At 70.5% G+C, this 53,680-nt stretch carries 42 protein-coding genes; 14 read left to right on the top strand and 28 right to left on the bottom strand.

What is annotated here, in order from left to right; all coding sequences use genetic code 11:
• On the bottom strand, positions 1-1,246 hold a 1,246-nt coding region (locus GA0115254_RS29275; protein ID WP_141720935.1), incomplete at its 3' end, for an FtsX-like permease family protein.
• A gap of 171 nt (positions 1,247-1,417) precedes the next feature.
• The gene (locus GA0115254_RS29270; RefSeq protein ID WP_093898281.1) at positions 1,418-1,822 is read right to left on the bottom strand and encodes a globin; all 405 of its coding nucleotides are present in this window, start codon (positions 1,820-1,822) and stop codon (positions 1,418-1,420) included.
• Between the two features lie 154 nt (positions 1,823-1,976).
• Between GA0115254_RS29270 and GA0115254_RS29265 the strand changes: the two genes are divergently transcribed.
• On the top strand, positions 1,977-2,960 hold the full coding sequence (locus GA0115254_RS29265; protein WP_093898280.1) for a methyltransferase domain-containing protein: 984 nt from the start codon (positions 1,977-1,979) through the stop codon (positions 2,958-2,960).
• A 6-nt stretch (positions 2,961-2,966) separates the two neighbouring features.
• Here the strand turns inward: GA0115254_RS29265 and GA0115254_RS29260 are convergent, their stop codons facing one another.
• The 14 genes from GA0115254_RS29260 to GA0115254_RS29195 all read right to left on the bottom strand — a co-directional run bounded on the left by GA0115254_RS29260 (position 2,967) and on the right by GA0115254_RS29195 (position 22,177).
• Positions 2,967-4,169: an FHA domain-containing protein gene (locus tag GA0115254_RS29260; RefSeq protein ID WP_093898279.1), complete on the bottom strand. Its 1,203-nt coding sequence runs from the start codon at positions 4,167-4,169 to the stop codon at positions 2,967-2,969.
• Positions 4,170-4,279: 110 nt separating this feature from the next.
• On the bottom strand, positions 4,280-5,638 hold the full coding sequence (locus GA0115254_RS29255) for a vWA domain-containing protein (protein ID WP_093898278.1): 1,359 nt from the start codon (positions 5,636-5,638) through the stop codon (positions 4,280-4,282).
• 152 nt (positions 5,639-5,790) lie between these two features.
• Positions 5,791-7,089: a protein phosphatase 2C domain-containing protein gene (locus GA0115254_RS29250; protein WP_093898295.1), complete on the bottom strand. Its 1,299-nt coding sequence runs from the start codon at positions 7,087-7,089 to the stop codon at positions 5,791-5,793.
• Positions 7,086-9,866, bottom strand: coding sequence for a serine/threonine-protein kinase (locus tag GA0115254_RS29245; protein ID WP_093898277.1), 2,781 nt, complete (start codon positions 9,864-9,866; stop codon positions 7,086-7,088). The genes GA0115254_RS29250 and GA0115254_RS29245 overlap by 4 nt, the downstream gene beginning before the upstream one ends.
• Positions 9,867-9,927: 61 nt before the next feature.
• Positions 9,928-11,253 (bottom strand): hypothetical protein, encoded by a 1,326-nt coding sequence (locus GA0115254_RS29240; RefSeq protein ID WP_093898276.1) that lies wholly within the window; start codon positions 11,251-11,253, stop codon positions 9,928-9,930.
• Positions 11,254-11,357: 104 nt separating this feature from the next.
• A complete protein-coding gene (locus GA0115254_RS29235; RefSeq protein ID WP_093898275.1) occupies positions 11,358-12,395 on the bottom strand; it encodes a glutamate ABC transporter substrate-binding protein in 1,038 nt (345 codons plus the stop codon).
• A gap of 11 nt (positions 12,396-12,406) precedes the next feature.
• Positions 12,407-13,798: a hypothetical protein gene (locus tag GA0115254_RS29230; RefSeq protein ID WP_370740964.1), complete on the bottom strand. Its 1,392-nt coding sequence runs from the start codon at positions 13,796-13,798 to the stop codon at positions 12,407-12,409.
• A gap of 315 nt (positions 13,799-14,113) precedes the next feature.
• Entirely contained in the window at positions 14,114-15,088 is a 975-nt protein-coding gene (locus GA0115254_RS29225; RefSeq protein ID WP_093898273.1) for an N-acetylglucosamine kinase, read from the bottom strand.
• Positions 15,079-16,344, bottom strand: a complete 1,266-nt coding sequence (locus GA0115254_RS29220) for a 6-phospho-beta-glucosidase (RefSeq protein WP_093898272.1) — start codon at positions 16,342-16,344, stop codon at positions 15,079-15,081. The genes GA0115254_RS29225 and GA0115254_RS29220 overlap by 10 nt, the downstream gene beginning before the upstream one ends.
• Before the next feature lie 2 nt (positions 16,345-16,346).
• The gene (locus GA0115254_RS29215) at positions 16,347-17,249 is read right to left on the bottom strand and encodes a carbohydrate ABC transporter permease (protein ID WP_093898271.1); all 903 of its coding nucleotides are present in this window, start codon (positions 17,247-17,249) and stop codon (positions 16,347-16,349) included.
• A 1-nt stretch (position 17,250) separates the two neighbouring features.
• Positions 17,251-18,132, bottom strand: coding sequence for a carbohydrate ABC transporter permease (locus tag GA0115254_RS29210; protein ID WP_093898294.1), 882 nt, complete (start codon positions 18,130-18,132; stop codon positions 17,251-17,253).
• 79 nt (positions 18,133-18,211) lie between these two features.
• Entirely contained in the window at positions 18,212-19,549 is a 1,338-nt protein-coding gene (locus GA0115254_RS29205) for an ABC transporter substrate-binding protein (RefSeq protein WP_093898270.1), read from the bottom strand.
• A gap of 62 nt (positions 19,550-19,611) precedes the next feature.
• Positions 19,612-20,835: an ROK family transcriptional regulator gene (locus GA0115254_RS29200; RefSeq protein ID WP_093898269.1), complete on the bottom strand. Its 1,224-nt coding sequence runs from the start codon at positions 20,833-20,835 to the stop codon at positions 19,612-19,614.
• 274 nt (positions 20,836-21,109) lie between these two features.
• Positions 21,110-22,177, bottom strand: a complete 1,068-nt coding sequence (locus GA0115254_RS29195) for a mechanosensitive ion channel family protein (RefSeq protein ID WP_093898268.1) — start codon at positions 22,175-22,177, stop codon at positions 21,110-21,112.
• 329 nt (positions 22,178-22,506) lie between these two features.
• Between GA0115254_RS29195 and GA0115254_RS47260 the strand changes: the two genes are divergently transcribed.
• Positions 22,507-23,043: an HNH endonuclease gene (locus GA0115254_RS47260; RefSeq protein WP_018552807.1), complete on the top strand. Its 537-nt coding sequence runs from the start codon at positions 22,507-22,509 to the stop codon at positions 23,041-23,043.
• Positions 23,044-23,193: 150 nt separating this feature from the next.
• Here GA0115254_RS47260 and GA0115254_RS29185 read toward each other — a convergent pair whose 3' ends face one another.
• From GA0115254_RS29185 to GA0115254_RS29165, 5 genes are all read right to left on the bottom strand, one after another.
• Complete coding sequence (locus GA0115254_RS29185; RefSeq protein WP_093898267.1) at positions 23,194-23,937, bottom strand: ATP-binding cassette domain-containing protein; 744 nt, start codon at positions 23,935-23,937, stop codon at positions 23,194-23,196.
• Positions 23,934-24,512 carry a hypothetical protein gene (locus GA0115254_RS29180; RefSeq protein ID WP_141720934.1) on the bottom strand — a complete coding sequence of 193 codons (579 nt, stop codon included), beginning with the start codon at positions 24,510-24,512 and terminating at the stop codon, positions 23,934-23,936. The genes GA0115254_RS29185 and GA0115254_RS29180 overlap by 4 nt, the downstream gene beginning before the upstream one ends.
• Positions 24,509-25,396 carry a hypothetical protein gene (locus GA0115254_RS29175; RefSeq protein WP_093898265.1) on the bottom strand — a complete coding sequence of 296 codons (888 nt, stop codon included), beginning with the start codon at positions 25,394-25,396 and terminating at the stop codon, positions 24,509-24,511. Before GA0115254_RS29175 ends, GA0115254_RS29180 begins: the two co-directional genes overlap by 4 nt.
• Positions 25,397-25,856: 460 nt before the next feature.
• A complete protein-coding gene (locus GA0115254_RS29170; protein ID WP_093898264.1) occupies positions 25,857-26,171 on the bottom strand; it encodes a hypothetical protein in 315 nt (104 codons plus the stop codon).
• A 660-nt stretch (positions 26,172-26,831) separates the two neighbouring features.
• A complete protein-coding gene (locus GA0115254_RS29165; RefSeq protein WP_093898263.1) occupies positions 26,832-29,873 on the bottom strand; it encodes a beta-N-acetylglucosaminidase domain-containing protein in 3,042 nt (1,013 codons plus the stop codon).
• A gap of 310 nt (positions 29,874-30,183) precedes the next feature.
• Between GA0115254_RS29165 and GA0115254_RS29160 the strand changes: the two genes are divergently transcribed.
• The 6 genes from GA0115254_RS29160 to GA0115254_RS44775 all read left to right on the top strand — a co-directional run bounded on the left by GA0115254_RS29160 (position 30,184) and on the right by GA0115254_RS44775 (position 35,532).
• Positions 30,184-30,456 (top strand): hypothetical protein, encoded by a 273-nt coding sequence (locus GA0115254_RS29160; protein WP_093898262.1) that lies wholly within the window; start codon positions 30,184-30,186, stop codon positions 30,454-30,456.
• Positions 30,457-32,715, top strand: coding sequence for a 4-alpha-glucanotransferase (malQ, locus tag GA0115254_RS29155; RefSeq protein WP_093898261.1), 2,259 nt, complete (start codon positions 30,457-30,459; stop codon positions 32,713-32,715).
• A gap of 56 nt (positions 32,716-32,771) precedes the next feature.
• Positions 32,772-33,002 (top strand): hypothetical protein, encoded by a 231-nt coding sequence (locus tag GA0115254_RS29150; protein WP_093898293.1) that lies wholly within the window; start codon positions 32,772-32,774, stop codon positions 33,000-33,002.
• 103 nt (positions 33,003-33,105) lie between these two features.
• Positions 33,106-34,029 (top strand): LysR family transcriptional regulator, encoded by a 924-nt coding sequence (locus GA0115254_RS29145; protein ID WP_093898260.1) that lies wholly within the window; start codon positions 33,106-33,108, stop codon positions 34,027-34,029.
• 55 nt (positions 34,030-34,084) lie between these two features.
• Positions 34,085-35,224, top strand: a complete 1,140-nt coding sequence (gene alc, locus GA0115254_RS29140) for an allantoicase (protein WP_093898259.1) — start codon at positions 34,085-34,087, stop codon at positions 35,222-35,224.
• A gap of 167 nt (positions 35,225-35,391) precedes the next feature.
• Positions 35,392-35,532, top strand: coding sequence for a hypothetical protein (locus GA0115254_RS44775; RefSeq protein ID WP_176740339.1), 141 nt, complete (start codon positions 35,392-35,394; stop codon positions 35,530-35,532).
• 79 nt (positions 35,533-35,611) lie between these two features.
• Here GA0115254_RS44775 and pepN (GA0115254_RS29135) read toward each other — a convergent pair whose 3' ends face one another.
• Positions 35,612-38,188 carry an aminopeptidase N gene (gene pepN, locus GA0115254_RS29135; RefSeq protein WP_093898258.1) on the bottom strand — a complete coding sequence of 859 codons (2,577 nt, stop codon included), beginning with the start codon at positions 38,186-38,188 and terminating at the stop codon, positions 35,612-35,614.
• A 99-nt stretch (positions 38,189-38,287) separates the two neighbouring features.
• Here pepN (GA0115254_RS29135) and GA0115254_RS29130 point away from each other — a divergent pair, with 99 nt between their 5' ends.
• Complete coding sequence (locus GA0115254_RS29130) at positions 38,288-38,512, top strand: ribbon-helix-helix domain-containing protein (RefSeq protein ID WP_093898257.1); 225 nt, start codon at positions 38,288-38,290, stop codon at positions 38,510-38,512.
• Positions 38,505-38,852, top strand: a complete 348-nt coding sequence (locus GA0115254_RS29125; RefSeq protein WP_093898256.1) for a type II toxin-antitoxin system PemK/MazF family toxin — start codon at positions 38,505-38,507, stop codon at positions 38,850-38,852. The genes GA0115254_RS29130 and GA0115254_RS29125 overlap by 8 nt, the downstream gene beginning before the upstream one ends.
• Positions 38,853-38,910: 58 nt before the next feature.
• On the opposite strand, the gene GA0115254_RS29120 is transcribed toward GA0115254_RS29125, so the two are convergent.
• The 4 genes from GA0115254_RS29120 to pepN (GA0115254_RS29105) form a co-directional block, all read right to left on the bottom strand.
• On the bottom strand, positions 38,911-39,939 hold the full coding sequence (locus GA0115254_RS29120; RefSeq protein WP_093898255.1) for an aspartate-semialdehyde dehydrogenase: 1,029 nt from the start codon (positions 39,937-39,939) through the stop codon (positions 38,911-38,913).
• Between the two features lie 205 nt (positions 39,940-40,144).
• Positions 40,145-43,450, bottom strand: coding sequence for a S8 family serine peptidase (locus GA0115254_RS29115; protein WP_176740338.1), 3,306 nt, complete (start codon positions 43,448-43,450; stop codon positions 40,145-40,147).
• Between the two features lie 179 nt (positions 43,451-43,629).
• The gene (locus tag GA0115254_RS29110) at positions 43,630-44,700 is read right to left on the bottom strand and encodes a hypothetical protein (RefSeq protein WP_093898254.1); all 1,071 of its coding nucleotides are present in this window, start codon (positions 44,698-44,700) and stop codon (positions 43,630-43,632) included.
• A 199-nt stretch (positions 44,701-44,899) separates the two neighbouring features.
• Positions 44,900-47,515: an aminopeptidase N gene (gene pepN / locus GA0115254_RS29105; protein WP_093898253.1), complete on the bottom strand. Its 2,616-nt coding sequence runs from the start codon at positions 47,513-47,515 to the stop codon at positions 44,900-44,902.
• A 131-nt stretch (positions 47,516-47,646) separates the two neighbouring features.
• Between pepN (GA0115254_RS29105) and GA0115254_RS29100 the strand changes: the two genes are divergently transcribed.
• Entirely contained in the window at positions 47,647-48,297 is a 651-nt protein-coding gene (locus GA0115254_RS29100) for a mycothiol-dependent nitroreductase Rv2466c family protein (RefSeq protein WP_093898252.1), read from the top strand.
• A 55-nt stretch (positions 48,298-48,352) separates the two neighbouring features.
• Here GA0115254_RS29100 and GA0115254_RS29095 read toward each other — a convergent pair whose 3' ends face one another.
• Positions 48,353-48,886, bottom strand: coding sequence for a DUF4240 domain-containing protein (locus tag GA0115254_RS29095; protein WP_093898291.1), 534 nt, complete (start codon positions 48,884-48,886; stop codon positions 48,353-48,355).
• Between the two features lie 82 nt (positions 48,887-48,968).
• Here GA0115254_RS29095 and GA0115254_RS29090 point away from each other — a divergent pair, with 82 nt between their 5' ends.
• On the top strand, positions 48,969-49,427 hold the full coding sequence (locus GA0115254_RS29090; protein WP_093898251.1) for a GNAT family N-acetyltransferase: 459 nt from the start codon (positions 48,969-48,971) through the stop codon (positions 49,425-49,427).
• On the opposite strand, the gene GA0115254_RS29085 is transcribed toward GA0115254_RS29090, so the two are convergent.
• The gene (locus GA0115254_RS29085; protein WP_093898250.1) at positions 49,414-50,622 is read right to left on the bottom strand and encodes an MFS transporter; all 1,209 of its coding nucleotides are present in this window, start codon (positions 50,620-50,622) and stop codon (positions 49,414-49,416) included. The genes GA0115254_RS29090 and GA0115254_RS29085 overlap by 14 nt on opposite strands.
• A gap of 74 nt (positions 50,623-50,696) precedes the next feature.
• Between GA0115254_RS29085 and GA0115254_RS29080 the strand changes: the two genes are divergently transcribed.
• Positions 50,697-51,674 (top strand): ArsR/SmtB family transcription factor, encoded by a 978-nt coding sequence (locus GA0115254_RS29080; RefSeq protein ID WP_093898249.1) that lies wholly within the window; start codon positions 50,697-50,699, stop codon positions 51,672-51,674.
• A 196-nt stretch (positions 51,675-51,870) separates the two neighbouring features.
• A complete protein-coding gene (locus tag GA0115254_RS29075; RefSeq protein WP_093898248.1) occupies positions 51,871-53,214 on the top strand; it encodes an endonuclease domain-containing protein in 1,344 nt (447 codons plus the stop codon).
• Positions 53,215-53,680 lie beyond the last annotated feature (466 nt).

Genomic DNA, 53,680 nt, shown 5'->3' with positions numbered 1-53,680 from the left:
CTGCCAGCGCGGGCGCCACGACGGCCAGCGCACACGTCAGCGCGGCGGTGGCGGAGACCAGCCACACGGTCGCGGTCGCACCCGCGTCGAGCCGCAACCCGATCCGGGACAGCGCGCCGCTGTTCGCGAGCAGCCGGGTCAGCGGCCCGGCGAGCAGCGGGGCGAGGAGGGCGGCGGGCAGCGCGAGCAGCAGCGCCTCGATCGCGGCGAACCCGGTGATGCGGCCGCGCGATCCGCCGCGGGCGCGCAACAGCCGGGTCTCCCCGTCGCGTTCACTGCTCAGCAGCCGGGCCACCAGCAGCAGCGCGTAACCGGCGAGCAGCACCAGCTGGACGGCCACGATCATCAGTGTGGAGCGGGAGACCAGCAGCGCCCGGTCGATCTGCTCCAGTACCTGGGGGAGCGAGGTCCGCACGGTGGCCCCGCTGCTGAACCCGGGGGTGGCCCGCAGCTTCTTCGGAGCAGCCGTGGCGGCGTCGTGCAGGGTGTCCATCCGCCCCGTGGTGACCGAGCGGAAATCGGCGGCGGCCAGCCAGGACACCGTGCCGGAACTCACCCGTCCCGAACCGAGCACCGAAGGGTCGGCGAGCAGCGGACCGTATGTCGTGAAGGCGACCGTGCGGATGCCGCGACCGCCGAGCTCGTCCAACTGCCAGTAGGGGTCGGTCCCGTCGGAGGCTTCGTACACGCCCGTGATCAGGACGCGCACCGGCTTGTCGTCCAGCCGGTCGGTGAGGGTGATCCGTGAGCCCGGTCTCAGCTTCAGGGCCCCGGCGGCGGTGTGCGGCAGGGCGACCTGGACGGGATCGCCGGCCCTTTTGGTCCCGGCCGCCGGCATACGGCCCGCGGTCAGCCGGACACGGCTGCGGTCGAGCGAGGCGAAGTGGGTGAGGTCGGGGTCGCCGCCCCGGCCGCCCGGAGCCCGCAGACTGTCCGGCAGCGCGTACGAACCCGACGTCTCCAGCGTCCGGACGGTCACGGGAAGGCCGTCGAAGGTGTCGTGGGCGCTCTTGCGGACGGCCGCGTCGGCCGCGTCCCGCTGAGCGGACGCCACCTGCGCGGACACGACGAGCGAGGCGGCGGACGCCGACCGATGGGTGAGGGCGTGGCGCAGCGCGGCATCGCCGACGGAACCGGAGAACGCGGTGAGCGCGGCGAGTACCGAGGTGGTCAGCAGGATGGCGAGGACAGCGGCGGCGAGCAGGAGCCGATAGGCCCTCACCCGCAGAAAGACGAACCCCGTCACACGTGCCCCCCTGAACCCTCACAACACACACGCCCCCCGGCGTTCCATGGATGTTGTCAGGACATGCACGCTGTTGGAAACCGCTTGTGCGTGCACCTTGATGGGATCGTGACCGTTAATCGGCGACGGGGGAACGCATTTCGCACCCGGCGCGGGGAACAGCGGGCGTTCTCAGCCGTCGGTGTTCACCATCGAGGCGGCCGCGTAGGTGAGGTAGTCCCACAGCCGCCGCTCGTGCTCCGGCGCCAGTCCGAGCTCGTCGAGGGCGACCCGCATGTGGCTCAGCCACGCGTCGTGCGCCGCCCGGTCCACCTGGAACGGAACGTGCCGCATCCGCAGCCGCGGATGTCCGCGCCGCTCACTGTAGGTACGGGGACCGCCCCAGTACTGCATCAGGAACAGCCGGAACCGCTCCTCGGCGGGTCCCAGGTCCTCCTCCGGGTACATCGGCCGGAGCAGCGGGTCCTCGGCGACCCCCTGGTAGAAGCGGTGCACCAGGCGTCGGAAGGTCTCCTCGCCGCCGACCTGCTCGTAGAAGGTCTGCTCCTGCAGCGTGTCGCGCGGAATCTCAGTCACCCGTCCATCGTCGCAGACGCACCGGCCGAGGACCTGGGTCCTAGGTCCCGGTCCTCCCGCCGGGCCGCCGACCACCGCACGGCGTCCGCAACGGGACGGCCCGGACCCGGCCCGGTTCCTGGCCCCGGGGCCCCCGGCGCAGGAAGGTGGAGGTATGGACGACGCGTACCCGGATCGGTTCGCCGCGGCCGCTGCCGAGGAGCGATGGGCCATGGTGCGCGGGATCGTGGCCGGTGGGGCGCTGGGCGACCCGCGATGGCTGGCCGCGTTCGAGGAGGTGCCGCGGCATCTGTTCGTGCCGTACTACTTCGTGGCCGGTGGATTCGACCGCCTGTGGTGCGAGGACCCCGACCCGGTCAGGCGGGCCCAGTGGCTGCACGGGGCGTATGCGGACGGGGCGCTGGCCACCCGGATCAGGGACGGTGAGCTGATCTCGTCGAGCAGCCAGCCGTCGCTGATGGCCCGGATGCTCGAAGAGCTGGACGTACGGGAGGGGCAGCGGGTCCTGGAGATCGGCGCGGGCAGCGGCTACAACGCGGCGCTGCTCGCCCACCGGCTCGGTGACGACGCCGTGACCACCGTCGACCTCGACCCGGAGATCACCGAGTCGGCCCGCCGGCATCTGGCGGCGGCCGGATACCGCCCGGTGGTGATCACCGGGGACGGGGCGCGGGGCTGGCCCCCGCGCGGCCCGTACGACCGGATCATCGCGACCTGCACCCTGCCGTGCGTACCGAAGGCCTGGCTGGACCAGTGCACGCCCGGCGCACGGATACTGGCGCCGTTCGCCACCGGACTGATCGCGCTGCAGGTACGCGAAGGGGTGCACGGGAAGTACGCCGAGGGCCGGTTCCTGCACACGCCCGCGTACTTCGTACCGCTGCGCGGCACACCGCCGCGGCCCGTGCGGCGTCCGCACACCGGCGCGCTGCCGAGGCGCGTCAGCGAGAACGAACTCTTCCAGTTCCTGCTGACGCTGACCGAGGCCACCCTCGACCCGCGCGAGGCCCTCTCCCTCTGGCAGCGCGAACGGCGCCCCGAGCGGGAGAGGTTCGGCATCACGGTCCGGGACGGGCGGCAGTGGGCCTGGCTGGACGACCCCGAAGGGCCGTACGCCTGGCCACTGCCCAGCGGGTAGCGCGGGTCAGTCCCGGCGGATCGTGATCGTCGTCCACGCCCCGACGTGCACCTGGTCGCCGTCCTGGAGCGGGACGGGGACATAGGGCTGGATCGGGTCCTCGGCGCCGTTGAGCGTGGTGCCGTTGGTGGAGTTCTGGTCGACCACGGCCCAGCTGCCGTCGGGCTGCTGCACCAGCACCGCGTGCTGGTGCGAGACGCCCGGGTCCTCCGGCGGAACGGACAGATCGATGTCGGGGGACTCGCCGGTGCTGTGCCTGCGGCGACCGATGGTGATCTGGTTGCCGGTCAGCGAAAGCTGCTGTTCCGGGGAGTACGCGGGCAGGTTGAGCCCGGTCGCCTCGGGACCGCTGCGCTGCATCATCGCCAGGAAGTACTCACGGTCCGGGGCGATGACCGCGGTCCAGGTCGCGGGCGGCTGGTTCTGGTTCTGACCCGGGAACGGCGGCTGCTGCTGCGCCGGGGCCGGCGGCTGCGGTGCCTGCTTCAGGGACGGCGGCGACAGCATCCAGTCGTCGTCATCGCCGGACTGCGGCCCCTGCGGCGGGGCCGGTGGCTGGGGGGCCTGCGGGACGGATGGACCGGGCCGCTCGAATGCGGGCGGCGCCGACTGCTGCTGGAACGGCGGCGGGGCCTGCTGCTGGAACGGCGGGGGCGGCGGGGCCTGCTGCTGGAAGGACGGCGGAGGCGGCGGCCCCTGCTGCTGGAACGGATGCGGCGGCTGCGGTGACTGCGGGCCCGGTGCCGGGGGCGGCCCGGGCCGGCTTCCCTGGTCGGGGGAGAGCGGTTCGGCCGGGCGGTTCACCTGCGAGGGCCGCGAGCCCTGGTACTCAAACGGATCACGCTGCTGCTGAGGGCCCGGCGGCTGCTGTGCCTGGAAGCCGGGCGGCAGGTTGAGACCGGCCGGAGGGCCGGGAAGGCTGTGGGACGGCGCCAGCGGCGTGTACGACGTCGCGGTGTTCGTGAGGAAGTTCCAGCGGCACTCCTCGCAGAACGGCGCCATGGGCTCACGCGGCGTGCGGCACTGCGGGCAGAGCTCGGCCTGCTGGGTCGCATCGGGGCCCTGCGGGCGGCCGTAACCGGGAGCGGGCGGCGGGGGAGGCGGCGGAGGGACCGCACCCGCAGGCGCGCCCGCCCCGGCCATGCGATGGCCGCAGACCTCGCACCAGTCATCGGAACCCGACTGGTGTCCGTTCGGGCATGTCGGCATGTCGGCGCTTCCCCCTCTCCTCGTCCGGCCCTGGGGCCGTCATTTTTTCCTTGCTCTTCGCCACCCGGCGGATCGCTCCGGCCGGGCGGCTCGGCTGTGCGGCTGTGTGGTTATTTCTTGACGCGAACGGTCTTGGTCGAGCGTGTTTCGAGTGTCATCGAGTCGGCTTCCGCGACCTTCGCCTTCAGTCGCACAGTACCGGTCGCGGCATCGACGACGTCCACCACCTTCGAAAGCAATTTCGCAGTGTCCTCGTTCCCGGACGCCGATGCCAGCTGCACCGCGCGGCCCAGTTTCGCCGTCGCGCCGTCGAAGTCTCCCGACTTGCGGGCATCGAGCCCCTGCTGGATGACTTGTGCCAGTTCCGCCTGGCCCGTGTAGTGCGCGACCTGCGGGTTGATCGAGGTGGACGCCACCATGTCTTCCGTCCACACCGCCCGTACCAGGCCCTGCGAAAGGGTCTGCGGGGCCCCGCCCGACGGGTCGGGGAGGATCAGCGAGACCCTGGACGCCAGCATCTCCTGCCCGATGCCGGCCTGCGGCACCTGCACGCACACGTGGTAGTCGCGGGACTCGTCCCCCCAGGAACCCGTGGGATAGTCCCCGGCGCGAGGGCCCGCCCCGGTGCGGCGGTCGGTCAGATCGACGACCGTCGGTGCGACCTGTTTCACAAACTTGATCTCGACCCCGACGGGCGTCCAGAGCCGCAGCGCGACATCCGCGACCTCCTTGCCCATCGCGTTCTCCATCATCTGCGTGAAGTCCGCGGCCAGCCCCGCCGGGTCGGCGACGATGTCGGCCGTGCCGAGCAGCGCGGAGGCTATGGCTGTGACCTCTTTCACCTCCCAGTCGGTGCCGACACCACGGGCGTCACAGGTGAAGCGGCCCGCGCAGGATTCGAGCGCGGCCCGCAGATCCTCCGGTGCCTCGTGCTCGTTGCGGCCGTCGGTGAGGAGGATGCCGTGTCGGATCTCCACATCGGCGGCGCCGAGCAGCCGGTCCGTCAGCCGCAGCCAGGTGCCGATCGCCGTACCGCCACCGGCGCTGAGCGCACGCAGGGCCTCCTTCGCCCGGGCCCTGGTCCGCGCATCGGCGACGGCGAGCCCTCCGTTGCCCGGGTAGACCTCCTTGGCGACGTGTGTACCGCCGACCACGGCGAACGAGGTGCCGTCGCGAAGGGTGTCGATGGCCGCGGCCGTCGCATCGCGGGCGTTGCGCATCTTCGTCGGCGGATAGTCCATCGAACCGGAGCAGTCGACCATGATCACCACGGCGGCTTTCGACGCCTGTCCCGGTACGTGCGTGGGCGTCGCGGCCGCACCGGACAGCGGGACGCCGCCGGTGGTACCGCCTCCGGTCGAGGTGACCGTGACGATCGCGTTGACCTCGCGACCGCCCTCCGGCAGATATTCGTTCTGGTACACCTCGACGGAGAACTGCGGCACGTTCGACTTGGAGAAGTTGGCCATCTGATCGGCTCCTTGAGGCTCCAGGTGTCAGATGAAGACAGCTGTGAGGGCAGAAATGCGGGCGAACGCGGGTGAACGCGGGTGAACGCGGGCGAGGGTGTCAGGGGTGGGGTGGGTGGACAGAAACGGAATCAAGCGTTACGGAACGGGACTCATGTGGTGCCGCAGGCCGATCCTGCCCCCTGAGGCGGTACCGCGAACGGCAGCAGAGCCACTGTTACGTTGTCGTGGCCCCCACCGTCGAGCGCATGACCCACCAGCACCTGGGCACCGTGCAACGGCCGCAGTTGCGCATCGGCCGGCACCGCCGCGGCCATCTCGGCCGCCGATTCCGCGTAGTTCCACAGGCCGTCCGTGCACACCACCACGAGACCGGACCGGTCCGGTTTGAAGGAAGCGGTGTGCGGCTCCAGTTCGTACGCGTCGGCGCCGAGCCAGCCCGTGATGGCGTGGGCGCGCTCGTCCGCGTACGCCTCGGCCTCGTTCATCAGGCCCGCCGCCACCATCTGCGCGGCCCAGGAGTCGTCCTCGGTCAGCCGGGCGGGCGGGTTGGTGCGGTCGTCCGGCACCCAGTAGACGCGGCTGTCGCCGACCCAGCCGACGACCAGCAGACCGCCCGCCATCACCGCGCCGACCAGGGTGCACGCCGGGGCGTTCCGGTGGCGGTGCGGATCGTGCTCCATGGACTGGCCGGGCTCCTCGGCCAAGGAGTTGACCGACTCCGAGGCCGCGACGATCGCCTCGTGCATCGCCTGTTGCGGATGGGTGCCGCGCGGCAGCGACTCCAGAAGCGCTTCGTTGGCGGCGCTCGCGGCGGCCGCCGACGCCTCGTCGGGGCGGCTCGCCGACGAGACGCCGTCACAGACGATCGCGACGACGGCCGGTGAACCGTCGGGCAGGGCGGTGGTCGACACCGCGAACGAGTCCTCGTTGCGGTGGTGGCGCAGGCCCCGGTCGCTGACGGCGGCCACCGAACCGAGTTCCTGCTCCATGTGGTCGCGCTCGCGCGGCTGGGCGTGACCGCAGTTCTCGCAATAGCCGTCGTCGTCGACCCGACCGGCGCGACAGGCCACACACAGTTTGGTGCCGGCCGGTGGCGTGGACAGCAGCTCCGCGGCAGAGGTACGGGGGTCGGGTGCGGACGCAGACACCTCGGCGGACGGCGTGGATGCGGGCGCGACCCCGGGCGCGGCCAGCTCGAAGTCGCCCGATCCGCCCGGCTCGTCGAACCGGACCGCTGCCGGGCGGGCCGCCGGAGTGCGGGGGGCGGCCGCCGCGCCGTTCTCCGCCGGCACGGCCATGGCGATCGTCGGGTGGTCCTGCGGCGGTTCGGGCACGGCCGACAGGTCGTACCCGCACGCACCACAGAACAGGTCCCCCGGCTCCAGCGGCTCCTCGCAGCCGGGGCACTTCGACAAGGCCGTCTCCTGGGGCTTCTGCGACATTTTCACACCCACGTCCGGGGGCGGAAACGGTTGGCCCGCTCCACCAGTTCGATCCTCTCGTCGCCGGGCTCTGCAAGCCGGGCGAGTATCCGGTACGAATGCTCCAGCCCGAACCGCAGGCCGCGTTCGTCCAACTCACTGCCGAGCAGCGTTCTCGGCCCGGGCGACCCGGCAGACGCGTGCGGCTGCGGGGCCGAGGGCAGAGCCTTTGGACTACCGGAGAGTACCCAGTCGAGCGCCGTCCCCAGCACCTCTGTCGACAACTGCTCGCGGCGCACCGCGTCCAGACCGAAACCGGCCAGCCCCGAGACCTGGTCGGCGGCGGCCGTCAGATCGGCGATCAGCGGCTCGTCCGGGGACCGTTCACGCAGCCGCGCCCGCACCGCGGCGACCCTGGCCGCCGTGTAGTGGATCGACGCCTCCGGCACGGACTCCAGCGTCGTCACGGCGCCGACCCGGTCCCCGGCGGCGATCTGCACCCGGGCCAGGCCGAATGCGGCGCTGACGAAGCTCGGGTCGGTCGTCCACACCAGGCGGTAGTACTCGGCGGCGTTGTCCAGCTGGCCCAGGACCTCCGCGCAGATCCCCAGCGCCAGCTTGGGCGCCGGCTCGCCGGGGAACGCGTCGTACACCGCGTCGAAGGAGAGCGCCGCGTTCTCGTTGTCACCGGTCACCAGCGAGGTGACACCGCGGTACCAGACGACCCGCCAGTCGTCCGCGTACTGGCCCTCCAGCGCCGTCAGGGTCTGCCCCGCAGACCCGAGTTCGTGCATCTCCAGACGGGCACGCAGCTCACGCAGCCGGGTCTCCAGCGAGGCCGCGGGTACGGCGTTCAATGCGGCAATCAGTTCGGCGGGGGCGGTGGCCATCAGTCCGGCGAGGAAGCCCGCGTTGGGGTCGCTCGCGTCGACCCGGGGCACGGGCAGTGCGAGCGAGGTGGCCCGTGCGTCGAGCCCGGCCAGCCGGGGGCCGTTCGGGACGTACGGCCCCGGCTGCGTACCGGGATCGGCGGCCGGGACACGGGGGGCCGGAATCGCTGCCCGGGTCTGCGCGTACGAGACGGCCGCACCGCTCCGGCCCGCCCCGTTGCCCGCCTGTACGTGGGTGGGCGGCGCGGTCAGCGGACCGGCACCCGCCGCGGCGTACCCGGGTACGGGCGGAGCACCCGCGGGCAGTGCGCCCGCCCCCGTGGGCGGCACGGCGGCTGTGCCCGGGGCCGCACCGGCCACCGACCCGTTCCGCCGCCGCCCGAAGCGTCCTGAGGGCGCCGGAGCGGCAGCCCGTGCCCCCAGCCGCGACACATCGTCCGTCAGCTCGGCGAACAACTGCGTGTCCGTGACCCGTACTTCCGTACCGAACAGCGTCGACAGCGCAGGCCGCGGCCGCCCCGTCTGCAGCGACACCACCTCGCGCAGCACACCCGTCAGCTGCTCCGCCATCTCCGCCGCAGAGGCGAACCGCCGCGCCGGATCCGGGTCGGTGGCCCGCACCAGCAGCCGGTAGAACGACTCATAGGTCCGGAACACCTCGATGTTGTCCGGATCCGGCAGCGAGTCCACGAAGACGTTGGTGTAGCCCTGGAAGTCGAAGGTGAGCACCGCGAGCGTCCGCGCGACCGTGTACAGATCGGAGGCGACCGAAGGGCCGACCTCCGCGACCTCCGGCGCCTGATACCCCACCGTGCCGTAGATGGCCGACTCGTCGTCGTCCATTCTGCGGACCGCGCCCATGTCGATCAGCTTCAGCTGGTCCTCGGTCTGGATCGCGTTGTCGACCTTGAAGTCGCAGTACAGCAGGTTGCGGCTGTGCAGATGGCCGAGCGCCTCCAGCGCCTCGATGCCGTACGCGCACGCCTGCTCGACCGGCAGCGGATCGCGCTTCCCGGCCGGGGTACGGCGCTCGTTCGCGATCTCCTTGAGCGCCTTGCCGCCGACGTACTCCATCACGATGTAGCCGTCGAGCGAACCGGTGCGCTGGTCGAGATGCTCGACGAAGTTGTAGATCCGGACGATGTTGGAGTGCTCGATCTCGGCGAGGAAGCGGCGCTCCGAGATGGCGGCCGCCATGGCGTCCTGGTCACCCGTGTCGAGCAGGCCCTTGAGGACCACCCAGCGGTCGGACACCGCACGGTCGACCGCGAGATAGACCCAGCCGAGCCCGCCGTGCGCCAGACAGCCCACGACCTCGTACTGGCCGTGCACGATGTCGCCCTCGTGGAGCTTGGGCACGAAGGAGTACGGATGGCCGCACTTGGTGCAGAACCCCTCCGTGCGGCCCGCCCGTTCGCCTCGCGCCCGGCCCACCGGGGCCCCGCAGTCCGAACGCGAACAGAAGCGCTTGCGCTCCGGCACCTCCGGGTTCGCCATCACCGCGGAGCGCGGGTCGGGACGCGGCACGTCCGGCACCTGCACCAGGCCCGCGCCCAGCCTCCCCCGGCCGGACGACGCGCCCGTGGACGAACCGGAGGAACGGACCGACACCGAACGGGACGTGGTACCACCGGACAGCGAGCGCGAGAGCCGCCCCGAAACGGAACGCCGCGAGGTCGACGAGCGGGAGGAGGAACGCGAGGACGCCCGGGACGAGGCCCGCGAACTGCTGTTGCTGCCCCGACTGCCCCTGCTGCTCGCGCCACCGCCGCCCGCGATCCCGGTGGGCGGCGAACTCACCATGCCCGTCGGCGACACGACCGGAGCCAGACCGCAGGTGTCGCAGTACAGCTCACCGCCGCCCATGTCCTCGTAATTGCCCTCGCACGCGGGGCGCTGGCACTGCGTACTCATGGTCCGTCCCCCTGTTCGCCCCGCCGCCGCGGCGGCCCCTCCACCTTGCACATGCCTGTACTCATCGCCGGTCCTCCGGTCCCGAGGTCCGGCGCTGGGAAAGCATTTCGGCCGCCGCTTCCTGATAGCGCAGCACCGCCTGCGCGGCGACCCGCAGATCGCACGGTGCGCTCCACAGCATCCGGCGCGCCGCGTCGTACCGCTCGATCAGCAGCGGGTCCTCGGCCATCCCGTGCCGGGCGACCTTCGCCTTGTACGCGTCGAGCCTGCCGCGCAGCTCCGCCCGTACGGCCAGCGGGGCCGTGACCGCGGTCAGCGACTCCCGGGCCCGCAGCAATTCCTCCTCGGCCTCCCGCTCCAGCGTCTCCAGGAGCGGGGAGAGCCGGTGCCACTGGGCGTGCCTGCGGTACTCCGAAGCGGCGGCCAGCCGCTCCTGGAGCGCGGTCGCCGGGCCGCTGACCGCGGGCACCTCGGAGGCGGCGATCTTCGCCAGCACTTCGCCGCGGGCAGACCGGGCCTCGGTCAGGGTGCGGTCCGCGCGGGAGAGGACATCACGCAGGTGGACCAGACGCTGCTCGGCGTCCTGCCGGACCGCGAGCACCGCCTCGATCTCGCGGCGTACGTCGTCCAGAGCACGGGCCGCCCGGTCGTAGCGCGTGGTGTCGGGGCGTCCGCCGCCGGGCGCCGAACTTCCGGGGCCCGACAGCCAGAACGCGAGCGGGTCGGAGATCACCTGGACCCGCAGCGTGGTCAGTTCATGGGTGATCGCCTCCAGGTCGTCGCCCGCCGGGTGCTCTCCGGGCCGGACGCCGACGGAGTGCGCCAGCGAGCGGGTGCGGTGCAGCTCGGCGGCGAGGAGATCTATCCGGGCGGGCAGTGCGGACCACACGGAGTCGGAGGCGACGACCATGTCCAGCGAGCGGGCGTACAGGTCGTTCATCCGGGCGACCAACTCCTCCAGCGTGAAACGCTCGGAGAGCTTGGCCGGGCCCGTGATCGACGGATCGGGGCTGCCGGCCGCATGTGCCACGGTGACACCCTGGCCACGCAGCAGCTCGGTGAGGGCCACCAGGTCGTCCCGGTTGGGGTGGCGCCGACGGGCCCGCACCGCGCGGGCCTCGGCCAGCGCCCCCGTGTAGGCGTCGAAATATCCCCACAGCAGTGTGATCGACTGCTCGGTGGAGGCCCAGCGTTCCTTGGTGACACCGGTCAGATCGGCGCCCTCCAGGAGCCGGCGGCCCGCATGGTCCTGCAGGGCGAGGAGCGAGGTCTCGATCGCCTCGTGCTCCGCGCCGAGCCGGGCCAGCGCACGGTCCGCCTCGTCCCGGTCCATGACCGGGCCGGGGGGCCTCCCCGTGTAGCCGGGGAAGGGGCCCGCGACGCCCATCGATCACCTCTCCGCTCTTCCTGCCGGGACGGGCCCGGCGGGATCAGTGCCACTGTTTCGCCGGTCCGGTCCGTTGCCGTCGGGCACACCTGACCGGCCCGGCGCTAGTTGCTCCGGTACTTGGGGGCCGGCGGCGCCGATATCCCCGGCAGACCGGCCTCCAGCCACTTCCGGTACGACACCATCCAGGGGCTGTCCGCACCACCTCTGCGGTAGTCGACCAGCACCTGGTTGACCCGGGCCACCAGATCGTTCGCACCGCGCTTCGTCGCCACGCCGTAGTACTCGGTGGTGAACGGCTTGTCGCCCTTGAGCTCGACCGCCGGGTCCTGGGCGGCCTGGCCGGCTGCCAGCGCGTTGTCCGTGACCACCGCGTCGACCTCGCCCAGTTGCAGCCGCACCAGGCAGTCCAGCTGGTTGGGGACGGTGAGCCGGTCCTCGTCCGCCTCGGTGCCGTCGCGCTCGTCCTTGAAGACCGAGCCGAACGACTGCTTCTCCAGCGCCTCGTACGCGGTGGAACCTTCGGCGGTGCAGATCCGCTTGCCCGCCAGGGACTTGTCGAACCCGGTGATCGGTGAGTCCTTCGGCGCGAGGACCTGCTGCCCGGCCTGGAAGTAGGCCGTGGAGAACGAGACCTGGTCCAGCCGGCTGCAGTTGATCGTCATCGTCCGCACGACGACATCGACCTTGTCGTTCTCCAGGGCGGCGATCCGCTGGTTGGTGGGGATGGCCCGGAAGATCACCGCGTCGGGATCGCCCAGGATGTCCTTGGCGAGGGCCCGCACCAGATCGATGTCGAAGCCTTCGAGCCTGCCTGTCTCCGGATTGCGGTATCCCCAGCGGAAGCTGTTCTGGTCGACGCCCGCGATCAGCTTTCCGCGCGCTTTGATCTTCGCGATGTTCGTGCCGTCGGCGCTCGACGGCGGCAGGCTGGCCTCCGGGTCCGTGCAGTCGTCGGCCCGGGCCTGCACCACCTGCGCCGTACCCGGCCCCGAAGCGTCCCCGCCGAAGGCGTCGGCGGCGCCGTGGGAGAGCGGCAGCAGGGTGAGCGAGGCCGTCACCGCGCAGGCCACGGCCATGCCCGTCACCCCGCCCCAGCCGCGCAGCCTGCCGCGGGTGAACCCAGTGCGCTTCCTGGTCATCGCTCCCCCTCTCACCGGTACTCCGAGAGCCTGCGGTTGACCCCGACGATCGCGGCGAGGGCACCCAGCGCGGCGAGCGCGGCGGCCCCGATCGGCAGCCCGCCCAGCGCCCCGCGTCCGTTCTTCGCGGCCCGGGTGAACTCGCCCTGCTCATGGGCGAGCGCCTGCTTCAGCGCCTCGTCCACCCGGTTGAAGGACTCACCCGTCGAGTTCCTCGGCCCGATGATCTGCTTCAGCGCGCCCTCGTAGTCGCCGTTGTCGTCGGTCGTGCGGGCGGTCCGGTGGCGGCCCTGCCACTCGGAGACACCGTTGATGGCGTTCGCCACCGGCCCGCTCCCCTGGGAGTCGTCGGCGAGCTTCCTGGCTTTCCCCAGCTCTTCACCGAGGGCCTTCATGCCCGTGTTGTAGTCGGTCTCGTACTGGTCGTTCCTGCCGTCCGGGGTGAGTACCGCGCCGCGGGCGACAAGAGTGAGGTTCTCATTGGCGCGCGCCTTCAACGAGTCGATCCGCGCATGATTGAGGACATCGAGGGACTGCTGCCCGTGCACATCGGCGTCCAGCAGTTCGGACCGCGCCACCGTGTGCCCCACGGCCAGCCACAGCAGCACCACGGTGGACGCGGCGGTTGCGACGAGCAGCCCGTGGTTGAAGACCCGGTTCGTCCTGCGGTAGTTGCGCCGCTGCGCCCAGAACAGTGCGGCCAGCGCCACGACACCGAGCCCGAGGGAGAGGAACGGCCAGGCCCTGGCCGAGTCGTTGTCCCGGTCGAGGCGCCCGGTCTCCGCCGTGTACAGCCGCTCGGCGGCCGGCAGCAGTACGTCGGTCATCTTCTGGTTCGCGTACCGGAGATAGGCGCCGCCCAGCGGCAGGCCCTGCCGGTTGTTGGCACGGGCCCGCTCGATCAGACCCGCGTAGCGGGGGAGCTCCTCGTTGAGCGTGGTGATCTCGTGCCCGGAGCTCGTCGACGCGTCCGTGTTGGCCGCGGCCTTCACCAGCAGCCGGGATGCCTCCTTGATGTCCTTGTCGTACCGGTCGTGGACATCGCGCGGCTCCTGCGCCCCGGCCAGGAAGCCGCTCGCCGCCGCGGTGTCGGCATCGGCCAGCGAGCGGTAGATGTCCGCCGCGTCGGCGCTCAGCGGCTGGCTGCGGCTCACCACGTCGTCGGCCGCGGCCGCCCGGTCGGCGATCTCGAACGCCGTCACGGCCCCGAACGCCACGACGAGCAGGGCCAGTACGGCCCCGATGATCTGGAGCCTGCCCGGTTCGGTCGTCGCCGCGGCCCGCAGCCGGTCCGCGGTCGCGGACCAGGCACCGTGCTGCGGCGGAGCGGGTACGGTCGCGGGCACGGGCGGCTGAGCCCGCGCGTGTTCCGGCGCCGTGCGTACATTCGGCGGGTATGTCACTCGACCTCCCCCTCGGTCACTGGCGGTGGCCCGGCCCCCCGGCCGATCGGAGGACTGGTACCCGGCCAGAAGTATGGCCGCAGGGACCGACATCCACACCAGGAACGCCCGGATCCTGCACCGGTCCACGGATGGTAGTCACACGCATTCGATCAAGGCCTGAGCCGCCGATCAAGCCGATCGGCGGACCAATCCCCGAAGCGGACCGATCTCCCCACTCATGAACACGTCCGGGACAACTGAACGGTTCCCGTGCGCAAGGGGCGTCCTGTGACGCGAAACGCCGCAGGACGCCCCTTGCGCCGGAAGACCGTCTCAGCCGTACTGCGCACGCAGCCTCTCGTGCACCCCGGCAGCCGCCCCCGTGTGATCCAGGCCGAGCAGCGCGGCCCCCAGGACCGGCGGCTCCGTCACCACCCGCACCACTGCCTTGGGGGCACGTACCGCGAGGAGCTCGGCGATCCTGTCGTCCAGCTGTGGGTGACGGGCCGCCAGCACCCCGCCGCCCAGCACCACCGGAGCCTCCTCGTCCAGCAGGCCGAGCCGGGTCAGCGCGACCGACGCCATCGCGACGACCTCCTCCGCCAGCCGGTCCACCAGTGCACCCGCCACCGGGTCCCCGGCCGCCGCGGTCGCGAAGAGCACCGGAGTCAGCTCGTGCCTGCGCTCGAACTCGACCCGGCCCAGATGCAGCGCCTCGATCAGCGCGTACATCGAGTCGAGCCCGAAGTGTCCGGGCAGCGCACGGGCCAGCTCGGTCGGCTCACCGCGGCCGTCCTCCGCCCGCGAGGCGAACCACATCGCCTCCTCGGCCAGCCCCGAACCGCCGCCCCAGTCACCGGATATCCGGCCTATGGCGGGGAAGCGCGCGGTCCGCCCGTCCGGCACCATGCCGACACAGTTGATCCCCGCACCGCAGACGACGGCCACACCCCGCGGCTCGTCCACCCCCGCGCGCAGAATCGCGAAGGTGTCGTTGCGTACCTCGACCGTGACCCCCCAGCCACGGGCACGCAGCGCAGCCGCCAGCTGCTCCTCCTCCACCGGAAGATCGGCGTTGGCGAGACAGGCCGACACATGCGCGACGGAGTCCACCGGTTCGCCGGACAGCTCCAGCGCCCGGCCGACTGCCGCGCCGAGAACGTCCACGGCCGCCTCGATCCCCACGACCGGCGGCTGGAAGCCACCGCCGCGGGCTGCCGACAGCACCGTTCCGTCCTCACCGATCAGTGCCACATCGGTCTTGCTGTTCCCCGCATCGATCGCGAGGACCGAAGCGTTCACGTCCACGCCAGGTGCTCCCGGTTGTGCGCGATCAGCTTGTCGGTGAGCGCCTCGGCGTACTCGAACTGGCCGATCAACGGGTGGGCGAGCAGTGCCTTGAACACCCGGTCCCTTCCTCCACGAAGCGCCGCCTCCAGGGCGAGGTCCTCGTACGCCGTCACGTTGGCGATCAGGCCGGCGTACAGCGGGTCCAGCTCCGGAACGGCGAGCGGCGTGGCACCCGTGCCGTCGACCCGGGCCTGCACCTCGATCACCGCGTCGTCCGGCAGGAACGGCAGCGTCCCCCTGTTGTACGTGTTGACCACCTGCACCGGGGTGCCGCCCGAGCCGAGCAGTGAGGACGCCAGGTCCACGGCCGCCTCCGAGTAGAAGGCGCCGCCGCGCTTGGCGAGCAGCGCGGGCTTCTCGTCCAGCGCCGGGTCGCCGTACATGGCGAGGAGTTCCCTCTCCATCGCGGCGACCTCGGCCGCCCGGGACGGCTTGGTGCCGAGCTCCCGTACGACCTCGTCGTGCGCGTAGAAGTACCGCAGGTAGTAGGAGGGGACGACGCCGAGCCGGTCGACGATCGCCCGGGGCATGCGCAGATCGTCCGCGATCGTGTCGCCGTGTTCGGCGAGCAGTTTCGGCAGGACGTTCTCGCCGTCCGGGCCGCCGAGGCGGACCCCGAGCTCCCACGTCAGGTGGTTGAGCCCGACATGGTCGAGGTGCACCTCGCCGGGCGTGACGTCGAGGAGCCTGGCGAACTTGCGCTGGAAGCCGATCGCCACGTTGCACAGGCCGACGGCCTTGTGCCCGGCCTGGAGCAGCGCCCGGGTCACGATGCCGACCGGGTTGGTGAAGTCGATGATCCAGGCGTTCGGGTTGGTACGGCGGACCCGCTCGGCGATGTCCAGGACGACGGGGACGGTGCGCAGCGCCTTGGCGAGGCCGCCGGCCCCGGTGGTCTCCTGGCCGATGCAGCCGCACTCCAGCGGCCAGGTCTCGTCCTGGTTGCGGGCGGCCTGGCCGCCCACGCGCAGCTGGAGCAGGACCGCGTCGGCGTCGGCGACGCCCGCGTCGAGGTCCGAGGTGGTGACGATCCTCCCCGGGTGGCCCTGCTTGGCGAAGATCCGCCGGGCGAGGCCGCCGACGAGTTCGAGACGGTCGGCCGCCGGGTCGACGAGCACGAGCTCCTCGATGGGCAGCGTGTCCCGCAGCCGGGAGAAGCCGTCGATCAGTTCAGGTGTGTAGGTGGACCCGCCACCAACTACTGCGAGCTTCATGGTCAGCCCTTTACTCCGGTCAGTGTGACGCCCTCGACAAAAGCCTTCTGGGCGAAGAAGAAGACGAGGATCACGGGGGCCATGACCAGTACGGTCGCGGCCATGGTCAGGTTCCAGTCGGTGTGGTGTGCCCCCTTGAAGGATTCCAGGCCGTAACTGAGCGTCCAGGCGGCCGGGTTCTCGGAGGCGTAGATCTGCGGGCCGAAATAGTCGTTCCAGGCGTAGAAGAACTGGAAGAGGGCGACGGCGGCGATGCCCGGCCTGGCCATCGGTACGACGACCTTCAGCAGGGTGCGCAGCTCACCGCAGCCGTCGACCTTCGCCGCGTCGAGGTACTCGTTCGGGATGGTCAGCAGGAACTGCCGCAGCAGGAAGATGGAGAACGCGTCACCGAACGCCATCGGGATGATCAGCGGCCAGAGCGTGCCGGACATGTCCAGCTGCTTGGCCCAGAACAGATACATCGGGATGACGACGACCTGCGGCGGCAGCATCATCATCGAGATGACGAGCATCAGTGAGAGATGCCGCCCGCGGAAGCGGAACTTGGCGAGCGCGTACGCCACGGGCAGCGACGACACGACCGTGAGGACGGTGCCGAGCCCCGCGTACAGCAGGGTGTTCTTCCACCAGGTCAGAAAGCCCGGAGTGTCGAACACCTTCTTGTAGTTGCTCCACTCGAAGGGGTGCGGCCACAGATCGCGGGTCAGCGCCTGCTGGTCGCTCATCAGCGAGGTGAGCAGGAGGAAGACGAACGGCAGCACGAAGAAGAGCGCGGCAGCGACCCCGAGCGAGTGCACGGCGATCCAGTTCAGCAGCGCCTTGCGGCGTGCCGTACGTTCGGCCGGAGTGATCGGGTCGGCCGCCCGGTCGGCTGCCTTGAGGGTGTCGAGAGCCTGCGCCACGTCACTCACCTGCCTGGATCAGCCCGCTGCGGCGCCGCATCAGCAGTGCGGTGAACGCCATCGCGAGTACGAAGAGAACGAGCGCGACCACGCAGGCGGAGCCGTAGTCGAAGCGCTGGAAGCCGAGGTTGTAGACGAGCTGCGGAAGCGTCAGTGTCGACTTGTCGGGATAGCCCGGTTCGAACTGCTGCCCGGAGCCGCCCATCACGCCCGAGGCGACCTTCCCCGCCACGAGTGGCTGGGTGTAGTACTGCATCGTCTGGATGATCCCGGTGACCACGGCGAACATCACGATCGGCGAGATGTTCGGCAGGGTGACGAAGCGGAACCGCTGGAAGGCGGTAGCCCCGTCCAGCTCCGCCGCCTCGTACTGCTCCTTCGGTACGTCGAGCAGCGCGGCCATGAAGATCACCATCAGGTCACCCACCCCCCACACCGCGAGCGCGGTCAGCGCCGGCTTGGACCAGGTGGCGTCGGTGAACCAGCCCGGCGTGGGCATTCCCAGGTCGCCGAGGATCGAATTGACCGGCCCCGTACCCGGGTTGAGCAGGAAGACGAAGCCGAGGGTCGCCGCGACCGGCGGGGCCAGATACGGCAGGTAGAACAGGGTGCGGAAGACCCCGGTACCCGTCTTGATCCTGGTGATCAGCAGCCCGACACCGAGGCCGAACACCACCCGGCAGGTCACCATGACCACGACCAGCCAGAGCGTGTTGCGCAGCGCGGGCCAGAACAGTGGGTAGTCGTTGAAGACGAACGACCAGTTCTTCAGCCCGCTGAATTCCGGGGCCGCGAATCCGTCGTAGCTGGTGAAGGAGAAATAGAGCGTGGAGATCAGCGGGTAGGCGAAGAAGACGCAGAACCCGATCAGCCACGGCGACATGAAGGCCGCCGTCCGCAGCGCCGACCGGCGGTGCTTCGAACGCAGTGTGTACGTGCCCGTACGTGTGCTCATCGCGTCTCTACTTAGCCTGTGCGATCGCCGCGTCGATTTCCTTGGCGGTCTTCTCCAGACCGGCCTTGATGTCCGTCTGCTTGCCCTTCTCGATGTCGAATCCGAGGTTCTGCAGGGACACCAGGTACGCGCCGCCGTTCACCGAGGGCGGGGTGGTGGTGCTTTCGGGGTTCGCGGCGATGTCCAGGAACGTCTTGAACCGCGGGTCGTACTTCAGCTTCGGCGACTTCAGCGCGTCCAGCGTGGACGGCACATTGTGAATGGCATTGGCGAATTCGACCACCGCGTCGGTGTCGGTCGTCATGAACTTCACCAGCTCCCACGCCGCGTTCTGCTTCTGCGAGGTGGCGGCGATACCGGCGATGGTGCCGGTCAGATAGCCCTTGCCGTAGGTGTCGGCCTCGTCGTCGGCGACGGGCATCGGGGCCACCCCGATCTCGAACTCCGGTTTGGTCTCCTCGGCCATCCCGAGCCGCCACTCACCGTCCAGCTGCATGGCGACCTGGCCGGTGTGGAACGGGTGTTTGGCGCCCCACTCGTCACCGAACGCCGTACGGTACTTCTCCAGTTTCTCGTAACCGCCCAGGTCGTCGACCAGCTTCTTCTGGGTGGTGAGCATGGAGGCGAACGCCGGGTCCTCGGCGATGTTCGACTTGCCGTCCTTGTCGAAGTACTTCGGGTTCCAGCCACCGAGGTAGTGCTCGGTCGTCGTCTCGTAGCCGTGGTAGTTCGGCATGAAGCCGAGCTGCTCGTACGAGTCGCCCTTGGTCTTCGTCAGCTTCTTGGCGTCCTCGGCCAGTTCCGACCAGGTCTCCGGCGGACCGGTGATACCGGCGGCCTTGAACGCGTCCTTGTTGTAGTAGAGGCCGTACGCGTCACCGAGCAGCGGCACGGTGCAGCGCACACCGTCGAACTGCGTGTACTCGTTCATCGCCCTGGGAAAGGTCTTGTCCGCGTCGATCCCGTCCTTCTTCAGGAAGGGGTTCAGATCGACGAACGCCTTCGACGAACAGAACTTTCCGACATTGTTCGTGGTGAACGACGAGACGACGTCGGGGGCCTTCGAACCGCCCGCCCGCAGCGCCTGGTTGATCTTGTCGTCGGTCATGTTGCCGACGACCTTCACATGGATGTTGGAGTGTGCCTTCTCGAAGGCGTCGACCGTGGCCTGAATCGCCTTGACCTCGTTCGGGGCGCTCCAGCCGTGCCAGAAGTTGATGGTCGTCTCCTTGGACGCGTCATCATGGGCACCCGAGTTGCTCTGGCCCGTACAGGCAGAGGCGAACAGCGATATCGCGGCGGTCGCGGCGAGCGCGACGGCCGTCTTCCGGCGGTGTCCGGACATGGCGGTGACTCCCGATGAAGGATGGGGGCGGGGGGCGTGTGAAGGAAGAGGCGGGAAACGGGTCAGCGCGACGTGTCGAAGACTTCGTCACGGGTGGTGGCGAGTGCGCTCTCCAGTGCGCCACGCAGTACGGGGCGCTGGGTCACGTCACCGGCGATCAGCCGGGGCCGGGAGGCCGCCAGCTCGACGAGCTCGGACTCCACCCGGCCGCGCAGCGGTTCCCCGCCGGCCGCGATCAACTCGCCGGACAGCACGACGAGTTCCGGGTCCAGTACGGCGACCATGGAGGCCAGACCGGTCGCGAGTCCGGTGGCGAACAGATCGAGGAGCCGTGAGTACGGGCCGTCCTCGCCCGCCTCCGCGGCTTCGGCGGCCCGGGCGATCAGCCGGGCCGCGACCTCGTGGTGGGTGCCGGAGCCGCGGCTGAGCTCGTCGTCGATGCCGAGCTCCCGGGCCAGCCGGGACAGCACCTGGGCGCCCGCCAGTTCCTGGAACCCGCCCGCGTTCACCTTGGTGACCTGGCGGACCAGCGGGGCTCCCGGCACCGGGAGGAAGCCGACCTCGCCGGCGCCACCGGTGAAGCCGCGGTGCAGCCGGCCGTTGATGACGAGGGCGGCACCGAGCCCCTCCTCGTTCCACAGCAGGACGAAGTCGTCGTGCCCGCGCGCCGCGCCGAGTCGTTGTTCGGCCACCGCGACCAGGTTCACGTCGTTCTCGTACTCGACCGGCATCGGCAGAAACGCGGCCAGCTCGTCCAGCAGGGTGGGGGAGTGCCAGCCGGGCAGATGCGAGGCGTACCGGAGCCGCCCGGTGCCGGGGTCGAAGGCGCCCGGGGTGCCGATGACGACCCGGTGTACATCGGCGCGGGTGAGCCCGGCGTCCTTGACCGCCCCGTCCAGCGCGTCCGCCACCTGCCGCACCACGGAGTCGGCGCGCCGCCCCGGGGTGCGCAGCTCGAACTCGCCGACCGTCTCACCGGTCACATCGGCGACGGCGGCGACGATCCGGCGGGCGTTCACATCCAGCCCCGCGACATGGGCGGCCCGCGCGTTCACCGCGTACAGCTGGGCATTGGGCCCCGGCCGCCCCGCCACGGTCCCGGTGGCGACGACCAGCCCGGCCGCCTCCAGCCGCGCGAGCAGCTGCGACGCGGTGGGCTTGGAGAGCCCGGTCAGCTTCCCGATCCTGGTCCGGGAGAGGGGCCCGTGCTCCAGCAGCAGATCGAGGGCGGCCCGGTCGTTCATGGCCCGCAGAACGCGGGGGGTACCCGGTGTGGTTCCGGCCATGAGCACTGCACCTGCCCTCTGTTAGGAAAGTTTCCTATTCGGTGAGAGGACGTTATGCGCGCGTCACCGGGCCGTCAATGGGCAGCGCCCCGGTGGCTACCAAAGCGTTACCTGGGGTGCTTCCGGAATGTATGGGTCCTTCGTTTTGCATTCCCAACCGGGCTGATGGCGAACCGAGTTGAGGTCACGTCGACCCACTCACGAGTGAGGGGCGCCCCGCAGACCTCGCGGGGCGCCCCTCACTCGTACGGCCGAGTCCTGCTCCGGCCGGGTCCTACTTCGACATGTTCGGCGGCGGGGTGATCGGTGTCGTGGCCAGGGACTGCGGCGAGGTGGCCGACGCGTACGCCGAGGGGGCGGCCATGGCGGCCGTCGGGTCGGCCGGCGAGGGCTCGTCCGGCTGGGCCGGAACGCCGCCGACCATGCGGATTCCGGCCTCGTCGAAGGACCGCTTGATCCGCCAGCGCAGCTCGCGCTCCACGCCCAGCGCCTTGCCCGGCATCGTCTTCGCGGTCAACCGGACCGTCATCGAGTCCAGGAGCACCGAGTCCAGACCCAGGATCTCCACGGGGCCCCACAGCCGCTCGTTCCACGGGTCTTCCTTGGCCATCGCCGTGGTGGCCGCGGAGATCACCGCACGGACCTTGTCCAGATCCTCCGTGGGACGCACCGTCACATCGACACCGGCGGTCGACCAGCCCTGGCTGAGGTTGCCGATCCGCTTCACCTCGCCGTTGCGGACGTACCAGATCTCACCGTTGTCGCCGCGCAGCTTGGTGACCCGCAGGCCGACCTCGATGACCTCGCCGGAGGCGACGCCCGCATCGACGGTGTCGCCGACGCCGTACTGGTCCTCCAGGATCATGAAGACACCGGAGAGGAAGTCGGTGACCAGGTTGCGTGCACCGAAACCGAGCGCCACACCGGCCACACCGGCGGAGGCCAGCAGCGGAGCCAGATTGATCTGGAACGCGCCCAGGATCATCAGGGCGGCCGTGCCGAGGATCAGGAACGACGCGACCGAGCGGAGTACGGAACCGATTGCCTCGGAGCGCTGACGGCGGCGTTCCGTGTTGACCAGCAGCCCGCCCAGCGTGGTGCCCTCCACCGCTTGGGCGCTGCGGTTCATCCGGTCGATGAGCTTGGTGAGAGCACGGCGGACCGCGATGCGCAACACGATCGCGATCGCGGCGATGAGCACGATGCGCAGACCGATGCTCAGCCAGGTGGACCAGTTCTCCTCCACCCAGCTTGCGGCGTTACCGGCCTGCTCGGCGGCCTCGTCCAGCGAGCCGCCGGACCCGGGCGAGGGGGCTGCGGCCAACAGGGCGGACGGGAGCACGGTGGAACCTCCAGATGGACGACGGCGGACCAACCACACTAACGGGGTATCGGGGGTGTTCCGTTGCCACGATCGGGGGGAGAGCATGTCTCACGCGGGGCGCGCAGGCGGCGTGTGGCCGATCGCACATCGGGGCGCGGCCGCTGCGGCGGAGGCTCACAAGGGCCTGTTCCGGCGGGCGGCGAAGGTGTGAACGGCGGGGGCGGAGAAAAAATCCTCCCGGCCCGTTACTCGCACGTGGTGGCGCTTTGACCAGGCGTGAGTAGAGACTGAGATCGGATCGTCCCGGCGCGAGCCACGCGCCGCCGGCGTACAAGGAGGCATCCACCGTGCCGCATGTCCTGGTTCTCAACGCGTCGTACGAGCCGCTCGGCGTCGTACCGCTCCGCCGCGCGCTCGTCCTCGTGCTCGAAAACAAGGCCATCTGTCTTGAGGAGTCCGGCGCCTTCATGCACAGTGCCACCCGGGCCGTCCCGGCCCCCAGCGTCGTCCGCCTGAAGCGGTTCGTACGGGTTCCCTACCGGGGGCCCGTACCGCTGACCCGCAGGGCGCTGTTCGCCAGGGACGGGGGCCGCTGCATGTACTGCGGCGCCGCCGCGACCAGCGTCGACCATGTCATTCCGCGCAGCCGCGGCGGACAGCATGCCTGGGACAACGTGGTGGCGGCCTGCCGCCGCTGCAACCACGTCAAGGCGGACCGGCACCTGCCGGAGCTCGGCTGGCGGCTGCACCAGCAGCCCGCCCCGCCGACGGGTCTCGCCTGGCGCATCATCGGGACGGGACACCGCGACCCGCGCTGGCTGCCGTACTTGCAACCGTTCGGCGCGGACGACGCGATGGCCCGGATCGACGGCATCTCAGCCTGAGAGATCCGGGCTTCTGCGTCTCGGGAAGACGGTTTCGCGGAGCGCCGCGCGCACCGCGGCTCAGCGAGAGCGCGGTCTCCGGGCGGAGGACCCGGGCCGGCACCTCGTGCGCGGGCAGGGCGATCGCGCCCCGGCCTGAGGTCTGGGACCTCAGGCCCGGGCGCCGCAGCCGCGCAGCAGGGCTGTGTATGCGCCCTCGGCCGCACGGCCCTCGACGGTGCCGGGCGGGGTGAGGGCGAGGAAGGATCCGGTGTCACCGTGGTGGACGATCTTGCCGTCGTAGACGACGGTGACGTGGTCGGCCTCCTCGGCGAGGTCGGCGACGTCGTGCGTGGACAGCAGCACCCGGATGTCGCCGGTGAGCCCCGAGAGCATGTCCCTGAAGACCCGCCGCTGGTACGGGTCGAGCCCCGCGGTCGGCTCGTCGAGCAGCAGAACACGGGCACCGTGCACCAGCGCGCCGGCCACCCCGACCCGCCGCAACTGACCCCCGGAAAGGCGGTCGCTGCGCTCGTTCATCCGGTCGGCGAGGTCGACTTGGGCGAGGGACTTCCGGGCCCGTTTCCAGGCCTCGGGACGGCTCATGCCCTTGAGCCAGCCGATGTACGCGACGTACTCGCGTGCGGTGAGTCCGGGCATGGGGGTGATGTCCTGCGGCATCCACGCCACGTCCTGCCGGTACTGCCTTGTTCCCGCCGGGAGCCCATCGAGATGGACATTGCCCCGCTGTGGGGTGACGACCGAGGCCGCGAGTTTCAGCAAGGTCGACTTTCCCGCGCCGTTGGGCCCCAGGAGGATGGAGAGCCCTTCGGGGAGTGCGTAGTCGAAGTCCTGCAGGACAGGCTGCCGCCGACGCCGATAGCGATAGGTGCAGCGGGTGAGTTCGAGGGTCACGGTGCCTTCCTCGGAGCGAAGATCAGGGCCGTCACGCCGGCGATGAACACCAGCAGGGAGACGACGGCCGTGGGAACGTCGTAGGCGGACTGCGGTACGACGGTCCACAGGCGTGGCACATTGCCACGAAAGCCGATGCCGACGACAAGAACGAGCCAGGCCACGGGCACCAGAACCGCGGCCGGACCGACAACGGCGCGCCCAAGGAGCATCAGACCGGCCAGAAAGAGCACATTGCGGCCCGAAGCGGCGGCCTCCTGCGTACCGCCCCAGGCGGCGACCAGCAGGGCGCACCCGAGCGTCCCCGCAGCCAGCACGGCGACGAGCGCGGCGTCGTACCGGCCTATCGGCCGCACCCCGGAGTCCTCGGGGGCGGGGAGACGCGATTCGAGAACGTGCATGAGGCAGGCGAGGATCGGTACGGGGACGAAAAGGGTGAGGGCGACCTGAGGAGAACCGACGAGTGAAGGCAGGGCGACCCGGACGTTCTGCACCGCGAACAGGGGCAGCAGGAAACCGGCCAGCGCCAGCGGCATCATTGCGTTCGCCCGCCGGGCGCCGATCCACCACCTCATGTGCTGCTCGCTGTGCAGGAGGAGTTGAGGGTGCTGCGGATCCACCGGGCCTGCTCGCCGGGCGCCCGGCCGAGAACGTCACGGACCTGGGCGCCGACTTCGCTCTCGATCTGCTGGCTCTGGGGGGTCACGCCTTCGCGCCTGCGGCGGTCCTGGTACGCCTCGACCTGTCCGGTACGGGTGGCGGCCCACAGCCACACGGAGTGAGCCCGGACGACGGGAACCTGCGCGCAGCGGAACTTCAGCGCCCGGACCATGACCTGGTAGCCGGCCTCGTGCGGCTGGTCGGCCGACATGAGGCTCATCCTCCACACCCGGTCGCCGGACCCGGCCGAGGCCGTCCCGGTGAGCAGGTCCTCGATCCGTGTGGGGGCGGTGCCAGGGACTCCGGCGGCATGCAGGGTGCGCAGTACGTCGGACGCTTCGCGCTGGGCCTGTGCCAGGTGTTCGGAGGCCACTTGCGGCATGCACACCCGGGGCTGTTCCCCCGTGCAGTCCACAGCGGCCAGGCCGGTGGCCATGGGAGGCGTGTGCGGCCAGTCCCGGGTGATGTGGTGAGCACCGAGGACACCGGCCAGGGCGACACCGAGCGCGAGAACACCGCGCAGCGCCCGGGGGCCGAACGGCAGCCAGAGAAGCATCAGGCCGATGGCGATGCCCCCTGCCAGCAGGACAGGCGCGGCCACGGACACCAGCCGGGGTACTTCACCGAAGCCGATGTCGGAGAACTGCCCGGACACATGGCGGAGCCAGTAGGGCTCTGTGGCCCGGGTGAAGGCGACTGCGATCCAGTCCACCACGGCAACCACCGGGGTGGCGATCAGCTGCGGCAGAACGGAGCCGAGGGTAAATCCAACAATCGCGTGGGCAACCGATATCACCATGCCCATCAAGGGCAGCCGCAGGGAGTCGAGGCTCGGGACAGTGCCGCTGCGAACAAGGGACACGGCCGACGGCAGCAACAATACGAGCCAGGACAAAATCACCACGGGCAACAGGGCGTTGGCCGCGACCCGATAACGGCTACGGGAGGGCAGCAATTCCCAGACATGAGCTTTCCGCAACCGCCCGCTTTCCCATACCCCAAGGGCGGCAGAAACCGCATAGGCGAGCGCGTAAAGAACCATGAGCGGAGCCGACACAATGGCTGGAGCCCAGTGGTGATATTGGCTGAGAGGTGCGACTTCTCCCGTCAGGTAATAAAGGGAAGTCAGCAGGAGAACGACGGGGCCGGCCCAGCGCACGCTGCTACTGCGCAGTGCGGTGGTGAATTTCATCGCGACTCACAGAGTTTAAGGGTGCGCCCCGGGGGCCGCCGTGACGGCCCCCGGGGCGGATGTTCAGTCAGCCGTCGGCCTTGGTGGTGTCGACGCTGACAACCCGGACGCTGAGCTGCGGGCCGACGGTCATGCTGGCGATCTTCCTGATCTGGAAGTAGACGTTCTTCATACCCGAGCCCAGGTCGGTCCACTCGCCGTTGCTCGTACCACCGCCGAAGCAGGCGGTAAAGGTCTTGGTGTCGTACGAGTCGTCGGGCTGGAAGGGGATGTCGCGCCACATCTGCACATCGGTGTTCTTTGCCACACCGTCGGTGCGACAATCGGTGAACTGGATTTGCGAGTACAGCTCGTCGGACCAGCGGCGGGACTCGAACCCCACACTTGCCGCGGTAATGCTGCTTGACCAGTTGGCTTCAGCAGAAGTGGCGAAAACGAGAGTGATGACCGCGGCCGTCCCGGCCGTCGTTGCCAGGCGTGCGCTAAATTTCACGAATTTCCCATTCTGGATTCAATCCAGCACGAAAGGTGCAAACTTTCGTATCCCCCCGTGCATGCGAAGATTCCCCCCTCGCATCGTCCAGACAATAACACCTGGGTGAATCTCCGGGCAACGCTTTTCTTGGCTGCGGGAGGTGCGCCCTCCAGTCGTAGAAGGATCCCGCAGGTGATATTCACGCGGTGCCCCATTCTGAGGCATTTCGGCATGCCCGCACATAGTGAGCCGGATCGTATTTGCTTCCATATGTGCAGATTTCACAGGTCATCACATTCTGACGTTCCCCTGGAACAGGACAATCTGGCCTCGATTCTTCAACGGAATTCGGCCACTGGCCGGTTCGATTCATCCGTCATGTTCTCGTGCTGTGCGAGGCGGGTCGTCGGAGGGACGGCCGCCATCCGCACGGGGCACGCCACCTGCGCAGGCCGCCCTGCCCTGCTCGCAACCGTTCGGCGCGGACGACGCGATGGCTCGGACCGATGGCATATCGGCCTGATTTCCCGGGCCTTTGCCGTCCCCGGGCAGGTAAGCCGGGGAAGGTCAGTTGTCCTGCCCGGCCACGGCGTACGCCTGAACCGACCAGAGCGAGTAGCCGAACTCGGTGGCGCGGGCATCGCCCTGCACCCTGAGGAAGCGGGTGTCCTTCGCGTCCATCCGGACCGACTCGTGCCCGCCCCTGCCGTCCCGTACGGTCGCCGCCGTGCGCCAGTTGCGGCCGTCCGCGGAGACCTGGATGCGGTAGCGGGACGCGTATGCGTCCTGCCAGTGCAGCACCACCTGGCCGACCCGGGCCGGCTGCGGCAGTTCCGCCTGCCACCAGGCGCCGTCCTCGGCCGGCGAGGACCAGCGGGTCTCCGGATCGCCGTCGGAGGCGGCCGCCGCCGGGAAGTCCGGGGTCTCGTCGCCGGACGAGGAGACGGCGGCGGTACGCACCAGGTCGGCGCCCGCGGTGCGCGGGTACGCCCGGACGGTCAGCGTGCTGCGTTCTTCGCCGAAGCCGATCGGCACCTCGTACTCGCCGGCCGGGGTGCCCTTCGGGACGGTGATCTCGACGGGGACGTCGGTACGGGAACCGCGCGGCACCCTCGTCTGCTTCGGGACGCGCACCTCGATGCCCTCGGGCGCCTTCGCGGTGAGCGTGCCCCGCACCTCGGCAGGGCGCCGGGCGGCCAGCCGCGCCTCGACCCGCTGCGGCCCGCCGCCGATCTCGGCGTCCGTCTCGCCGCGTGCGAGATCTAGCCGGGCGGCGGGCTCGTCGCCGAACCAGGGCACGAGCGCGCGCACCTGCGGAGCCCGGCCCCGCGCACTCCCCGAGGCGGCGGTCTCGATGCTGCTTCCCATCCGGCTTCCCGGGACGATCGGCGGCAACGTGCCCGTGATGACCGGCGGTGTCGACGGACCGCCCGTGGGCCAGCTGATCCGGAGCGCGTCGGCCCGCAGCCCCCTGGCCGGCATCTGGGTCCAGCCGGTGGCCGACACGGGGCCGAGGCTGCGCCAGCCCTCGCCGGACACATGGGCCTCCAGCGTCGCACCGGCCACGGCGCCGCTGCCGGGCACCGTCATCGCCGTCACGGTCTCCACCGGGCGGGAGCGGTTCAGCCGGACCGTGTAGCTGCCCGGGGCCTCGGTCACCGTACCGGCGTCGCGGTCCGCGCCCGTCCAGGCGTCCGCCTCCCGGCGCACCCGGTCCAGGAACGGGCCGAGGACGCCCTTGCCGACCGTCGCACCGCTCGCCTTCGCGGCCTTGCGCACCGGCTCCAGCGCCAGCGAAGCCTGCCACGCGGCAGCGCCGTCACCGCGCAACTGGGCCTGCAGCAGATCGACGGCCAGCTCGCCCGCCCGGCCGTACCGGGACAACTGCTCCGTCCACGGCCGCACTTCGCCGTCCAGAAGCCCGTCGGCCGGCCCCTTCAACCGCTGCGGGGTCTCCCGCATCACGGTGAACGCCGCCCGCAGCCTGCGCGCCGCATCGGCCTGCGCCGTCGCGTCGGTCGTCGTACGGGACTGCCAGAACGCGGCCAGCAGCGGCTGCAGATACGCCGACTCGTCAGCGCCCAGCACGGACGTCGCACTGTTCCCGGCCAGCGCGCGCAACGCGTCCCTGGTGCGGGCGTCGTCGCCCGCCAGATCATCGATCGCCGCCTGCCAGGACTCCTGCGGCCGGTACCCCTTCGGGTTCCAGGCGAAGTCGGCGGCGGTGAACAGCGGGATGCGGGACGCGGACGGCTGCTCCATGGCGTTGGCGAGCAGTGCCGCGGAACCCATCGCCACCGCCGGGTCCCGGCCGGTGTACGGACCGAGGAAGATGCGGTCCTGTGCGTAGTCGTTGACCGGATAGTTGTCCATCGTGATCAGCGGATGCCGGAACGTGGCGCGGGCACCGGCCAGTTCGCCGCCCGTGATGGTCCTCGGTACGACCCCGACACCGGTCCAGGCGATCTGGACCCGGTCGTCCAGTTCCTCGGCGAGCGCCCTGCGGTAGTCGGTCGACCCGTCCTGGTAGAACTCCGTCGGCATGACCGACAGCGGCTTCGCGTCCGGATAGCGGTCCGCGAGATGCCGCGCCACCTTGCTCGCCACCCGCGCCTGCGCCCTGGCCGCCGCCTCGGGTCCGCTGCCGAAGGTGTCGGCGTCGCTGTCGCAGTGCCACTCGCTGTAGCTGACGTCCTGGAACTGCAGCTGGAAGACCCGCACACCCAGCGCCCACATCGCGTCGAGCTTCTTCGTCAGCGCCTTCACGTCGTTGTCCGACGACATGCACATGGCCTGGCCGGGGGCGACGGCCCAGCCGAGCGTCACATGCTCGGCGCGGGCCCGCTCGGCCAGTGCCCGAAAGTCGGCGCGCCGGTCGGCGGGGTACGGGTCGCGCCAACGGGCCTGCCGGTACGGGTCGTCGCCCGCCGCGTACAGATACCTGTTCTGCTTCGTGCGCCCCATGAAGCCGATCTGTGCCAGCCGCTCCGCACGGGTCCACGGCTGCCCGTAGAAGCCCTCGGTCATCCCGCGTACGGCGGCGCCCGGCCAGTCCCTGACGGTGACCCCGGCGACGCTCTTGTCCCCGATCAGCTGACGCAGTGTCTGCACGCCGTGGAAGAGACCGTCCTCGCCGACGCCGTCCACGGCGACGGTGTCCCGGCCCGCGACCCGGCCCACCGCGATCCGGTAGCCACCGGACGGCAGATCGCCGCGGTCCGGGGCGCGCAGCGAGCGCAGGGCGTCCTGGGCACCGTCGCCGCCGAGCCGGATGACGGTTCCGCGACCCGGCAACGCCTCGTGGACCGTCCGCACGCCCGCGTCCCGCAGGATCTGCCGGAGTGCGTCGACGGCGTACGGATCCGCGTGCGCGCCGGCCACGAGGGTGACCTCGGCAAGGAGCGGTACGGAGGACCCGGACGCCTTGATGGACTGGGGCCGCGGCCATACGGCGGGCAGCGTGCCGTCGTCGGTGCGGTCGGAGGTGGTGACGGCGGTGGAGCCGGGCGCCGAAGGGGCTGCGACGGCAGCCGGCGTCCCGGCGGAGAGCAGCCCGCCGAGCACGGCGACCGCGACAGCCGTTGCCTGCTTTCTGCGCCTGAGCCGCATTGCTCTTCTCCCTCGCTCCCACGGGTGGGCTCCGAGCCCACCACCCACGCGCGAGGGTGTCAATGCGGGGGGCTGTTGTGCCGTAAATGCCCGATGCGGCGGGTGAGGTGAGGGGTGATCGGCTGTTGACGGGCGACGCCAAGGATGACGTCGAATGGCCGAAAACAGCGGACAACTTACGGAGAACCGGGCTCCGGGGACGAAATGTGACCCAGGGCACGTTGAATTCGTTGTGGTAACGCCTACGTCTGCGGTCGAGCCCGCTGGGTAGGTCTGCTGTGTCCTGTTCCTCCACGGCCGGGAGGCCACCATGCCCGCTGCCGCGCAGCTTCTGCTCTCCGCCCTCTCCCAACAGGAACCCGGTCCCGTCCCGCTGCCCGGTGCGGTTTCGGCCGCCGGGCCCGGCCCCGGTCCGCTGACGAGCGAGCCGCCGCTCGCCGACGCGATACCTCTCACCAGCGAGCCGCCGCTCGCCGACGCCACACCACTGACCAGCGAAGCCCCGCTCGCCGTCAATGCCCCGCTGACCAGCGAGCCGGCCACCTCCGGCGGCGCGTGGGGCATGGAGTTCCCAGGAGTCTGAATGGGCTTGTCCCGGCTCGCCGCACTGCACGGCGTCGCCACCTCCTACTCCCCGTCCGCCGATGTCACGGTGTCCGTTCCCGACGACACCGTCATCGCCGTGCTCGCCGCGCTCGGTGTGGACGCCGCCACGCCCGAATCGGTACGGGAATCGCTCGTCGCCGCCGAGTCCTCGGCCCGTTCCCGGCTGCTGCCGCCGACGCTGGTGGTGTGGACCGGGGAGCCACTGCCCCCGGCCCTGACCACCCTGCCGCCCGGCACTTCGCTGGACATCGGACTCGATCGAGGAGGGGACGGCGGATCGCCCCCGCCTCGGCGGATGTACATTCCGGCCGACCGACCGGATCCGGCCGTTTCGGGACGGGGCACCGCCGACGCAGGCGCGGGTGCGGACGGGGAGAGCGGAACGGACGCGGCTGAAGGTGCGGGAGGCGGTGCCCCGACGCGCGTGCCCCCGACCCCCGCCTGGTGGGTCGAACCGCCGCTCGGGGTGCACCGGTTGGCCGTACGCGCTCCGGGTGGCCGGAGCGCGACCGGCACGCTCGTCGTCGCCCCGTCCCGGGTGCCGCAGCCGCCCGCACGCAGCCACGGATTCCTCGTCCAGCTCTACTCCCTGCTCTCCGCCCGCTCCTGGGGCATGGGCGACCTCGGGGACCTCGCCGACCTCGCCGCCTGGTCCGGGCGGACCCTCGGCGCCGGATTCGTCCAGGTGAACCCGCTCCACGCCGCCGTGCCCGGCAATCCCACCGACCCGTCCCCGTACCGCCCGTCGTCACGGCGTTTCCCCGACCCCGTCCATCTGCACATCGAGTCCATCCCCGAGTACGGGCACGTGCCGGACCGGGGCACCCTCGACGATCTGCGCCAGGACGCGGCGACGCTCAGCGACACCGTGCTGAACAAGGCCGCCCTGATCGACCGGGACGCCGTCTGGGAGCTCAAGCGCCAGGCCCTCGAACTCGTGACGAAGGTGCCCCTCACCCCGGGCCGCCGCGCCGCGTACTGCGACTTCCTGGCCGAGCAGGGACAGGCCCTGGAGGACCACGCCCTGTGGTGCGCCCTCGCGGAGGTGCACGGCTCCGACTGGCACACCTGGCCGCCCGCGCTCCGCGACCCCCGTTCCAAGGAGACCGCCCGCGCCCGCCGCGCGCTGCTGGACCGGGTCGATTTCCACTGCCGGCTCGCCTGGCTGACCGACAGCCAGCTCGCCGCCGCCCAGCGTGCCGCCCTGGACGCCGAAATGGCCGTCGGTATCGTGCACGACCTCGCCGTCGGCGTGCACCCCGGCGGCGCCGACGCCTGGGCCCAGCAGGACGCCTTCGCGCACGGCATGTCCGTCGGCGCGCCTCCGGACGCCTTCAACGCCCGCGGCCAGGACTGGGGCCTGCCGCCCTGGCGCCCCGACGTCCTCGCCGCGTCCGGCTACGCCCCGTACCGAGGACTGCTGCGCGGACTGTTCGCCCACGCGGGAGCCCTGCGCATCGACCACGTCATGGGTCTGTTCCGGCTCTGGTGGGTGCCCGAGGGGCGCCCGCCCACCGAGGGCACCTACGTCAGCCACGACGCCGAGGCGATGCTCGCCGTCCTCGTCCTGGAGGCGCACCGGGCCGGTGCGGTCGTCATGGGGGAGGACCTCGGCACCGTCGAGCCGGGGGTACGCGAGGCGCTGGCCCGACGCGGCGTGCTCGGCACTTCCGTGCTCTGGTTCGAACGGGACTGGGCGGGCACCGGCCGCCCGCTGGCCCCCGAGGCGTGGCGCGAGGGCTGCCTGGCCACCGTCACCACGCACGACCTGCCGTCCACCGCAGCCCGGCTGACCGGCGACCATGTGACGCTGCGCCACCGCCTCGGCCTGCTCACCCGCAGCCTCGCCGAGGAGCTGACCGCGGACGCGACCGACACCGCCGAGTGGCTGGGACATCTCGCCCGGCTCGGCCTGTTTCCCGAGGGGGCGGGCGACGAGGAGGGCGCCGCCCGCGCCGTACACCGCTTCCTGCTGCGCACCCCCGCCCGCATGGTCGGAGTCTGGCTGCCCGACACGCTGGGCGACCGCCGCCCGCAGAACCTCCCCGGCACCTGGGACCAGTACCCCAACTGGCGACTGCCCGTCGCCGACGCGGACGGCCACCCGGTCACCCTGGAGGAGCTGGCCGCCGCACCCCGCCTGCACCGGCTGATGGAGGTCTTCGAATCTCGCGGGAACCGCCCGGGAACCCGCCCGGATCCCCACCCGGAATTCCATCCGGAATCCCGCTCGTGACCCCGTACGGCACCCCCGGGCGCGCGCCCGTCCTGGGCGTTCGCTACGTTTGCACCGTGGACAAGAAGAACGCAATGCGCGCCGGCGCCGTGGCGGCCGGTACGACGCTGATGATGCTGCTCATGTCGTCCCCCGCGCTTGCGCTGACCCGTGACGCCGGTGACGACCCGGGTCCCGGCCTGAGCGTGATGGAGACGATCGGTCTCTACGTCGTGGCTCCCATCGCCCTGTTCGTGGTCATCGCGGGCCTGGTCATGGTCCTCGACAAGTCCAAGAAGCAGGCCTAGCACCCACGCTCTTCCCGAGTGCGCCGCAGGTACCCCGTACCGTGCGGCGCACACGCATGTCCGGACCCGGATGCCCGGTCCGGGCGCCGGGTAGGTTGCGGCCATGATCGAGTGGGACGTCAAGAAGCTCCGCATCCTTCGCACCCTGCGCGACCGGGGCACGGTCACCGCGACCGCGCAGGCCCTGCTGATGACCCCGTCCGCGGTCTCGCAGCAGCTGTCCAACCTGTCCGGCCAGCTCGGCGTACCGCTTCTGGAGGCCCAGGGCCGACGGGTCCGCCTCACCGACGCGGCGCACCTCGTGCTGCGCCACGCCGAGGCCGTCTTCGCCCAACTGGAGCGCGCCGACGCCGAGCTGACCGGCTATCTGCGCGGCGAGGCCGGCGAGGTACGGATCGCGGCGTTCTCGACGGCGGTGCCCGCCCTCGTCGTACCGGCGATCCAGCGGCTGCGCGCCGAAGAGCGCCCGGGACCGGACGTACGGGTGCGGGAGGCGGAGGCCGCGCAGGCGTACGAACTCCTGGCCGCCGGTGATGTGGACCTCGCCCTGTCCCTGGCCGCGCACGCCCCGACGGCCCGCGACCCCCGGTTCGCGGTGTCGCCCCTGCTGGCGGACCCCCTGGACGTGGCCCTGCCCGCGGACCACCGCCTCGCCGCGGCGCCCGCCCTCCGTCTGGCGGATCTCTCCGGCGACCCTTGGATCTTCGGTGGCTCGGGCCCCTGGTCACAGATCACGACGGCCGCGTGCGAGGCCGCCGGATTCGTGCCCGAGCAGGCGCACAGTGCCTCCGGCTGGACGGCGATCCTGGCCATGGTCGAGGCGGGCATGGGGGTGGCCCTGATCCCGCGCATGGCATCGGCGGAACGGCACAGCCGGGGCGGTGTGGTGATGCGCGCACTGGAAGCGGACCAGCCGCGACGCCATGTGGTGGCGGCGGTACGGCAGGGGGCCGAGCGGGGTCCGGCGGTGGCCAGAGTCCTCGCGGCGCTCGGCGAAGCGGCCTCATCGTTCACTTCAGCTGAATAAATAATGCAAAAAGTTTCGATGGACCTAATGGGTTGTCCGCCGCGACAGTAGGCGCATGACCTTCGAACAGAATGAGAACCGGCACGAGGACCCCCACGCCAACGATGCGGCTCCGTACGGCGGTGGCGACCCGTACGCCGACTACCGCACCACCGACCTCCCCTTCACCGAACTCGTCGACCTCGCCGACCGCCGCCTCGGCGCGGGTGTGATCGCCGCCAACGACGAGTTCTTCGCCCAGCGCGAGAACCTCCTGGTCCGGGAGCGCGCGGTCTTCGACCCCGAGCACTTCGGCCACAAGGGCAAGATCATGGACGGCTGGGAGACCCGCCGCCGACGCGGTGCGGACGCGGCCCATCCGTTCCCGGCCCCCGAGGAGCACGACTGGGCCCTGATCCGCCTCGGTGCTCCCGGCATCATTCGCGGCATCGTCGTCGACACGGCCCACTTCCGCGGCAACTACCCGCAGCGCGTCTCGATCCAGGCGACGGCGGTCGAGGGCTCACCCGGCCCTGCCGAACTCCTCGCCGACGACGTGAAGTGGGAGGAGATCGTCCCGCCGACCCCCGTACGCGGCCACGCCGCCAACGGCTTCGAGATCACCGGCGGCCGTCGCTACACCCATGTCCGTCTCTGCCAGCACCCCGACGGCGGCATCGCCCGGCTCCGCGTCCACGGCGAGGTCCTCCCCGACCCGTCCTGGCTCGCCATGCTCGGCACCTTCGACCTGATCTCGGTCCTGAACGGCGGCAGTTACGAGGACGCCTCCGACCGCTTCTACTCCTCGCCGACCCAGATCATCCTGCCCGGCACCTCCCGCAAGATGGACGACGGCTGGGAGAACCGCCGCCGCCGGGTCCGCGACACGAACGACTGGGTCCGCTTCCGCCTCCCCGCCCAGGGCGTGGTCCGCGCGGTCGAGATCGACACGGCCTACCTCAAGGGCAACGCGGCCGGCTGGATCGCCCTCCAGGGCCGCAACGGTGAGACGGGTGAATGGTTCGAGATCATCCCCCGCACCAGGCTCCAGCCCGACACCCTCCACCGCTTCCCCCTCCGCGACCGGGCGATCGTCACCCACGTCCGTCTCGACGCCTTCCCGGACGGCGGAGTCGCCCGCATGCGCCTGCACGGCAGCCTGACGGAGTCGGGTGCGGCCGAACTGGTCCGGCGCCACGAGGAGTCGGGCGCATGACCCCCATCCCGCAACCTCTTCCTCCCGTAATCGCCTTCCTCCTGTAACCCCCTTTGCTCCCGCCCGTCGGACGGCTGCGCGACGGCGCCCGCCCGACGGGCGGTTTCCAAGGCCGACGCCCCCGGACGAGGGCGTGAGCACGGACGGCTGTGCCCGGACGGATCCGGATGCGCGTGCGCGTCGGCGGAGCCGGATTCCCGGTGTTCGAGGCCGGAGGCCCGATGCCTCATGGCGTGGCGGCAGCGACTGCGGGCGCGGAGATCAGGGCCGTGGCCGACCCGGGTGGTGAGACGTTCCGGCTGCTGTGATCCGACAACCGGGTGGGAGAGAGGAAGGGGCGCCCCCGCCATCGCGGGAGGCGCCCCTCACTGCTTCACCGTTCAGTCGTTACGCCGTGGCCGCCGCAGCGTCCGCGGCCTGGGCCTTCAGCGCGCGCTCCACACCCGAACGCGACTCGGACATCAGACGGCGCAGGGCCGCGTTCGGCTCCGCCGAGGACAGCCAGGCGTCCGTGGTGTCCAGCGTGGCCTGCGAGACCTGGACGGCCGGGTAGAGGCCGACGGCGATCTGCTGCGCCATCTCGTGGCTGCGCGACTCCCAGACGCCCTTGACCGCTGCGAAGAACTTCTCCGTGTACGGAGCGAGCAGTTCGCGCTGGTCGGTCTGGACGAAGCCGGCGATGACCGCCTCCTGGAGGGAGTTCGGCAGCTTGTCGGACTCGACGACCGAGGCCCACGCCTCCGCCTTCGCCTCCTCGGTGGGGCGGGCCGCGCGGGCGGTCGCCGCGTGGCGTTCGCCCGCCGCCGTCTTGTCGCGCTCGTACTCGGCGGCGATCTCGTCCTCTTCGAGCAGGCCGGTGGCGGCGAGCCGCTCGATGAACGCCCAGCGCAGCTCCGTGTCGACGGCGAGGCCCTCGATCGTCTCCTTGCCGTCGAGCAGCGACTGCAGCAGGTCCGTCTGCTGCGGGGTGCGGGCCGTCGCCGCGAAGGCGCGGGCCCAGGCCAGCTGGTGGTCGCTGCCCGGCTCCGCCGCGCGCAGGTGCGCCAGCGTGGCCTCGGTCCACTGTGTCAGCCCGGCCTCGCGCCACTCCGGCGCCGCGTACAGGTCCAGCGCCAGCTTCACCTGACGGTGCAGCGACTGGACGACGCCGATGTCCGACTCCTTGCCGATGCTGGAGAGCACCAGGGAGAGGTAGTCCCGGGTCGCCAGCTCGCCGTCGCGGGTCATGTCCCAGGCGGAGGCCCAGCACAGGGCGCGGGGGAGGGACTCGGTGAAGTCGCCGAGGTGTTCGGTGACGACGCGCAGCGACTCCTCGTCGAGACGGACCTTCGCGTACGAGAGGTCGTCGTCGTTCAGCAGGATCACGGCGGGGCGGGCGGTGCCGGCCGGGAACGGCACGGTCGTGCGCGCGCCGTCGACGTCCAGCTCGATCCGGTTCGTACGGACCAGCTTGCCGGAGTCGTTGTGGTCGTAGCAGCCGATCGCGATGCGGTGGGGCCGCAGCGTCGGCTCGCCCTTCGCGCCGGCGGGGAGGGCCGGGGCCTCCTGGAGGACCGTGAAGGACGTGACGTGGCCGTTCTCGTCCGTCTCGATCTCAGGGCGCAGGATGTTGATGCCCGCCGTCTCCAGCCACGCCTTCGACCAGGTCTTCAGGTCGCGGCCGGAGGTCTCCTCCAGCGCGCCCAGCAGGTCGGACAGCCGGGTGTTGCCGAACGCGTGCGCCTTGAAGTACGCCTGGACGCCCTTGAAGAACTCGTCCATGCCGACGTACGCCACCAGCTGCTTCAGGACCGAGGCGCCCTTGGCGTACGTGATCCCGTCGAAGTTGACCAGCACATCGTCCAGGTCACGGATGTCCGCCATGATCGGGTGCGTGGACGGCAGCTGGTCCTGGCGGTAGGCCCAGGTCTTCTCGGAGTTGGCGAACGTGGTCCAGGAGTGCGGCCACTTCGAGCCCTCCGCGTACGCCTGGCAGGCGACCGAGGTGTACGTGGCGAACGACTCGTTCAGCCACAGGTCGTTCCACCATTCCATGGTGACGAGGTCGCCGAACCACATGTGCGCCAGCTCGTGCAGGATGGTCTCCGCACGCCGCTCGTACGCCGCGTCCGTCACCTTCGAACGGAACACGTACTGGTCGCGGATGGTGACCGCGCCCGCGTTCTCCATCGCACCGGCGTTGAACTCCGGGACGAACAGCTGGTCGTACTTGGCGAACGGGTAGTCGTAGTCGAACTTCTCCTGGAACCAGTCGAAGCCCTGCCGCGTCACGTCGAAGATCGCGTCCGCGTCGAGGAACTCGGCCAGCGACGGACGGCAGTAGATGCCGAGCGGAACGGACTGGCCGTCCTTCTCGTAGCTGCTGTGCACCGAGTGGTACGGGCCGACGATCAGGGCCGTGATGTACGTCGAGATGCGGGGTGTCGGCTCGAAGGACCAGACGTCGTCCTGCGGCTCGGGCGTCGGCGAGTTCGAGATGACCGACCAGCCCTGCGGCGCCTTCACCGTGAACCGGAACGTCGCCTTGAGGTCGGGCTGTTCGAAGCTGGCGAAGACGCGACGCGCGTCCGGAACCTCGAACTGGGTGTAGAGGTACGCCTGCTGGTCGACCGGGTCGACGAAGCGGTGCAGGCCCTCACCCGTGTTGGTGTACGAGCAGTCGGCGACGACCTTCAGCTCGTTGGAGCCCGCGACCAGGTGCGGGAGCCTGATGCGCGAGTCGCGGAACACGGCCGCGACATCCAGCGACCTGCCGTTCAGCTCGACCTCGTGCACGGCCGGGGCGACCAGGTCGATGAAGGTCTCCGCACCGGCTTCGGCGGAGTCGAAGCGCACGGTGGTCACGGACCGGTAGGTGCCGCCCTCCTGCGCTCCGGAGAGGTCGAGATCGATCTCGTACGCGTCCACGGTCAGCAGGCGCGCCCGCTCCTGTGCCTCTTCGCGGGTCAAATTGGTGCCAGGCACGCGGTCATCTCCTTGGTATGTGACGTTTCCGGTCATCCTTCCATGTCACATGCCCGAATGGAGTGGCTATGGGTGTGCCACCGCGGTAGCATCAATGGTATGAAGATCAGTGTGAGCCTGCCGCAGGAGGATGTCGCCTTCGTCGACGAGTACGCCCTGAAGACCGATGCGGATTCCCGGTCCGCGGTGATCCATGCCGCCATCGAGCTGCTGCGTGCCGCCGGTCTGGAGGCGGAGTACACAGAGGCGTTCGAGGAGTGGGACGCGAGCGAGGACGCCGCGCTCTGGGACCGTACGGTCGGAGACGGAATCGCCGATGCGTAGAGGCGACATCCACCTGGTCGATCTGGAGCCGGCCAGGGGCAGCGAGGCCAACAAGGTCAGGCCTGCCGTGATCGTCTCCAACAACGCCGCCAACCAGTCGGTCGAGCTCAACGGCAGAGGCGTGATCACCGTGGTGCCTCTGACATCGAACACCGCACGTGTTCTCACGTTCCAGGTCCTTCTCAGGGCCGACGAGAGCCGTCTGCCGAAGGACTCGAAGGTCCAGTGCGAGCAGGTCCGGGCGGTCGCCCCGGACCGTGTCCTGAAGCGGATCGGTATCGTCCCCCGCCGGCGCATGGCCGAGATCGACGCCGCCCTGCGTCGGCATCTCGCCCTCTGACGGATACGAAAGGGCGGCCACCGCACCGCGGTGGCCGCCCTTTTCGTGCGTACAGGCGTCAGCCGTTCAGCTCCGCCGCCACCAGCTCCGCGATCTGTACCGCGTTCAGCGCCGCGCCCTTGCGCAGGTTGTCGTTGGAGACGAAGAGCGCGAGGCCGTTGTCCACGGTCTCGTCGACCCGGATCCGGCCGACGAACGAGGCGTCCTTGCCGGCCGCCTGCAGCGGGGTGGGGATCTCGGAGATCTCGACGCCCGGGGCGTCCTTCAGCAGCTCGTATGCGCGCTCGACGCTGATCGGACGGGCGAAACGTGCGTTGACCTGGAGCGAGTGGCCGGAGAAGACCGGCACCCGGACGCAGGTGCCGGACACCTTCAGCTCCGGGATCTCCAGGATCTTGCGGGACTCGTTGCGGAGCTTCTGCTCCTCGTCGGTCTCGAAGGAGCCGTCGTCGACGATCGAGCCGGCCAGCGGCAGCACGTTGAAGGCGATCGGGCGCTTGTAGACGCCCGGCTCGGGGAAGTCGACGGCCTCGCCGTCGTGGGTGAGCTTGTCGGCGTCGGCGACGACCTTGGACGCCTGGCCGTGCAGTTCGGCGACACCGGCCAGGCCGGAGCCGGACACCGCCTGGTAGGTGGCGACGGTCAGCGTCTGGAGGCCGGCCTCGTCGTGCAGCGGGCGCAGCACGGGCATGGCGGCCATCGTGGTGCAGTTCGGGTTGGCGATGATGCCCTTGGGCCGGTTCGCGATCGCGTGCGCGTTGACCTCGGAGACGACCAGCGGGACCTCGGGGTCCTTGCGCCAGGCGGAGGAGTTGTCGATCACGACGGCGCCCTGCGCGGCGACCTTCTCGGCGAGCGCCTTCGACGTTGCGCCACCGGCCGAGAACAGCACGATGTCCAGCCCGGAGTAATCGGCCGTCGAGGCGTCCTCGACGGTGATCTCCCGGCCCTCCCACTCGATGGTGGAGCCCGCGGAGCGCGCGGAGGCGAACAGCCGCAGCTCGTCGGCCGGGAACTTCCGCTCGGCCAGGATCCTGCGCATGACTGTGCCGACCTGACCGGTGGCGCCGACGATTCCGACCTTCACAGGGACTCCTTCGAACGTACGAACTGGCACGGTTGCCGTTCCATGATGCGTGTGTCCACGGCTTCCTTGTCCAATCCATTGTCCGCGTTGCGGACATCGCCCGCCCGGCCGGGCAGAGCAGTGGGCGGGAGCTCCACTGAGCACCCGCCCCACTGTCGTACGGATCACACGGTGACCGCGGTCACCGCGGAGATCACGGGCTCCGCTACGGCGTGACCTTCTCGATCACGACGCTACCGGTGCCCGCCGCGGTCCCGTGGCTGTTCACCAGGTGGACCTCGCCGAAGAACTGCCGGCCCTCGGGGGCCGCCCCGGCGACCGAGACCTCGGCACCGATCTGGGCGGAGGCGCCGTTGGCCAGGTTCACGGCCTTCGACTCGTCGACCTTGATCGTGCCGAGCGACGGCGCGTAGTACACATCGCGGTAGTCGTAGGTGGTGGTCCCGGCCGGAACGCTGTAGCCGTCGATCACGACGGTGTACGTACCGGCGGCCGGCTTCACCAGGCTGACCGACTCCTCGGAGCCGGCCGTGGTGGACTTGCCGACCTGGGTGTTGCCCCGGAAGACGTACAGGTCGATGTCGGCGTTGGCGTCCGACGTACCGCCGATGGCGACGTCCAGCTTCTCGACGCCCTCACCGATGGTGACCTCGAACTCCTGCTCGTCGCCCGTCTTGATCGACGGCTTGGCGACCTTGGCCGAGCCCAGCGAGCCGCCCTTGAGCGTGCCCTCCAGGTCGCCCGCGTTGTTGGTGACCTTCCAGCTCACCGGGGCGGGCGTGCCGATCTTCGCCTCGGCGATGGTCTGCACCGCCGGGTCGAAGGTCGCGCCGAGCAGCGAGACATCCAGCTTGTACGGGTTGTCCAGCAGCGGCGACGTACGCCGTGCCTCGACCTCGATCTCCCAGACGCCCGGCTGCGGGTCCTTGTAGGAGCGCACGTCGGGGCGGCAGGTGTTGGCCGGGTTCTCGTAGTTCGGGTAGCAGAAGATCGTGGAGCTGTCCTCCATCTGTACCCCGTACGGGTGGATCGAGATGAAGCGGGTCTGGCTGCCCGAGCGCAGCGCGCTCATCGCGACCTCAAGGGTCTTGGCGCCCTCCGGCACGGTCAGGAAGTACGACGTGGTGCTGTTGCGCTGCACCGAGCCGGACGCCTTGAACGCGTAGGCGGGCTTCGCGAGCTCCTTGGAGACGACGACCGTGGTGAGGATCTGCTGGTCCACGCCGACGGTCCTGCTGTCGTCCACCCGAAGGATCGCGCTGTGCACGCCCGCGCTGCCCGGCTTCGCCTCGACCTTGACGGTGACGGGCTTGCCCAGCGGCAGGGAGACCGTGCTCGGACCGGTCAGCTTGAAGGTGCCGTCGTTGTTCTTCCACGACAGCTGGTGCCTGACGGCCTTGTCCGGTCCCGTGGTGCGGGTGATCGTGACGTCGTACGACTTCTTCTGACCGGCCTTCAGACCGCCCTCGCGGTCGTACAGACCGGTACCGAAGCCGGGGGTCTTCAGCGCGAAGTCGATCGCGGTGTCGACCGGGGCCTTCACCGCGTACTCGTGCGCCGGGGCGCCCTGCTTCTCGATCTGCTTCCAGGCACCGACGATGTTGATCAGACCGGAGCCCTGGGCGTGCGCCGGCACCCCCTTGATGTGGGTGGCGGTGCTGGTCAGCGCCGTACGCAGATCGGCCGGCGGCAGCTCGATGTGCTTCTGCTTCGCGGCCGACAGCAGCAGCGCGGTCGCACCGGCGGCCTGCGGCGAGGCCATCGAGGTGCCCTGCAGCATGGAGTAGCCCGCCGGCAGGCTGTAGCCCGCCTCCTTGACCGGGCCGCCGGGCAGCCAGGTCTGGGTGGTGTTGATGGACGCACCCGGGGCCGTCAGGATCGGCGCGAAGCCGCCGTCCTCACGCGGACCGCGCGAGGAGAAGGGCAGCATGTCGTACTTCTTGGTGACGTTCGAGCCGTAGTTGGCCGCCCACGTCTCCTTGGAGATGGACGCACCGACGGAGATGACGTGGTCGGCGAGGCCGGGGTCACCGATGGTGTTCACACCCGGGCCGTCGTTGCCGGCCGAGATGACCAGCTGGACGCCGTAGATGTCGATGAGCCGCTTGTAGAGCTCCGCGCGGGCATTGTTGCCGTCGTTGAGCGGCGGCAGGCCACCGATCGACATGTTGACGACATCGACACCGCGGTTCACGACGAGGTCGATCATGCCCTCGGTGAGCGCGATGTTGGTGCAGCCGCCGGACCAGGTGCAGGCACGCGAGGAGACGATCTTCGCGCCGGGCGCGGCACCGTTCATCTTGCCGCCGAACAGGCCGTTGGCGGAGGTGATGCCCGCGACGTGGGTGCCGTGCTCGGACTCGATGACACCGATGTTGACGTAGTCGGCCTTGTCGCCTGCCGCGTTGTACACGACGTTCTTGCGGGTCTCCACGACGAACGGGATGCGCTCGACGACATCGGTCGCCGGGTTGTCCGTGCCGAAGTAGCCGACCTGGTGGCCGTCCTTGTACGGCTTCATGACGGCGTCGTTGGAGAAGTCCGCGTCGTTGTTCAGGTCGACGCGGACGGTACCGGCGACCGGGTCGTAGAGCACGGCCCAGACGTCGGTGGTGTCACCGTCGCGATTCAGGTCCCCGGCCATGTCGCCGCCCTTGGTGGCGGCCTCGGAGAAGAGCTGGATCTTGTACGAGCCGGCCGGCGCCGAGTAGGTGCGGCCGCCGATGGTGAAGGTCGGGCCGGAGACCGACGCCGTCATCCGCAGCCAGGTACCGTCGCTGTCGCTGACCGGGTCGGTGGCCGTCACCCAGTCGACGATCTTGCGCTCGCCGGTGGTGGTCTTCTGGAGCGCCGGGTGACCGAGGTCGACACCCGAGTCCAGGATGCCGATGGTCACGCCCCGGCCGTCGGCCTTCGGGTGCTGCTTGACGAAGTCGACCGCGCCCGTCTCGAAGGACGGGTTGTACGGGTTCTTCGCCGGCGTGTTCTTGCCGGGCGCCGGGTAGGTGCCCGTGGACTTCGTCGTCGCCCCGGCGGCCCGGTCGGCCGCGGGAGTCGGGTCGTCCAGCTTGATCTCCTGCTTGAGATCGATGCCGTGGACGGACGACAGCTTGGAGGCCGCCTTGATGGTCGCCTCGGCGGTCGCGGTCGGGACGGTCGCGCGTACGTAGCCGAGCTTGTCGTACGTACGACCCAGCACGGACCCCTTGACGGCGTCCAGCTGCTCGGCGACCTGCTCGGTCGCACCGGGCGTGGTGGCGACCATCATCGTGACGTTCTTCTCGCCCTTGGCCTTGGCCTTGGCCAGAACATCGGCATCGGCCGAGCCGAGCTTGTCGGCCGTGGCGCCGTTGGCGGCGGACTTGACGGGAGCGGGAGCGGGGTCATCGGCGGCGAAGACCGGGGCGGCGCCGGTGGCGGCCAGCGCGGCCACCAGGCCGGCGGCAGCCGCGACTCGGGCCACGCGTCTTGCCCCGGGTATGGAACTGGGGGACTCGGAGGTCATCAGCATCCCTGAAGTGAAAGAGAGAGTCCGGAATTCGGTACCGGATGACCGCTCACCCTTTCGTAAATGACAGGGGTTTGTGGAGAGTTGAGGTGGGCGAGATGTGGACATGGCGGACTTCCGCCAGTGGTGCTGATGCGCCATCAGGGATGAAACGGTGAATAAGTGGCCTCCGTGGCCCGCCCTCAACGAGGCAGGATCATCACATACGCGGCCGGTTCACGGTCGGCCGCCGCCATCAGTGCCGTACGCACCACGACCGCCTGCTGCTCCCGCGCGTCGCGGAGCTTCTTCGGCGAGAGGTGGACGACGGTGACGCCGAGCCGCTCCAGATGTTCCCGCTTGGCGGCGTACGCGGACCACTGCGCGTCGTGATCCTCCTGGCGCCGGGTGTCGTCGAGCCTGCTGTGCCGTGGCGCCCTGGTGTCGAGCACCACGGCGACCGCCTCCTCGAGCCAGTAGGCGTCCACCCCGCCCAGATGCGGGCCGCCGGGCAGTCGCAGGTTCACATTCCAGAGCGGCTCCGGCAGGCCGTACGTCCGCACCATGTCGTACAGCCGGCCCTCCGCCAGTGCCCGGCCCTCGGCGAGCAACGAGTCGACGGCGGCCACCACATGGGGGCGGCCCAGCAGCCCGGCCCGGCTCAACTCGCCCACGACGGCGGCCGGCTCGCAGTGCCCGCCGCGGACCGCCTCGGTGAGCAGACGGCGTACGGCCGAGGTGTCCCCGAGCCCGGCGACCGCGTCGGCGAGTGCCCGCTCCACCGGGGCCACGGGCAAGCCGTTCACCTGCTCGGGGCGAGGGGGCTCGGAGGCCCGTACCAGATGTACGTACCGGACCGAGCGCAGTCGCCGGATGCGCGGCACCAGTACATCGATCCGGCCCGACGACGCGGGCGGCGGCGCGGCCACGAAGCCGTGCAGGGCGAGCGCGGCAAGCCCGGTGACCATGGCCGCGCCGTACCCGGACTCCGTGTCCGCCCCGGGCTGCGCGGGTACGCCCCGGCGGCCGGAGGCCGGTGGCCGGCCCGCGTACAGCAGGGCGGAACGCAACCGTTCCTCGCCGGTGGGCGGTCCCGGGTGCAGGACATACACGCCGGGCAGCGGCTGCTGCCACGGCCCACCGGTCCTGCACCGTGCGGCGACCTCCGAGGCGGACACGCCGTTTGCTCTCAACTGCGCTGCGGACAGCACACGTTGACGGACATCGCCGGTGATGCGGAGTCGGCAGGGAGAGAGTGGGGTGTTCTGGGTCATGTTCCGGGATATCCCGCACGCGGTCGCGGCACTAACCCCTGTTACACGCCCGTCGACAATTCAGGACAACGCCGTCCTAAAGTACGCACGTTCGACGACCGAAAAGGACTGTCCTGGCGGGAGTTTCCTCCCGCCAGGACACGTCCGGCCCGTCCGGTGTCCGAGGACGGAGCCGGGGCGTACGGCCCCGGCGCGTCCGTCAGATTCCGGCCGCCGCTGCCGTTGTCGCGTCACACGCCTGTGCCCGCAGCGCCCGAGCCAGATCGTCCCGGGCCTCCAGCACCAGCCTCCGCAGCGCCGGCGCCGCGTCCGCGTGCGCGGTCAGCCACGCGTCCGTGGCCGCGAGCGTCGACGGATCGTCCTGGAGCGCCGGGAACAGACCCTTGACCACGATCACGCCGATCTGGATCGACCGCTCGGCCCACACCCGCTCGATCGCCTGGAAGTACTTCTCCGCGTACGGTGCCAGCAACTCCCGCTGCGACGACTGCTCGAACCCCGTGATCGTCGCCTCCACCAACGCGTTGGACAGCGCGTCCGACTCCACGACACCCGCCCAGGCCTGTGCCTTCACCGCAGCCGAGGGCCGCGAGGCCAGGCACCGGACCTGGTGCCGCTTACCGGACGCCGTGTCGTCGCGGGCCAGTTCGGCGTCGATCGCCGACTCGTCGGCCACGCCGTGCGCGGCCAGCGGCGACAGGAACGCCCAGCGCAGCTCCTGGTCGATGTCGAGGCCGTCGATCCGGGCCGAGCCGTCGAGCAGCCCGGACAGCAGCTGGAAGTCCGTGTCCGCGTCGGCGACCGACGCGAAGAACCGCGCCCAGGCCAGCTGGTGCTCGCTGCCGGGCTCGGCGACCCGCAGCTCCCGCAACGCGGCCTCGGCCAGCGCCCGGCCGCCCTCCTCGCGCCACCCCGGCGCCCCGTAGTGCGTGAGCGCGGTCCGGGTCCAGGCGTGCAGCATCTGCAGGACGCCGATGTCGGACTCCCGGCCGGAGAAGGACAGCACGAGGGAGATGAAGTCACGGGCCGGCATCAGCCCGTCCCGGGTCAGGTTCCACAGCGCGGACCAGCACAGTGCCCGCGCCAGGGGATCGGTCATGTCACCGAGGTGCGCCCGCAGCGTGGCCAGGGACACCTCGTCGAAGCGGACCTTGCAGTACGTGAGGTCGTCGTCGTTGACCAGGATCAGCTCGGGCCGCTCGGCCCCCGCCAGCTCCCCGACCACCGTGCGCGGTCCCGCCACATCCACCTCGGCACGCGCGTAGCGCACCAGGTTGCCGTCGGCGGCCCGCCGGTACAGGCCGACCGCGACCCGGTGCGGCCGCAGTTCCGGGTGGGAAGCGGCCGCCTCCTGGAGGACCGCCAGCTCCGTGATCCGGTCCGCCGAGTCGTACGTCGCCACCGGGGTCAGCGAGTTGACGCCCGCGGTCTGCAGCCACGACCGGGACCAGACGGTCATGTCCCGCCCGGACGTCTCGGCCAGGACCGACAGCAGATCGCCCAGCTGCGTATTGCCGTAGGCGTGCTTCTTGAAGTAGCGCCGGGCGCCCTCCAGGAACGCGTCCCGTCCCACGTACGCCACCAGCTGCTTCAGTACGGAGGCGCCCTTGGCGTAGGTGATGCCGTCGAAGTTGAGCTTGGCGTCCTCCAGGTCACGGATGTCGGCCGTGATCGGGTGCGTGGACGGCAGCTGGTCGGCACGGTAGGCCCAGGACTTGCGGTTGTTGGCGAAGGTGATCCAGCCGTCCTTGAAGCGGGTCGACTCGACCATGGCGAAGACGCCCATGAAGTCGGCGAACGACTCCTTCAGCCACAGGTCGTCCCACCACTGCATGGTGACGAGGTCGCCGAACCACATGTGCGCCATCTCGTGCAGGATGACGTTGGCCCGGCTCTCGTACGACGCCTGCGTCACCTTGCCGCGGAAGATGTACTCCTCGCGGAACGTGACACAGCCCGGGTTCTCCATCGCGCCGAGGTTGTACTCGGGCACGAACGCCTGGTCGTACTTCCCGAACGGGTACGGGTAGTCGAAGTTGTCGTGGAAGAAGTCCAGGCCCTGCTTGGTGACGAGGAAGACGTCGTCCGCGTCGAAGTGCCGGGCGAGCCCCTTGCGGCACAGCGCGCCGAGCGGGATCTCCAGCTCCGTGCCGTCGTCGAACGTGCGGGTGTAGGAGTCGGTGACGTAGTGGTACGGACCGGCCACGATCGCCGTGATGTACGTCGAGATCGGCTTCGTCTCGGCGAACCGCCGCACCTCCCCGTCCCGCGACTCCTCGGCCCCGTTGCTCCAGACCGTCCAGCCCTCGGGCGCCGCGACCTCGAAGCGGAAGGGGGCCTTCAGGTCGGGCTGCTCGAAGTTCGCGAAGACCCGCCGCGAGTCGGCCGGCTCGTACTGCGTGTAGAGGTAGACCTCGCCGTCCTCCGGGTCGACGAACCGGTGCATCCCCTCGCCGGTCCGGCTGTACGCGCACTGCGCGTCGACGACCAGGACGTTGTCGCCCTCCGGCAGCTCCTCCAGCGCCACCCGCGTCCCGTCGAAGACGACGGCGGGGTCGAGCGGCTGCCCGTTCAGCGTCACCGTGTTCACGCTCGGCGCCACCAGATCCGCGAAGGTCGACGCCCCCGCCCGTGCGGTGCGGAACCGGATCGTGGTCACCGAGCGGAAGGTCCGCGGACCGGAGGAGGCCCCGTCGCCGTCCCCTTCGGGCCCACCGACGGCGGAACGCAGATCGAGAGCGACCTCGTAACCGTCGACGCTCAGCAGCTCGGCCCGCACGCGGGCCTCGTCGCGGGACAGGTTCTCACCGGGCACGGCACACTCCTTTGTGTCACGTTCGAATAGTTTGATCCTCCCATGTCGCCACTCGGCCGGGCATGCGGGAATGGCCGGTGCGCCCTGAGGCGTTCTCGCGCACAGGTGCGAACGCCCTCAAGAGGAGAGAAATGTCTGACAACAGCACGGCGACCGGCAAGACCCCTGCCGATTTCTGGTTCGACCCCCTCTGCCCCTGGGCCTGGATGACCTCCCGCTGGATGCTGGAAGTGGAGAAGGTCCGTGACGTCGAGGTCCGCTGGCATGTGATGAGCCTTGCCGTTCTCAACGAGGACAAGCTCGACGAGCTGCCGGAGGAGTACCGCGACCTCCTGGAGAACAAGGCCTGGGGCCCGGTACGCGTCGTCATCGCCGCCCAGCAGAAGCACGGCGACGAGATCGTCGGGCCGCTCTACACCGCGCTCGGCACCCGCTTCCACAACCAGGGCGAGGGCCCCACCCGCGAGGCGATCGTGGGCGCGCTCGGGGACGTCGGCCTGCCGGCCGAGCTGGCGGACTTCGCGGACTCGGACGCGTACGACGCCGAGCTGCGCGCCTCCCACAAGGAGGGCATCGACAAGGTCGGCCAGGACGTCGGTACCCCGGTCATCGCCGTCCCGGGCTCGGACGGCGAGCAGATCGCCTTCTTCGGCCCGGTCGTCACCCCCGCCCCGAAGGGCGAGGAGGCGGCGAAGCTGTGGGACGGCACGCTGCTGGTGGCGTCGATCCCCGGCTTCTACGAGATCAAGCGGACCCGGACCCAGGGCCCCATTTTCGACTGATCGCACACGATGCGGTGCGGGTGCCGGCCGCCGTCCGGAACCCGCACCCCTCAGCTCACGCGTACAACGCGTCCAGCTTCGGCAGCCGCAGCGCCACCCGCCCCGCGTCGTCGAAGTCGAAGTCCCACTCAGGGTCCAGGGCGGGGTAGTCGATCGTGAACGAATGGCCGGGCAGCTCCTCGCCCGTCGCCGCGAGATACGCGTCCCGGGCGATCCCGAGCATCCGCTCGCACTCCACCTCCCGGCCCTCGGGCGCGGCGGCCCTGATCACCGGCAGCTCGGCCAGTGTGTCCGGATCGGCGACGACCCGCTCGAACACCTCGCGCCCCTGCGCGATCAGCCAGCCCCGGAAGTACTCGAAACCGTCGTCCGAACAGCCGCCGTTGACCGTGTACGCCGCAGCCCAGAGCGGGGCCCGGTACGAGGCGGCCATCACGTCCCAGAACAACTGCTGCGCGGCGACGATCTCGTCCCGGGGCCGGGCGGCGAGCAGCGCGGAGGCCCGCTCGACGACGGCCTCCGCATCCTCCGGGCCGGTGACCTGTGCGCGGGCGTCGTCGATCAGATTCCAGAAGTCCGTCGTGTCCATGCGGTGCAGCATGCCGGAGTGGTCTGACAGTCTCGGGTGCGGCGAGTTGCCGAGGGAGCCGAGGGAAGGGAGTCCGGCGGACATGAAGGTACGACCGGCACGGCGGTCCGAGGCCGCGGCACTGACCGAGCTGGCCCTGGCATCGAAGGCCCACTGGGGCTACGACGAGGCGTTCCTCGCCGCCTGCCGCGACGAACTCACCCTGCACCCGGCCGACATCGACCGCCGCCGCACCACGGTCGCCGAGGAGGACGGCCGCGTCCTGGGCTTCATCACCTTGGACGGCGCCCCGCCCGAGGGCGCCCTCGGCATGATGTTCGTCGCCCCGGACGCGATCGGCCGGGGCATCGGACGGCTCCTGTTCGAGTACACCATCACGGAGGCCCGCCGCCTCGGTTTCGCACGCCTCACCATCGACGCCGACCCGAACGCGGAGCCGTTCTACCTGGCGATGGGCGCGGTACGGATCGGGGCGACCCCGTCGGGATCGATCCCGGGCCGTGAACTGCCGCTGCTGGAAGTCGGCCTCACGTCGCGCTGACCCCCTGCCGGGGCCCGGTAGCCGTCTCGACCGGTTCAGCAGCCCGGCGCCCGGCCAAGGCCAGCGCCAGGGTGACCGCGAGTGAGGCCGTCGCCATCACGGTCATCGCGGTCCCCGGCGAGGTCCGCTGGGCGATGGCGCCCGCGAGCGCGGCCGCGACGCCCTGCATGGTGAGCATGCCGGAGGAGTGCAGTCCGAGAGCCTGACCGGTCATCTCCTCCGGGGTCAGGGCCATCAGCCGCTCCTGGAACAGCAGACTCGCCGAGAAACCGACCGAGGCGAGCGCGGCCAGAGCGAACGCCACGGGCAGCGCCGGTCGCGCGGCGAAGAGCAGATACGGGGCGGCCAGGAGCAGCTGCATCGGCATGGCCAGCCGCCCCCGCCAACGCTGTGCGACGAACCGGCCCACCACCGTGTCCCCGACGAGCATCCCCAACGCGCCGAACGCGAAGAGGAGCCCCGCGTGCTTCGGGGAGTACGGGACGAACAGCGACTCGCAGCCGACGATCAGCCCGTTCGGCACCCAGAGCGCGAGATAGACCCGGCGGCGCGGGCCCGAGGACCACAGCACGGCATTGGTCCGCCACGTCTGCGCAACCGACGGCCGCCCGGCGGCGCGCGGCGGACGGCGTGCCAGCCCGAACCGGGCCACGGCCGCACCCATCAGATACAGGGCGGCGGCGACGAGCAGTGTGCCGCGCGCGGACAGCGTCGTCACCAGCAGCCCGCCGAGCGCGAAACCGCCGATCTGCATCAGGCCGACGCACATGTTCAGTACGGAACGCCCCAGCAGATAGCCGTCCTTGGGCAGCACCTCATTGAGCAGGCCGTACCGCACACCGCCGCCCACGGCGGCGACCACACCCTGCATCAGGATGATCGCGAAGACCATCGGCAGCGGAAGCCCGGGGACGGCGAGGACGGCGGTGGCCAGCCCGAAGGCGAGCGCCATGCCGGTCATCGCGGCCCGTGGCGGCAGGCGGTCCGCCGCCGACATCAGCACGGTCGCCCCGATCACCTGGGCGAGCGAGGAGCCGAACATGGACAGGGCGGCGAGCAGCGGCGATTCGGTCGCGGCGTAGACGAGGCTGCCGAGGGCCAGCCCGCTCATCGTCGACCCGGCGACCTGCACGGCACTGGTCGCGAAGAGCGGTCCGAACTGAGGCGTTCGGAAGAGTTCCCGGTAGGTGCGCATGCGGGGAGTGTCAGTGGCCGTCCACGGCGGCCGTTACTGTTTCGCATGGAGGCGAAACGTGGAGGCATGACGCCGTGGGCCTGTGGCAGATCAACACGGACACGCTGGCCGGGAGCCGGTTCGTCGTTTCACCGCTCGCCGAGACCATTTCCGCCCTGAAATCCCTGGAGAGGGGCCGGCCCGAGCACCCCGGCGAGCGGGCCTGGCTCGATGCCCATCTGCCCGCCTATTGCGCACGGCAGGCCGCCGACCCGGTCGCGGCCCGTCTCGTACCGGCCGCACTCGGTGGCAGCTGGAACGCGGACTTCATCACGCCCACGCCGACGGGTGACGGCGCCCCGACCTTCGAGGAGGAGCTGGCCCCCGTCCGGGCCACCACGCCCGAGCGTGCCCGAGCGGACCTGTCGGTGTCGCTCGGCGGCCGTCCGCTCCCGGAGCTCCTGGACCGCGACGACCTGGCGCAGCGCGCCGCCGACGTACTGGACTGGGTCTGGCACCGGACCGTGTTGCCGGACTGGCCGCGCCGCCGCCGGATCATCGAGGCGGACATCGTCGCGCGGACCGGACAGCTGAGCCAGGGCGGCTGGGCCGCCGCCCTGAGCGGCCTGCGCCCGGGAATGCGGTGGCTCGGCGGGAGCCGGCTCCAGATCAACGCGCACGACTACCCGCCGAAGCAACTGGCGGGTGTGCGGCTGCTGTTCGTCCCGGTCACCCAGCGCACGGGCTGGGTCTCCTGGGACGACGACGCGAAGCGGTACGCGGTCGTCTACCCCTGCTCGGGCGCCCTGGCCGACGCGGGACGGGCGCAGGTCCCCGACAGCCTGGGCCGCCTGCTCGGCCCCGCGCGGGCATCGGTCCTCATCCTCCTCTCCAGCCCGAAGAGCACCACCCAACTGGTGGCCCTGACCGGCCAGGGGCTGGGGTCGGTCGGCCGCCACCTCAAGGTGTTGCTGGACGCCGGCCTGGCGGGCCGCCGAAGGGCTGGGCGGTCGGTGCTGTACTTCCGTACGGATGTGGGTGACGTGCTGGTGGGTGCCCAGCGGGGCGGCTGAGGAGTGCGGTTGCTCGTAGGGGATTTCATGTCCGGCAACCGTCGACTGCCCGGTTCTTGACGTTCTGGTGGTGAGGTTACGGGCACGGGAGGTGCTGACGAACCAGATGCTCAGGAATAAGGAGTTGCGGGCGGCGGCCCGGCTGACCGAGGCGCTTGGGACCCGTTGCCGCTTTGCAGGCCGTTAGCCTGTCGGTATGTCAGAGCGTGTCATGCCCGGTCGCACGGACGGCCTGATCACCCTGGTTGCCGCGGACGCTCTGTGGGTCGATTTGGCGGCCGACAGTGCTGTGCCGACGGCTTCTGGGGCATTCACCTGCTCTCCTGCCCGTGCCCGGGTGGGGTACGTCCTGCTCGGCGGCCATGTGGTGGCGACGGTGAGGGCGAGCGGCGGTCAGTTGAGTGTTCCGGAGGTCGAGGTGCGCCGGGCGGCCGCGGAACTGAACGCGGTGGGGATGGATCGGCAGGACCTGGTCCGCATCGGTCCGTTTCGTGGGGCGCTGAGGCAGGAGTGCAGCGAGGAAACGCCGCTGCGTTGGCGCCGGCGCATAGCGGGGGAACTGCAGGAGCTGGGCGGCCCCGAGCGGGCAGCACGACGTGAAGTCGGCCGGCCGTACCATCTGGCGGGGATCGACTGGCGACAGATACTCGTGGAGCAGACCCGCGACGGGACGCAGCGCACGTGGTGGCTGCCGCGCGCTGTGGTCAGGCTGCTGGACGCGGCCGAGCACGCCGAAACGCAGTGGGTGCAAGCCGCGCGGACCCGCCAGGCAAGCGCAGCCGTCACCGAGCCGCCCTCCCACCCCCGGCAGGCCCGAGACGCCGGCGGTCGGCAGACGACGAGCCCCGAGGGCCTCACCGCCTCACTGCGCCCGTACAACAAAGAGCTGGAAGGCCAGCTGTACTCGGTGCTCAGCAGGAAGCCCGGTACCTCCCGCAGGGTGGCTGGGTGGGCGTGCGCCGTCTGCCGCACTGCGCCCGCCACCGTACTCGACCACTGCCACGAACACGGCTACGTCCGCGCCCCCGTCTGCCAGTCCTGCAACACACAGGAACGCCCCGACCACCTGTACAGCAACGACATCCGCGTGGCGAACCGCTACACACGCCTCTTCCATACCGACACCGACGACTGGCTCCGCCACTGGCACCGCTGCCCCGGCTGCCGCGCACGCACCACCCTGCCCCTGCCACACCTCGCCGCATGGACCGCCCACATAGCCTGCCGATCGCTGCGCCCGACCCACCGCGCCCCCCGCGGGCGCAGGCCTTGCGGTGTCCTGCGCGTGTCCTGGACGGGCAGCCAGAACGCGCCCCGTTCCTGCCTGCTCACTGTCGCCGTCGACTTCTGTCCCTCCGGCGAGCACCGCGTCCTGGCGCGAGTCCCCTACCGCGAAGCCGCCGAGCGGTTTCGTGCCTGGCTGGCCGAGACGGCCCCTGCCGTGGCCGCCGCGGCCGGTCCTGACCGCCTGGACGGCCTCCCTGCCCAGTTCCGGCCAGTCATCGCGGACACCAGCGGCGAGGACCTGGAACTGTTTTGAGCGGGCACCGGGAGACCTGACACCCCACCGTCACCTCGCAGCTGCTGGCCCCCGACACGGTCACCCCGCACGCCCCAGCGAAATGCGCAGCAGAGCCGCGCGTGCAGGGCGCCAAGTGCTGCGGAGACAGGAACGGCAGCAGCCGGTCGGCCTCTGCCTATACGCCAGGGCCTGCTGAGGAACGGACGTCATGGCCGGAACTCTGCGTCCGGTTGATGTGAGGCCGATGCCCAGAAGGACGGATGCGGCATGCTCCAGGAGGGGGGCGGGGGTGATGGATTGTTCGCAATGCCTTGTATACCGCTCGGCCGGTGTTGGATGCAGATCACCGGTGTGGATGTGAGCGTCACACGGCCCCGTCGTCGCGAACAGCTGCTTCACCTCGGGGGCCTTGTAGAAGGCGCTCAGCCCGCCGAAGCTGGGGTGCACGTCACCGGCAGCCGTCGCGATCACTCCGCGACGGCGG

Source organism: Streptomyces sp. Ncost-T10-10d (assembly GCF_900091955.1).
In the GTDB taxonomy this organism is placed as follows: Bacteria; Actinomycetota; Actinomycetes; order Streptomycetales; family Streptomycetaceae; genus Streptomyces.
Note: the sequence above shows the minus strand (reverse complement) of the source record. Positions and strands in the feature narration are given on the sequence as shown.

Coding starts and splice junctions, on each gene's coding strand:
- GA0115254_RS29265 (WP_093898280.1), top strand. CDS start 1,977: ATGGACGACGCGTACCCGGATCGGTTCGCCGCGGCCGCTGCCGAGGAG.
- GA0115254_RS29260 (WP_093898279.1), bottom strand. CDS start 4,169: ATGCCGACATGCCCGAACGGACACCAGTCGGGTTCCGATGACTGGTGC.
- GA0115254_RS29255 (WP_093898278.1), bottom strand. CDS start 5,638: ATGGCCAACTTCTCCAAGTCGAACGTGCCGCAGTTCTCCGTCGAGGTG.
- GA0115254_RS29245 (WP_093898277.1), bottom strand. CDS start 9,866: ATGAGTACGCAGTGCCAGCGCCCCGCGTGCGAGGGCAATTACGAGGAC.
- GA0115254_RS29240 (WP_093898276.1), bottom strand. CDS start 11,253: ATGGGCGTCGCGGGCCCCTTCCCCGGCTACACGGGGAGGCCCCCCGGC.
- GA0115254_RS29235 (WP_093898275.1), bottom strand. CDS start 12,395: ATGACCAGGAAGCGCACTGGGTTCACCCGCGGCAGGCTGCGCGGCTGG.
- GA0115254_RS29220 (WP_093898272.1), bottom strand. CDS start 16,344: ATGAAGCTCGCAGTAGTTGGTGGCGGGTCCACCTACACACCTGAACTG.
- GA0115254_RS29210 (WP_093898294.1), bottom strand. CDS start 18,132: ATGTCGCCGTGGCTGATCGGGTTCTGCGTCTTCTTCGCCTACCCGCTG.
- GA0115254_RS29205 (WP_093898270.1), bottom strand. CDS start 19,549: ATGTCCGGACACCGCCGGAAGACGGCCGTCGCGCTCGCCGCGACCGCC.
- GA0115254_RS29200 (WP_093898269.1), bottom strand. CDS start 20,835: ATGGCCGGAACCACACCGGGTACCCCCCGCGTTCTGCGGGCCATGAAC.
- GA0115254_RS29180 (WP_141720934.1), bottom strand. CDS start 24,512: ATGAGGTGGTGGATCGGCGCCCGGCGGGCGAACGCAATGATGCCGCTG.
- GA0115254_RS29175 (WP_093898265.1), bottom strand. CDS start 25,396: ATGGTGATATCGGTTGCCCACGCGATTGTTGGATTTACCCTCGGCTCC.
- GA0115254_RS29165 (WP_093898263.1), bottom strand. CDS start 29,873: ATGCGGCTCAGGCGCAGAAAGCAGGCAACGGCTGTCGCGGTCGCCGTG.
- GA0115254_RS29160 (WP_093898262.1), top strand. CDS start 30,184: ATGCCCGCTGCCGCGCAGCTTCTGCTCTCCGCCCTCTCCCAACAGGAA.
- malQ (WP_093898261.1), top strand. CDS start 30,457: ATGGGCTTGTCCCGGCTCGCCGCACTGCACGGCGTCGCCACCTCCTAC.
- GA0115254_RS29145 (WP_093898260.1), top strand. CDS start 33,106: ATGATCGAGTGGGACGTCAAGAAGCTCCGCATCCTTCGCACCCTGCGC.
- alc (WP_093898259.1), top strand. CDS start 34,085: ATGACCTTCGAACAGAATGAGAACCGGCACGAGGACCCCCACGCCAAC.
- GA0115254_RS44775 (WP_176740339.1), top strand. CDS start 35,392: ATGCGCGTGCGCGTCGGCGGAGCCGGATTCCCGGTGTTCGAGGCCGGA.
- GA0115254_RS29130 (WP_093898257.1), top strand. CDS start 38,288: ATGAAGATCAGTGTGAGCCTGCCGCAGGAGGATGTCGCCTTCGTCGAC.
- GA0115254_RS29125 (WP_093898256.1), top strand. CDS start 38,505: ATGCGTAGAGGCGACATCCACCTGGTCGATCTGGAGCCGGCCAGGGGC.
- GA0115254_RS29115 (WP_176740338.1), bottom strand. CDS start 43,450: ATGCTGATGACCTCCGAGTCCCCCAGTTCCATACCCGGGGCAAGACGC.
- GA0115254_RS29110 (WP_093898254.1), bottom strand. CDS start 44,700: ATGACCCAGAACACCCCACTCTCTCCCTGCCGACTCCGCATCACCGGC.
- GA0115254_RS29100 (WP_093898252.1), top strand. CDS start 47,647: ATGTCTGACAACAGCACGGCGACCGGCAAGACCCCTGCCGATTTCTGG.
- GA0115254_RS29095 (WP_093898291.1), bottom strand. CDS start 48,886: ATGGACACGACGGACTTCTGGAATCTGATCGACGACGCCCGCGCACAG.
- GA0115254_RS29090 (WP_093898251.1), top strand. CDS start 48,969: ATGAAGGTACGACCGGCACGGCGGTCCGAGGCCGCGGCACTGACCGAG.
- GA0115254_RS29085 (WP_093898250.1), bottom strand. CDS start 50,622: ATGCGCACCTACCGGGAACTCTTCCGAACGCCTCAGTTCGGACCGCTC.
- GA0115254_RS29075 (WP_093898248.1), top strand. CDS start 51,871: ATGTCAGAGCGTGTCATGCCCGGTCGCACGGACGGCCTGATCACCCTG.